Origin of the sequence: Nostoc sp. DedQUE12b, assembly GCF_034530835.1 — a bacterium.
GTDB lineage: Bacteria > Cyanobacteriota > Cyanobacteriia > Cyanobacteriales > Nostocaceae > Nostoc.
Genome location: NZ_JAVRCI010000034.1, coordinates 1 through 57671 on the forward strand (window position 1 = coordinate 1; position 57671 = coordinate 57671).

A 57671-nucleotide genomic window follows, 5' to 3' on the forward strand; every position below is an offset into this window, starting at 1 on the left:
TGTCTTCTCTTGGGCAAATGGTAGCAGGTATAGCTCATGAAATTAATAATCCTGTTAACTTTATTTATGGGAATATTCAATGCGCAACTGATTATACTCAAGATTTACTTAATCTAGTGAAATTATATCAGCAACAATACCCGAATCCCATCTATTTAATAGAAGACAATATTGAAGAGATTGATTTAAACTTTATTCATAAAGATTTACCAAGCCTGCTTTCTTCTATGAAAATGGGTGCTCAACGCATTCAGGAAATTGTGTTATCTTTGCGGAACTTTTCCCGATTAGATGAAGCTGATATGAAAGAGGTAGATATTCATGAAGGAATTGATAATACACTGTTAATTCTGAATCACAGACTTCAACAAGAAATTCAAGTAATTAAAAAATATGGAGATTTACCCTTGGTTGAGTGTTATCCAGCACAACTCAATCAGGTGTTTATGAATATTTTAAGTAATGCGATAGATGCTGTACTAGATCAAAAAACTCATTCAGGTAAAAGTAAACAAATTTTTATAGATACATTAAAAATAGATGATATTTTTATCAAAGTAGGGATCAGAGATAACGGCCCCGGAATTTCACCAGAGATTAAAAAGAAACTATTTGACCCTTTTTTCACAACTAAGCCAGTGGGTAAAGGTACTGGCTTAGGTTTAAGTATTTGTTATCAGATAGTTGATAAACACCAAGGTAAAATAGAAGTGATGTCAGAATTTGAGCAAGGGACGGAGTTTGCAATCATTTTACCTATTAAAACACAAATAAACTAGTACCATTATCTATAGGTAACGCAGAATTGAAAATTACCAAAGTCTTTTTTAAAAAAGCTAGGAGTGAGCATTTAAAAGCTTATAATTAATAGCTTCTTGCTCTCAGACGTATCAACAAATTATCCAAAGCTGCATTAGCTGAAGGTGTTTCAGGTAATGGGCTGGATTGATGTGCCTCCTGTAACTTATTACGCAGACGTTCATATTCTCTTTGATGAAAAGCTACATTAATATCTAACAAAATGGACTTTTCTGTACTTACTAATTTTTGGGCGATCAAATCAGAAATATAGGGTAAATTAAAAACCTCATTTAGCTTAATTAAGTTAGACTCAACTATTCCTGTTTGCATCAGATAAATTCCAGTTAATAGGACTCTATAAACATAAAGTAATGACTTGAGTCGATACGTATGTTCTTTTTCAAAAAGTTTCCATTGGCTTGTGGCAAAACCAATATAATGGTAGCTATGATGACGAGTAATACAATTTTTAGCAATATTTTTCAATTCCTCATGCTCAGGTGAGGTTACTAATATTAAAGGAGAATACAATTGTTCTAAGACATAACCATTCTTTTTAAGTAGCATCAAAAAGAATTTTTTGACATCATGAGTTACTAAATCAATTTCTAAAGATTCGCGAACTTCTGAAACTTCAATAGTTTCATTTTTAGTCTGTAATCCCACTACTTCTTGAACTGGTAAAATATGCACACCACGCAAGTCATAATCAGAATCAGGTGAGGGAAAACCATATAAGTGGGAACCACTGATGATGGCGAATAAAAACGGATAAGGCTGTTGCCCAATAATTGTATTAATAGAAGTTGGAATATTCATAATGTGCCGTTTACTTGCTTACCTCGGTTCGCCTATTTCATTAGAATATCTATTGTATAAACCAGAACACTCACTCATCGTCCAGAGTTATCAACCCCGCAAAATGACCTCTGGGGTAGTAAATGCAGATGGCTTTGGTGTGGGTTGGTATCATATTCAAAAAGATACTGAGCCTTTTATCTACAAAAATACTCTGCCTATTTGGAATGATATAAACCTACCTAGTCTCAGCCGTTACGTCGAATCAAAGTGTGTACTTGCTTATGTCCGCAGTGCTACACCAGGACAAGCCGTAGATTTTGCTAATTGTCAGCCCTTTAACCATCAACAACAGTTATTTATTCACAATGGACGAATCGAAAATTTCCGCAAAACATTACACAGAAAAATTCGCAGTACTTTAACCCAGGATTTTTACGAAAAAATTAATGGCAATACTGACTCAGAACACATTTTTGCATTGTTACTTTCGCAAAGTCAAATTAACAAACATCGGCCTCCAGAGTATGCCTTACGCACCACATTATTAACCCTTCTAGAGATGGCAAAACGCTATCAAGTAGAAGCCTCACTCAACGTAGTTTTTAGTGACGGACATCGTTTAATAGCTTCTCGTTTTGCTACCACTTCACCGCCTCCATCTCTTTACTGGATACGAGATGATCCGACTTTCCCACAATCCGTAATTATTGCGTCTGAACCTATATTTCTAGGTAATTGGATTGCTTGCCCAGAAAATAGCATCATTAGTGTGGGAGCAGACTGTGAGATCCAAATTGAGCAAATCTAGTGTGAAAGAGGCTATTTCTCAAGCCTTTGATAAATGTCGCTCGAAAACTTTTGCGCTATTCCAGGATATGGACGAAGCCACATTCTCTAGTCAACCTCATTCTGACTTGATCTGCTGTTGGCTGCTACTTGGGACATATTGGCTATATCGAGTCTTTATCGCTGAAGAACATAGCAATTAGACGCTTACTTGCTACTATTTTAGTGGGAAAATGCTGAAAAATAGCTTTAAAGGTTGAGCTATATTGCTCAAGCATGATTTTATTAACTATGGCTATGTGTTTCACTGATTGGGGTAAAGGTCTGCCATCAAAGTAACCTATTACGCCAAGTAAACGGAGGTTTCATGTCGATATCTAAAGCTGTTAACAGCAAGGTTAATTCTGAAAGCAGCGTTGAAAAACGCTTGCTGATAGAGCGTTTGGTAGGAGCAACTCAAATAGTTGCACCTAGTGCTGGGAGTGATGTAGTGAAGGGATTAACTCACACACCTAAATCTCTACCCCCTTGTTACTTTTATGATGACCGTGGTTCCGATCTGTTTGAGCAAATCTGTGATTTACCAGAATATTATCTTACACGCACAGAAACAACGATTTTACAGCAGTATGCTGGTGAAATTGCTAAGATAACTGGCGTTTGTGAATTGGTAGAACTTGGCAGTGGCAGTTCTAGCAAAACCCGTATTTTACTAGATGCCTACCAGCAACTAGGCTATCCTCTGCACTACCTACCAATTGATGTATGTGCAGGTATGTTAGAAAGTAGTGCCAAGCAGTTATTAAAAGATTATCCCTTACTTCAAGTTTATGCACTAGCGGGAACCTATGAATTAGCCCTTGCAAAACTCTTACCGACGCAATTACCCAGTCGGATGATTTGTTTTATTGGTAGCAGTTTAGGTAATCTTACCCCTGATGAGTGTGATGTGTTCTTCTCTCAAATTACCAATGCTTTACAAGTAGGTGAGTATTTTTTATTGGGGATAGATTTACGAAAGCCAAAACAGATTTTGGAACCAGCTTATAACGACAGCCAGGGAGTGACAGCTGCATTTAACCTCAATATGCTAGAACATTTAAATCAGCGATTTGAGGGTAACTTTGACACCACCCAGTTTGAACACTGGGCATTTTACAATGAAAGCGAGCATCAAATAGAAATGCATTTACGCAGCTTGCGATCGCAAATTGTAGAATTACGCGCTCTTAATCTTAAGGTTAATTTTGCACCAGGTGAGACTATCCTCACCGAAATTTCCCGCAAATTTGACATTAATACTATCAAACAGCAACTAACTGCACAAGGTTTATTACCTCTTCATGTGTGGAGAGATCCAAATCAATGGTTTGGCTTAATGCTCTGTCAACTGCAAGCATAAAGCAAATCAGAGTATGGCTAATATATATCGCGGTTCTCAGTTGAGTCCAATATATATCTAACAAAAACAGCACTTCCCTACAAGCGTTGGGGAGTAACACTCAAAACCTCTCTTCTTTTAGGAGAGAGGTCAAAGTATATTAGACCTCTTGTATGAATGCAAATAAAATTATTGCTGCATTGAAGGTGTAGGAAAAATTCTGCTGAATATAGGAAGCCGTGTACGAGGCTTATTTGCTGTTCTATTGCCATTAGGAACAGAAGAGTTATTAGCTGCCTCAGAAAGAAGAGGTGGTTTGCTGTTAGTAGAATTGGCAAAATCACTCAATTGGTTAGCCGAAGGTGAATTTGAAGATATGGGAGTAAGATTTTCAGAATTTTGACTGTTAGTTTTTACCGGAGTTTGAGCTTGAGATGGAGTAACGAGGAAAGTTGAACTTGTTCCTAATACCAGTATGAGCAAATGAGAAATATATTGTTGCATGGAGATTGGTAAAATGGGTTGATAAATATTCAAAGCTTAAAGAAGTTGTGTTTATTCTTAGTGAGAAACAAAAGTGCAATTTTCCAATAGAAATTATGACGCTGTTGTCTCATAAAACTTGAACACAGCGATTTCCAAATGAACAGACTATTAATGCTTAGTACATTAATTTGCTAACAACAATCTAACCTCCCTCAATCAAGGGGAAGCTAAACTCTATTTTGTAGAGAGCGGTTATTTTCAGACTCCTGAATCTGCCTGAAAGAGAGTTATAAATAGATACACCTGGGATAATTGACGTTTTTTAATCAACTAAGCCATCACAACTATTAATATTCTAGTGATATTTAACTTGTTAATAAAAGAGGAATGTTACTGAACTTTTTGATAAAACTGATTTATATAAAATCAACTCTAACTCGCATATTTAACTAACTAAAGCAAAAAGTATATGAATTTTTAATAAAACCTAAGTTTGATAAAGTAGTTTTAGTTAATCAATGCGTGTATATTTCAGCAATATACACTAAGTCTGAATATATTAAGTAAATATTGAGAATATAAATCCACAGAAACCCGACTTTTCAAACAAGTCGGAGTTCTTATTTCTCACAAATGATTTAGGTTTGCTCGATATGAGTTTAGCTGTAGACATTCTTAAACTACAACCCATTTTTATTAGATAAGACAACAATTAATTTTTGTTGCAATTAAACCAGGGATAGAACAGCACATTCGCACATCATGATTACTCAACTAGAAGAATTAGCTGAGGCGCTGTTAGATTTCAACAGTCAAAGCGATTGAGTAAATTACTTAGAAAATATCTTTTTACCTCAACCTAATCTGGGAGATTAAGCGACACCTACGCAAGAGTAAAGGGGGCAGGAATTAGCGGGATATTTCTGCATCTTTCTCCCCTTCTCCTTGCTCCCCTATCTCTCTGGTCTTGAATTATCAAAAAGCGTTACAGTTTCGTCCCACACTCAGCACAGAAGTTATGGGTAGGAGCATTTTTTGCATTGCAGTTGCTACAATACAATGGCTCTGCTGCCGCTTTTGGCGGTTGTTTCTGCAAGCCGACCATTTGAGCGTTGCTCTTACCAGGGGCTACCATTGGATAGCAGTTTTCGTCTCTGGTGACGTGGACATTTAAGATTACTGGGCCATTGTGTGCTAGCATTTCGGCGATCGCATCTTTTAATTGACTGCGATCGCTGATTATCATGCCTTTAATGCCATAAGCTTTTCCCAACAACTCTACGTCTGGCATCCCTATTTCCATGTCGGAGCATGAGTAACGCTCACCATAGAAGGCTTGCTGCCACTGGCGCACCATCCCTTGCCAGCCGTTGTTGAGAATTATTGTCTTGACGTTTATTCCATACTGTGAAATCGTTCCTAGTTCCTGTAGACACATTTGGAAACTAGCATCACCGCTGATACAGATGACTTCTTCATCAGGAAACGCCACTTTCGCGCCCATTGCCGCAGGTAAGCCAAAACCCATCGTTCCCAAACCAGCGCTAGAAATCCAGCGCCTTGGGCCATTCTTCAGGAATTGTGCTGCCCACATTTGATGTTGCCCGACATCTGTGGTGTAGAAAGCCTGGGGTGCTTGGCTATTGACTTCTACAATTACTTCTTGGGGTGAAATACTGTCGGGATGATGCGGCACGATTAGAGGATACTCATCGCGCCAACGGTTAACTAGATTTAACCATTCTTGGTTTTGATTAGGTGTAGCTTTTACCCCTGTTTCCTTGCAGCGACGCAACAAGTCCACTAACACATTCCGCACATCGCCGACGATGGGCACTTCGGGAATACGGTTTTTGCCGACTTCTGCGGGATCGATGTCGATGTGAATTACTTTAGCGCGGGAGGCGAATTCGTCTAACTTACCTGTAACGCGATCGTCAAATCTAGCGCCGACGCAAATCAGCAAGTCACAATCACTAACAGCGAAGTTAGCGTAAGCCGTGCCGTGCATCCCCAACATTCCTAAAGCTAAGGGATGATGTTCGTCAAAGGCACCGATCCCCATTAAAGTTGTGGTGACGGGAATATCGAATAATTCAGCTAGTTGTTTGATTTCTTCATGGGCACCGGCTGCGATCGCACCACCACCCACATATAATAGCGGACGGCGGCTTTCAGTAATCAATTGGATAGCAGCATTAATCTGCCGGGGATTTCCCTTCACAGTGGGACGATAACCGCGTAACTTCACTGAACCTGGTTTGACAGGTACATAGTCAAATTCTTCTAAAGCTACATCCTTGGGGACATCAATCAAAACTGGCCCCGGACGCCCAGTACTAGCGATATGGAATGCTTCGGCGACAATTCGCGCCATATCTTTGGGATCGCGTACCACATAGGAGTGCTTGACGATTGGGAGCGTAATCCCGTAAATATCAGTTTCCTGAAACGCATCTGTACCAATCGACGGACGTGCTACCTGTCCTGTAACCACAATCATCGGGATTGAATCCATGTAGGCGGTGGCGATGCCTGTCACCAAGTTAGTTGCTCCTGGTCCCGAAGTACCAAAGCAGACTCCTACTTTTCCTGTGGCACGGGCGTAACCATCAGCGGCGTGGGCTGCGCCTTGCTCGTGCCTCACGAGAATGTGCTTCATAGCACCAGTTGCTTCCACCTTATACAGGTCGTCGTAAATTGGTAGAATTGCCCCACCAGGATAACCAAAAATATAATCAACGCCGTGGCGATGAAGGCTGTCAAGCAGAGCAAAACCGCCAGATGCTCGTTTGGGCAAGGCTGGCTGGCTAGAAGCACGAGACTGTTTGTGATTCTCGGTTTGTGGGAGACTAATTTGGGAGAGCGATCGCACGGTCAAACCTCAGACTATAGCTAAAGTTAATGCTGGATTCTGTATTTAAGATTTCATTTTAATTGAAAACTTCAATCAAAATTTTATTAATTTTTATATGAAATATAAACCTAGACTATTAGCGTACATTAATTAAATTACGTTTTGCAAGACTTTGCGGGTATTTTTCCAAGCCCAAACACCGACAACTACCACAACAATACTCATTGCTACCAGCACAGTTCGCAAGCCCAGAGCATCAGTCAATGGCCCAGTAATGGCTAGGGGTAACGCCAAGGCGATGTTAACGGCATGATTTTGAAAGCCAAATACTTTACCGTGCATGGTAGATGGTGTTTGCTGTTGAATTAAAGTTTGCATGGGTACGCCAATTAGGGAAGCACCTACACCCAAAAATGTACAGAGTCCTAGCGCCAGTAATAAGTTGTGCGTAAAAGTAAACACCCCTAAAACTAGTGCAATTATCAAAAATCCAATTAAAGGTAAGGGTTTATGATGCAATTTATCACCCCAGTGGCCTAAAATCGCCGCACCAAATACCATCCCCACACCGGCTGCTGCCAAGAAAAAGCCAAACTGTTTTTCTTTTAAACCAAACTCCTCGGCTAATTGAATTGTTAGCACCGTTAAGGCTGCAAACACACAATATAAAGTTGTCAGTTGCAGCATGGCATTCAATATCAAACGGTTTTTCTTGAGATACCGCAGGCTCTCAGTGAATTCAGCCCAAGGGTTATTTGATGCTTGATGTTCTTGGTGGGGTTTGGATTCTTTAAACTTAATTGGCTGCATGATCGCAGCCGATAATATGTATAATCCACCAACTACAATCTCTTGACCGTATTGTTCTCCCATCAAGCTTTTCGACAAACTCAGAATCGGCTCACCGATCGCAAAGCCAACAATTAAAGCTCCCATCATCGTGCTGCTAAACAGCGCATTAGCTGCCAACAAATTCTCTCGCTTCACCAACAAAGGAATCGCTGCTTGTTCAGCTGGTGCAAAAAACTGCGTCACCGTGGAAATGGCAAAGGTCAGGATTAACAGAATCAGGAACTCTCGCGGTAACAAGGGAAGACACAGTGTCATTATTCCCCGCACAATATCTGAGCCGACCATAATTAGCTTTTTTGGCAAGCGGTCAACAAAGATACCACCGGCAGAGCCGAACAAAATTGCTGGTATTGTAAACGATAGCATCAAGGTTGAGTACATCGAGTTTTGTGCCAACCCAGGAAGCGGTGAGTAGTTCTCTAACAAAGCAATCATTAAAACGAAGAAGACTTTATCTGCTAACTGGGACACCAATTGCCCAATCCACAGGAGCATAAAACCACGGTTTTTCAGCAGTGCGCCAAAGCCGTTATTAACAGCAGCCGGTTCAGTTGGAAACATTAGATACTTTCTTGGGGTAGATGGGGCATGGGGCATTGGGCATGGGGTATTGGGCATAGGGCAGAATAAATGCTGACTCCAAATCCCTCACTCCTAACTCCTGTTTACTTACTCCATTGTCCGGATTAATTTGCTTCGTAGTGCTTTAACAGCATAAGCAAAAACTCAGTTGCTGTCAGACGACCTGTGGGTGGAATAATCTCAATGGACGAATCTACCCAACAGCCTTGTACAGTTTGGGGAGATTTCCAAATGGACAAATGATCGACTGATGGCTCTGCATAAAAGTTATTTTGCCCACTGCCTAGCAAAGATGAACTCCAATGGGTGAAATAATCATGGCTCATCCGATGAATAGGGAAATTACCCTGTAGTGGTACTCCCCATCCATCTATAGCAATAAACGCTTTGACACGACCACCCAAGAGTTGCCACAAATGTGCTGCCCCTATTGCCCCAACTACGCCAGCACTAAAGCTTATGAATATAATTGGTGATTTTAAAGAGTCGGTTTCGGTCAAGCAATACCTGCGGTGAGCTAGGCTAACGCGCAAAAACTGCAAAATGTGCAATGCTGATAAACTCGAAAAATCATTACCCGGAAAAACCAATATATTAGATTGATTTTTAGAAATTAAGCCATTAGGAATATCTAACCATTCCGATATAAAGGATTCAGTGAAGGCTGGATCGTGGATTCCAGGGCAAATAATAATGATGCTCATCTGTCTGTGCGTGGCAGCTTTCAAAATTATGAATAATTTAAACCTACTACAAGGGTCTATTAACTGTTCAGGTTTACTAAAAGATGATGGGAGATGAAGGGAAGATTTTAAGTAATATGTAGTAATAAATAAAACCTAACAAGCCAAAAAAGTTACATAGTTTTGCTCATAACTATATACAGATGCATGGATCAGGCTTTGTGTCAGTTTGTGTCATTTATTAGTGCGATCGCTAATTGCAATTATAGAATCTGAATTTGCTTTGATAGCAGAAAATCTGAAATAAATTCTGTGAAATATTGAATTTTTAAAAGTAAGAACAATGCTTGCCCACGCTCATTCCTTAGTCTACACTCTCAAATCATTGATGCGTGCCCAATCCCAATATAAATTTGACCAAATTTATCGGTTAATCGTTCAATCGTTTTTAAAATAATATTAATACCATAATTGCGGATTTTGGAAGATTGTATGTGAACTTTAGTTACTCTGGATCACTCAAACTTATAATCTCAAATCGTCTAATTCTTGCCAAAGAGTATTGATAAAATCCTGAGTCTGTTTTAAATTAAGTTCTCCAAAAGCTTGCCATTCTTCAGGTGTAATTTTCTCATCGCTTTGAATAACTTCTTGTATCCAATAGGGTAAGTCAAAGGGGTGACGAATTAATTCGTGGGTTTTTTCCAAAGGAGTTTTACCTAAACTTTCTGGATTATATCTAGCAACCAAGCATAATTTTAACAACTTAGCTAAATTACTTTCAGGAGGGATTGAGAGTAAAAAAGCCATAGTTTGAGCTAACATATTTTTGTTAACTTCCATTAATTTTGATTCCTTTTTTACAGTTTTATAATATAAAAATTATACATTCTTGTTAAGATTATGGATGTTTTGACCCATCAGGCATAATAGCACCTTTGAGATAAGCTCCACGCAAATCGTAGTCATTAACATTAGCACCTTTGAGGTCAGCACCTGTTAAATAAGCATTTTTCATATCTGCACCACTAAGATTTGCATTGTTGAGATTTGCACCACTAAGATTTGTATCTCTTAAATCAGCACAAATCAGATTGGCATGACTAAGGTTAGCACTACTAAGATTAGCGTAACTAAGTTTAGCAAAACCCAAGTTGGCATGACTCAGATTAGCACCAGTAAGATTCACACGAGCCAGCAAAGCATTTCCAAGGTTAGCATGATTAAGGTTTGCATGATTCATATCAGATTTAGTTAAATTAGCTTCGCTTAAATCAGCTTTAGGAAGATTAATCCTAACTAATTTTGCTTCAGGTAAATCTAAATTATTTAAAGTAACTCCATCTTCATTCAAATCTTGTAAAGCAATAATTCTTGCAGGACTAACTTTTACACCATTAGCAGCATCAATGACACTCCAAGCTTGATATTGAAATTCTTTTTTTCGATCGGGAATTTCTTTAATATATAGAATTAAAGCAGCGATGATACTAATAGGTTCAACGTCTGATAAAAGTCTAGATATAATCGAACCATCAGGAGTAAGAATAACTAAGATAACTAAACTAGAAGCAATGGAAATAGCCACTAACCATGTTGGTGACTCCCAGAACCAATCAAGAATTTTTTTGAAAATATTTTTAAAACTATTTTGGATGAGTTGTATTGGTTTTAATATCAATCTAATTACTTGACTTAAATTACTTTGCTGAGGTATAGCTCTGACTGTCCTACCTCTTCTCCCAAGCTTGGGGGAAACAGTCTCACTCATCAACGGAGGAAATTCTGGTTGTTCTAGTTTTACAGCGACATCTATTCCTGCACCTTCTAACATTAACGCAGAGATAGTTGTCTAAGTATCAACCCAAGCTTGTGCGACTTCGGGAGTCCAATCTTCTTGTAAATATTCTGCGAAAGTTTTTAGCAAAATATCTCCCACAATTGGATAATATTCTATAAGTGTGCCATAGCCTTTATGTCTAGCGCCTAAATCTTTGAGAACTAGAACTAAAGCTTCGGGAGTACGTAAACTTTCTACTAATAAGACGAGAGAATTAAATAGTTTTTTCTCTTGTTTATCCATATCAGTTTTACCAAACAAACCTTGAGTTTGGGGATAAGTTTTAAAGAGATTTTCGTAAAAGCTAGCAGCAAATTCTCCAGCATGAGGTTTAATTTTTTCAAAGCTAGTTTCGACGAGTTCAATTTGTGTAACTGTAGATAATTGAGGTGTTACTTTTTTTGCTGAAAAAACTGACACTTGAGGCGGTGATTGGGATTTTTCTACATCTGGTTGTATACTTAACTGAGAAATATCTACTCCTGCACCTTCCAACATTAACCCAGAGATAGTTGTGTAAGTATCAACCCAAGCTTGTGCGACTTCGGGAGTCCAATCTTCTTGTAAATACTCAGCAAAAGTTGCTAGTAAAATCTCGCTTACAAAAGGATAATATTCTATAAGTGTGCCATAACCTTTATGTCTAGCACCTAAATCTTTGAGAACTACAGCTAAAGCTTCGGGAGTGCGTAAACCTTCTACTAATAAGACGAGAGAATTAAATAGTTTTTTCTCTTGCTTATCCATATCAGTTTTACCAAACAAAGCTTGAGTTTGGGGATAAGTTTCAAAGAGATTTTGATAAAAACTAAAAACAAATTCTCTAGCACAAGGTTTGATTTTCTCAAAGCTAGTTTCAACGAGTTCAATGCGTAAATTTGAATAAGATGATGTCATATTCATATTCATGGTTATCGAACAGAATTCAGGAGTCAGGAATCGCAGTGAATTCTGACTGAAAAGCGGATAGCGCAGTATAAAGCCTTCTCTTCTTGCAAAGGGAGACGCACTCGCGTTTGAGAGGCTTCTCTTTCAGAGACGCGAACGCCAACGGCATGGCATCTCTACGAGATGCTGCACCTAGAGAGCGTCTTGATTCTGAATTCTGAATTCTGAATTCTGCATTCTTCTTCAACCATCGTACTTTAATGGAAACTTGCCCATATTTATTTTCTGAGTTTTATAGTAGTGTGTTCTTGAGCGAGATACAAGAAAAGGCTTTTTTATCAGGGATTATAGCCCATAAAAATGCATCTCAATTGACTAAAAACTGCTATAATTTAGGATCTCTGAACGCTTGATCTTGCCAATAAAACACCGATTTGGATGCCAATCATTCCTGCGATCGCACTGCCAACAAAATAAATTAACAGCATTGTGATATCGCCTTTATCTAAGAAACCTTTTGATTCCAAGCCATAGGTTGAAAAAGTAGTATATGCGCCGCAGAAACCTGTTGTCGTCATCAGGCGAAGTTCAGTCGAGATGATACGAATATTCTCCGCTGCTAGAGTCAAAATATAAGCAATCAATAAACAGCCAGTCACATTAATAAAGAATGTGCCGTAAAAGCCAAAATCTTTTCCAAAAATAGCTTTTGCTAATTCGGTTCCATAAAAACGACTCAACGCTCCAAAAATTGCCCCGATCGCCACAGTTAGGGGATAACGTCCTTTCAACAAATTCATTGTTTTTTACCTAAAAATGTGTATGCTTTCTCGTAAAGGCTTTTTTCAAAGTTGCTCTCAAGTACATCCCAACCTTTTTTATTACTTGAGGAAATTACTTCACAAAAAGCTTGGCGATCGCAACTCCTAAAATCACCGCTCCCAACCCTAGAACTGCACTCCCCGCCCAATAAAAGACCGTCGCAGTCTTTTGTTTGCTACGCCACAGAGTCAGAGTATCAAAGCCATAGGTTGAAAATGTGGTGTAAGAACCTAAAAATCCAGTCCTAATTAGTAAATCCAATTCTGATGGATAGCCTGTAATTCCTTTAGAAATCGTGAAAAAGAAACCCATCGCTAAACATCCAGTCAGATTAATGACAAATGTTCCATAGGGAAATTTTGTCCCCAATTTGGCTTTTGTCCATTCTGTTATATAGAACCGAGACAGCGCTCCAGGAACTGCACCTACCGCAATTGAGAGAACATTAGTTAAATCTGCCACTATTTTTGTAACTCTCCGCCCTCAATGTTTGAGTTGTTTTGCATGTAATGTATTTAAAAAGTCTCAGTTTAAAAAAAATATTGGAATAAATCATACAAGACTGACTCTCAAATTTGCAATAAATATATGTAACAATCATCATTAAAACTAATATATAAAGCCCATAAAGAAGTAAGCCTACGTAAATATTTGTAGCTGTGATAGGGCAAGAGGTAGGAGTCAGTAAGCAGGAACAAAGAGAGTTATAGCTTAATTTATCTTGATTTACTTAGTTTAGTTTTATTGTGCCGTTACTAATTTTTAAGGTCTGGTAAATGCTTTTTTCAGCTTATCTACTTTGTATAGCAATTAGACTATTAGGGCGTGTTTTATAACTACTGGTTTAGCCTTGCAACTTTTTAGATCCTCCTAAATTACCCTTCAAAAGATGCGGTTTAAAGACTTCCAGTGAAAAAATATTCCATCGTATGGACACGCAGATGTGCATTAGTGTTAATTTCTGCGTGTCCTCTGTGCCTCTGTGGTAGACTGCGGCAAGTACGCTATTTTGTAACTCGTGCGTAAGTCTGTCCTAATATCTGGGGAAGCTCGACGAGCTTGGATAGCTCTAAACTTAAAGCACATTTAGTTAAAGTGTTTTTATCTATACACTAATAATCAAAGTATGTCTTTTGATGTATTCTTTTGATTTTGCCACCTATCCTATCCCCCTGGATGGGATAATAAGTTACTAGTAGGGAAAAAGTGCAAACTATTCCCTAACTCCAAATCTCTCTGCACTTTGGTTATATTGAGGAACTCATTGTGGTTGCCACGCCGGAAAAAGTACAACACACTCACGAGCATCTATCAGGTAAAGACCGTGTAGCCGTATTGCTCATGGGCTACGGCGAAGTCGAAAGCTACGAAGATTTCGCCAACTATAACGAACAGGCTTTAAATCTACTGACAGCAAAATTCGCACCAGTCCCAACGTGGATTTATCCGCCTCTGGCAAAGCTTTTGGCGCTATTTGATCGCCATGAGTGGGGACACACACACCACGATTTTATCTCCCCACACAATGCCATCTTTGAACAGCAGCGGGCTGGGATCGAGAAGAATTTACAAGAAAAATGGGGCGATAAGGTTCAAGTTTTTAAGGCTTTCAACTTCTGCGCGCCTTTCTTACCCAATCAAGTCTTGGCAGAAATCAAAAACCAAGGCTTTGATAAGCTGCTAATCTACCCACTGTTGGTTGTTGATTCTATCTTTACTAGTGGGATTGCGATCGAGCAAGTTAACAATGCTCTGGTTGAGTTGACTGACGGTGAAGAACACTGGGTTAAAGCACAGCGCTACATTCCTTCTTTTTTCAACGAACCAGCTTATATCGATTTGATGGCTCATCTGGTTGAGGAGAAAATTGCTGAGTTAGCAGGAGCTTATCTCCCTTCTCAAATCGGCATTGTGTTAATGAATCACGGCTGTCCCCACAAAGCTAAAGGCTTTACTTCTGGGATTGCCGAAAGTGAAGCAATGTACGATTTAGTTCGGGATAAGTTGATTAACCGCTATCCGTTAATCTCCGTGGGTTGGCTTAATCATGACACACCCTTAATTGATTGGACGCAGCCAAATGCCGAGCAAGCGGCAAATAACCTGATTCAATTGGGTGCAAAAGTGGTAATTTTTATGCCAATTGGCTTTGCCACAGAAAACCACGAAACTCTATTAGATGTACACCATATCATCCATGCTTTAGAGAAACAGCATCCTGGCACGAACTACGTGCAAATGGCTTGCGTCAACGATCATCCAGAATTCTTGGCAATGGCGGCGCAATGGGCTGATACTCATATAGCAGAGTTGTTATCAGAGCAACCTTTGGCAGTTAAGCCTCAACTCGCAGGGGATCACCATCATCACCACCATCATTAAGTTTTGAGTTTGCGAGGGTGGGCAAAGCTAGACCCACCCTACAATTAATTTACGCCCCGCAGCTTGCGAGTGTTATCAACTAAACTTTGAGCAAATTGATCGAATCTTTGAGAGAGCTTTTCATCTACTAGTTTGCCTTCAGGACTGAATGCACCCCAAGCTTGTCCGATCGCAATTTGTTCAGGGATAGACCAACAATGCACCCATCTGGTAATTAACCGTAGTTCGTTTAGAGCGTTGCTATTAGATTGACCACCCAAAACACTAATAAATCCTGCTACTTTATCAGATAGTTGATCAAAGCTCATTAAGTCCAGAGCATTTTTCAGGACACCACTAACGCCACCATGATACTCAGGTGTCGCTAAAATTAACCCATCAGCCTGACTAACTGTTTCTTGCAACCGCTGAACATCTGGATACTCTGGATACTCCTTTGCGCCAGTGCAAAATGGTAGCTGCAACTGCCGTAAATCGAGAATTTCTACCTCTGCGCCTACTGCTTCAACCCTTTGCGCTGCAACTTCTAAAGCAAGCTGGGTATAAGAGTTGGGTCTTAAACTACCACCAATGCCAATAATTTTCACCATAATTAACCCACAAACTATTAACTAGCTACTATCGTCAGATTTCTTAAAAAGCGGAATCGTTATGACTATGTTTATCTTAGCGATTTGTGCCGGAATGTGTCAAATTAATCTCTACTGGAGATTGAGGATTGGGGAAGCAGAGGAGCAGCACTTCTCTACGAGACGCTGCGCGTAGCTTGCTTCCCCGGAGGGGTACGACTACGCTCAGTGACCACGCCAACGGCTACGCTCAGTGACCGAGGAGAAGTTGCAGTAAGTCTTTCGCCTCTGTCTCTTGTGCCCAATCCCCAGTCTTAAAAGCTGCATACTAGATAACGATCGCTCAACTTTATGTAATAGCCTGAAGAAACTTGGGAATGCTTTTGTGAGGAAGTTAGACTAGATAAGAAAAGTGTAATTTCCAGTTATTACAATTTTTGATAGAAGAATAGGCATAAAACCAGCGCTTAACTTGTGCCAGCAGACAAAGGGTAATTATTATGACAAATTCGGGAAAAAAAGCATTGATAAAAAGGCAGTCCTCAAAGCGCGTTGCTTGGGTTGGTGCAATTGCTGCTAGTCTGATTATGTTGCCAGGAATTTTCGGAAGTACTCCTGTCATGGCACAAAAGGCAGAAACCGCCTCGCTAAATTATGGCGACTTGATAAAGAAAGTTAAGGCGGGAGAAGTCGAGAAAGTAGAGTTAGACGAAACCGAACAGCTAGCAAAGGTTTATCTTAAGGGGCGAAAAGATAATACACCACCGCAACAGGTGAGACTTTTGGCGCAAAACACAGAGTTAATCAATATTCTCAAAGATAAGAATGTTGATTTTGGGGAAGTTTCCTCTGCTAACAGTCGAGCTGCTGTTGGACTGTTGATCAACTTGATGTGGATTTTGCCACTAGTAGCTTTAATGTTATTGTTCCTCCGACGCTCTACTAATGCTTCTAGCCAAGCGATGAATTTCGGTAAATCCAAAGCTCGCTTCCAAATGGAGGCAAAAACTGGAGTGAAATTTGAAGATGTCGCTGGGGTTGAAGAAGCGAAAGAAGAACTTGAAGAAGTTGTGACTTTCCTGAAACAGCCGGAAAGATTTACTGCTGTAGGCGCACGGATTCCCAAAGGAGTGCTGTTAATTGGCCCTCCTGGTACTGGTAAAACTTTACTAGCAAAAGCGATCGCAGGTGAAGCCGGTGTACCATTTTTCAGTATTTCTGGTTCAGAATTTGTGGAAATGTTCGTTGGCGTGGGTGCATCTCGCGTGCGCGACCTCTTCAAGAAAGCCAAAGATAATGCCCCTTGTCTAATATTTATCGATGAAATTGACGCAGTAGGTAGACAACGGGGTGCTGGTATCGGTGGCGGTAACGACGAGCGCGAACAAACCCTCAACCAACTGCTCACTGAAATGGATGGTTTTGAAGGTAACACAGGTATCATTATTATTGCTGCCACAAACCGCCCAGATGTTTTAGATACAGCATTACTCAGACCGGGACGCTTTGATAGACAAGTGATGGTCGATCCACCCGATCTCAAAGGGCGACTGGAAATTTTGAAAGTCCACGCGCGGAATAAGAAAATCGATCCTAGCGTATCATTAGAAGCGATCGCTCGCCGCACTCCTGGTTTTACTGGCGCAGATTTAGCCAACTTACTCAACGAAGCCGCTATTCTCACTGCTAGAAGACGTAAAGAAGCCGTCACTCTTTTAGAAATTGATGCTGCTGTAGACCGAGTTGTTGCAGGTATGGAAGGTACCGCCTTAGTAGACAGCAAGAGCAAGCGCTTGATTGCCTATCATGAAGTTGGACACGCTTTAGTAGGCACATTGCTCAAAGACCACGATCCTGTACAGAAAGTGACATTAATTCCACGGGGACAAGCACTGGGATTAACTTGGTTTACTCCCAACGAAGAACAGGGGTTAATTTCTCGTTCTCAACTTAAATCCCGGATTACTGCTACTTTGGGTGGTCGCGCCGCCGAAGAAATTGTCTTTGGTAAGCCAGAAGTAACCACAGGTGCAAGCAATGACCTGCAACACGTGACAGGGATGGCACGGCAGATGGTGACACGCTTCGGAATGTCAGAATTAGGCCCATTGTCCTTGGAAAATCAGAGTGGAGAGGTATTTTTAGGACGCGACTGGATGAATAAATCAGACTACTCTGAAGAAATTGCTGCCAAAATTGATTCACAAGTGCGCGAAATTGTTAGCAATTCCTACATTAAGGCCAAAGAACTGTTGGAAGAAAACCGCGTAGTTTTGGAGCGTTTAGTAGATTTGCTAGCAGAACAAGAAACAATTGAAGGTGATGTATTCCGCAAAATTGTTGGCGATCATGTTCAGGTAGCCGATGAACAATTAGCTGTACCTCATTAAATATAAGAGTGAAAAAATGTAGAGGCGTAGCAGTGCTAACTCTCTACAAGGGTTCTGGATAGCGCATCTTTAATTTCACAAGATGTCTATTAAGGAATAAACAAAAGCTAATAGTCTGTCAACTTTAGACTACTGAAAATCCAAAGGTTAAGATTCCCAACTTCTGAAAAAAGTTGGGAATTTTGTTGTGAAAAAAATTACAATACTACCTCAGCCTTCCCAGAAAGTAGCACACATAAAGTCTTGTCACTGCAAAGCTTAAGCTATTGTATTATATATACCCAAGTAATGTACTACAAGTAAACATAAACATCATGAAATATAGATTTTGTGCAAGTTATCTGCTTGCTGCTTTAGCATTTCTGCCCTTCGAGCCTGTAAGCATTACTCAGGTTTTGGCAAGAGAGTCAGTTTACCAACTAGCACAAGCAAAATCTGCTTACACCCAATATATGCAGCTTGGTTATAATGAAACCAAACGGAGAAACTATAGAAAAGCTTTATTGAATTTTCAGCAAGCAGAGCGGCTACGTCCTGGAGATAGATATGCTACTTCTGCAATTAGAAATGTTACAAGCTACATTCAACGCGGTAGAAATCGTATCGCCTTTGTCCCAGGTAGACCTGGTAGGGTAAGGTCAGCAGGAACACGGGGAAGTTGCTTTCAAACTGGACAATATCTTATTCCCCTGACACCAACAGATAAGGAAGCTCAACGCACCACAGCAGAACGTCCCACATTCTTTTTCTACCTTCCTCAAACTTCGACAACAGTGCAAGCACTAGAATTTGTTTTGCGGGATAGTGATAGTATTGACCCATTATATAAGGGAACTTTCAAACCTGTTGGGCAGAATGGTATTGTTAGTGTAAATGTACCTATCGATCAGCCATCTCTAGAAATCGGTAAAGAGTACAATTGGACTTTTTCGATGATTTGCGATCCTAATAACCGCGATAAAGACTCTTATGTAGAAGGTACAATTGTGCGATCGCAAGATGAAAACCTATCTCTTCAGCTAAACCAACCAAACACAGACTTAGATCGAGCAGTTTTATTCGCCACAGCCGGATTTTGGGAAGATGCTCTGAGAACTTTAGCTAATTTACGCCGCCAGCGTCCGAACGATCCTGAAGTTCAGAAATATTGGGAAGATTTTTTAAATTCAGTAGACATTAAAGAAGTTGTAAACAAGCCTTTATTGCCCTGTTGTACTGCCCAAAAATAAACAATTACTTAAAAACCCAGTTTTCATAGAGAAGCTGGGTTTTTTACTCTTCAATTTAAGATTAAGCGATCGCAAATACTTATGGCGTGGACGGTATCAATTCTCGCTAATTACTGCTGTAAGTCAACCTGGTAGAGAAACAGGAAGTGCGATCGCCTAATTTTCTACCGACGCAACACTCTTCGAACGCTGGCGTGTCCAAAATAACAATATTAGACCTCTTGCATAAATCAAAAATAAGAAAGAACCCCACCCCGCCAAAGCTACGCTTTGTCTCCCCTCCCCGCTTGCGGGGAGGGGTTGGGGGTGGGGTGTTAGAGACTTTTGCAAGAGGTCTATTGTATATAGTTTCCGAATTTGGTATTTATGTATCATTCCGCAAAACCCTAAATGGCTGATTATTGCTTTCCCATTTACGAATGTCCAAGTAGAGTTGTGTCTGGTGAAAGAAAATTTCCTCATAAGCAAGCCGCAAACTACGCTCAAGACTGTTTGGTTCAACATCAGCAGCTTTGTTAGAGCCAAGTGCTTTGCGTAAACCAAGCGACAGAATTTCCACCAAATGATGACCACAGCAAATTTGCCAAGGATCGTGGTTATTGCTTTTCTGACTCTTTAGCCGTTCTTGCAGATTTTTCTCGTTCAAAGAGAAAGCTTGGGATTTATTCTTAATCTCCTGAATCAGCTTGAGTTCATCAATTTGTAAAGTTTGCTCATGAATGAACTTGCTAAATGTAATACCCTCAAAGGTTAGGTTTAATCCGTCACATTTAGAGATCCAAAGCAAATAACCTACCGACATCCCATTTTCAAGTAATACTGATTTTATTTCTCGATTAAACTGAGTAATTTTCTCTTCAGAACCAAACTCAGCAATTACTTTGTTAAATGCTGGTGAGTCAATCAGCATAGTTTCAAGGTCATGGCTATCGGTACGAAGCAGATTAGGACTGGTGTATAACAAAGTTTCAAGGCGCTCAAAATCTGCATCAACAATCGCTAAAACTCCCTGAAAATTTGATTGTTCCAAAATTTTTAAAATTTCAATAGCACGCTGTTTACTAGAGGGTTTTCCTGATGTTTCGACTAACTCACAAACTAATTGGTCAACAAATCGCTTGTAGAAAGTTTTATCAGAACTTCCTTCCACTAACAAAAAAGTTCCAGTATATGTGCTTCGTCATAATCGTATTTGGTTAGCAACACGGTCAACTGTTAGAAAATCTCTCACTTTTGTGGCCCTTTCAGTTCAACCGTTAAATCCCAGCGATCTTGAATAATATCTGGTGAATGAGTAGCCATCAATATATTTAAATCTGCAAGCTGTGTAATGTCTTGTAAGTCCTTTAAAAACTGAACCTGCCATCCTACATGAAGAGATAATTCCGGCTCATCAATTAAGACTAGAGAATTAGGTTGAACTTTAAATAATAGTTCATAGAGAAGAACTAACTCATGCTGTTCCCCGGATGACAAATCTGTTGGCAAAAGAGTTTTGGAATTAGATAATGAGGAGTCATAACTTGTTGTAACAACGAATCCCTTTTCTTTACTAAAATTTATCTCTTTATAAGAATAGGCAAACTTATTATTAATAATTTTTCTTAATAAATCAATCTTGCTTGCTATTTCAGCAAAAACGCTCAACTTTTTTTCCACATCTTGAACATATACTGACAAAGCATTTTTGGTGCTTTCATCTATATCTTGAGGCTGGATTTGAAATTCTGCATCTTCATCTTTATCCAAAAGACCTACTTCTATGAGGCGAGAGCGAGTCGCTTCAAGTTCGTTTAATTGATGACGAAGTTGTTCATCTGTTAAATCTGTGGATGGCTGTTGCTTAACTACCCTAACTGGAAAAGTTCTGTCAAGAGATTGGGATATTGTACCGTATTCTTTAAATTTATCTTGCATTAGTTTAGCAAGTTCATCAGAATAGGCAGACACAGTTGATAATATTGAAGGTGTTTCAGCAGACCGTCTGGAAGAACGGTTAGGAACAAAGTTAAGCAACCGTTGTGATTCAATGAGGCGAATATGAATATTGTTTTTCAAATTTTCTAGCCAATCAGGTTCTTCCTGTGACTTAAATGATGAAGGCAATACATTATCAAAACGTTCTAAAACTTGTTCTAAAGAAAGAGCTTCTCCAGTAGGATCATACAGCCATTTTCGAGGAGCTATTCGTTCTAAGCCTGGTATAATCTTATCTAAAATACCAATTCTAACGTCTAGATCACTAATAGTTTTCATTGGTTTTAGAGGAAAAGGATCTTGCTCTGAATCAGGCTGATAAAAATGGAAAACAATCTTATTTCTTTTTGATTGCTCTGCATTTTCGGTGTTTTTTATTTCAAGACTACTATTATTATCAAATTCAAATCGAAAAGTTCTAAATGGTATGGTTTTTAATTCTGCATTTCGGGAGTTAAAAAAGTTATTGATAATTCTTAATATGGCTGTTTTTCCAAAACCATTTGGGCCATGAATAATGGTGATTCGTTCATCTATATTCAATGGAATCACATGGTCAAAAATTCCAAATAAGCCACTGACAGAAATTTGCTTAATTCGCATAGTCATTTAATCCTATAAGCATTGGCTTCATGACTTTGATTGTAACTTCTATCTTTCTCTGGAAAGCACAGGAAACACAGAGTTATATTCTTTTGTGTCCTCTTTCCTAAAAAGTTTTGGTCGTCGATTCGCTTTTAGGCGTTACCGAAGGGTAGCCGATACACCCTGCGGCATAAAATCATAGTACTTGAGACAGTTTCAACAGCGATCGCACAATCAGGCATCGCGTTGATATAATTTACCTTTAAACTGAGTTCAGCAATTGCCCAAGCTTTTTGGTACAGTATTCTAGAAAATCCACATGACCAGAATAGGCGATCGCTAATTGCAATTGCCAGTTTATTGCTCAAAATCTAGAACGCAGTTGCTATGATCAAACGCCTGCTTGTGGTGGAATCTCCGGGAAAAGTTAAAAAACTCAGTCAAATTCTGGGTTCGGATTGGAAAGTTCTAGCCAGTTGTGGTCATATCCGAGAACTCAGCAATGAAGGGGACGATTCCTTGGGCTTTGTCATGGATGGCAATAATGTCCGATGCAACTACATCCCCCGTGACCAACGAGCGAAGGAAACAATTCAGAAGCTCAAGTCTGCGGTGAAGCAGGTTGATGAAGTTGTCTTAGCAACTGACCCAGACCGGGAAGGCGAAACAATCGCTTGGCATCTCAAAGAAACGCTGGGTTTAAGGGAACCGAAACGAGTAATTTATACTGAGATTACAGCATCGGCGGTACAGAGTGCGATCGCTAATCCTAGAAAGCTAGACCAAAACTTAATCGGTGCTGGGCTGTGCCGAGATTGCCTAGATAAGCTGGTGGGTTATAAAGGTAGCCCGTTAGTGTGGGCATTGAATAACGGCGCTAAGAGTGTTGGTAGAGTTCAAAGCGCCACGTTGCACCTGATTTGTCAGCGAGAAAACGAAATTTTTACTTTTGTTCCCCAAGATTACTGGAGTGTCTGGGTAGATTATGCTGAAGGATTTCGGGCTTTTTACAAAGGGACGGTCGATTCTGCAAAAGATGCAGCAGACCAAGAAACTGAAACTCACGATGACGCGAAAGTAGGTAATAGTCCAGAAACACCGGAGTCTAAGCGCGTTCTTTCCGAAGCAGAGGCGACACGTTTAGTTGAAGAAGCACAGCGACATCCTCATCAGGTGATTCATTTTGAAGGAAAAATCGTTAACCGCCAGCCACCGCCGCCATTTACAACTTCCAGCCTTCAGCAAGCAGCCGGTTCAAAGCTGAGGTTTGCTCCCGACAAAACCATGATTGTAGCCCAAAAGCTTTATGAGGCAGGGCTGATAACATATATGCGAACAGACTCAGTAATGCTGAGTCCAGAATTTTGTGCCAGCGCCCGTAAATGGTTAGAGCAAAACGACCCGCCGAATGTACCGCAGCAAGTCGCCAAGCATCGCAGTAGCAAATCGGCTCAAGAAGCACATGAAGCCATTCGTCCAACAGATGTATTTCGTCCCTCAGTTCAGTTGCGTTTAGAACTCCCGGATGATGAGTTTAATCTGTATGTGATGATCTGGAAACGGTCAATTGCTTCTCAGTGTCGGGCTGCTCAATTGCGTAAAACTTTGGTGATTACTCAATCTGGTTCCCTACTGTGGTCAGCCAGAGGGCAAGTAATTGAATTTTACGGTTATGCTCGGTACTGGAATAATCTCAGCAAGGATAGTGTTTTACCTTCATTAAAACAGGGACAAGCGCTAAAACTGGAGAATGCTGGACATGAAAAGAAGCAGACGCAGCCACCACCTCGTTACAGTGAACCAAAATTAGTGCAATTGATGGAACGTAAAGGAATTGGTCGCCCAAGTACCTATGCTCCTACTGTTGCTACCTTAAAAAAACGAAATTATGTCGAGTTGAAAAAAGACCATCTGCAACCGACAGCGTTAGGGTTAGAAGTTGATGCGTTTTTGCTCAAAGCACTGCCTGATTTACTAGAGGCAGAATTCACAGCGAAAATGGAAGATGCCCTTGATGCAATTTCTGAAGGGAAAAACTCTTGGCAGCATTATTTAACTAGTTGGAATCAAAATTACTTTATACCAGCGCTCTCCAAAGCTAAAACTGTAGTTGCAAGTTCCCCAACAGGTAAAGCTAATATGATAACTGAGCGCAAATATGAAACTTCCAAAACGCGATGCCCTGAATGCAAAAATTTTCTCGCCAAAATTCCGAGCAGTAAAGTTAAAAAGAAATATTTCCTCAAATGTACAAAAGGTTGTGAAAATGTCGTGTTGTTTTGGAGCGACTTTAACAAAACTTGGCAGCCACCACAAACTAAAACAGTCCAAGCTGAAAATCAGCAAAAGCCTCCTGTGAAGATGACGGCATATCCCTGCCCAGTATGTAAGAAACCTTTAGAGGAGTACAGTTATATCAAAGAGGGACAGAGTAAAACAATGTTGCGATGTTCCAATCCACAATCCCGTAAGGACACCAAACATAAAGATGTGGCTTATTTCAATACGCCAAAAGGGTGGTGGAGTCCTAAGTTTGGGGAGATATCAAAAACTTAACTAATTTTAGCTATTAGTGTTGCAGGTCACTACATTTAGTTTAGAGGTTGCAATGTGTATTTAAGCACAATTAACGAGCAGCTAGAAGCTGGTGAATATTAGTCTATGTATTTTTAACACAGTTGACTTACTTTAGCCGCAAGTTCTGCGATGTTCATCTGCTCGTAGTGTTCAAAGGGTTGGTGAATCCAGGGATTGTCAGCTAAGTAATCAACATAATAATTGGGTGCTATAACTGAACAGGCTTTATACCAAAGAACGGCGGTGCGAATTTCCTCAATGGGGAAATCAGTATTTTGCTTGAGCCAAGGTATAGTCTGCTGGAGTGTGATACCAGAGTCTACCAAATCATCGACTACGAGAATGCGCGAACCTAACTTTTCGGCAGTCATCGTTAAGTGGCGGGAGAAAATTAAATTGCTTCTTTCTTGCTTACCAGTGCCACTGTAAGATGAGGTTGCTAAAATTGCCAGTGGTTGCTGGTATATACGGGAAAGAATATCTCCAACTCTTAGTCCTCCTCTGGCAAGACAGATAATCTGGTTGAATTCCCAACCGGATTCATAAATCTGAATAGCCAGTTGTTCAATTTTTTGGTGATAATCTGACCAAGAAACATAAAGGTCTGGCATAAGTCTAACGGGAGTGGTAGATGGCTAGTATTGAAGGCAGTCGCAAACTTTTTATTTTAGTATGAGCGCAAGTTATTATGAAAGATTCTGCCGCTGATGGCGGTGCCAAACAAGATATTCTCAGTGAAAAACTCGACTTAAAAACAAAGCTGGCTTATGGTGCAGGAGATTTAGGGCCAGCAATCACTGCCAATATCTCCGTCTTTTTTCTGCTGGTTTTCTTCACAAATGTCGCTGGTATCCCTGCGGGTTTAGCTGGCAGTATTTTGATGATTGGCAAAATCTGGGATGGCATAAACGATCCGTTTGTCGGGTTCCTGACTGATAAAACGAAATCTCGTCGTTGGGGGCGTCGTCTTCCTTGGATGTTTTATGGAGCAATTCCCTTTGGAATTTTCTTTTTCTTGCAGTGGATTGTACCGCAATTTAGTGCAAATCAGAGTGATAATATTTGGCCATTATTTTGGTATTACGTAGTCATTGGGGTGGTATCTCAAGTGTTTTATACAGTTGTGAATTTGCCCTATACGGCGATGACTCCAGAACTGACTCAAGATTACGACGAGCGCACCAGCCTTAACAGCTATCGCTTTACATTTTCCATTGGTGGCAGCATTTTATCGTTGATTTTAACGCAAATTGTTTTTTCAGTGATTGCCGATCGCCAACAACAATATCTTGTTTTAGCAGCAGTTTCTACTGTAATTTCGATTTTAGGATTATATTGGTGCGTTTTTGGAGTCCGCGATCGCATCTTAGCTTTTGAGGCTAAACGCATCCAAACCGAGGAACCTGCATCTCTTCCCTTCTTTGAACAGCTAAAAATTGTCTTTAGCAACCGACCTTTTTTATTTGTTATTGGTATATATCTTTGTTCTTGGCTAGGCGTACAGGTAACAGCCAGCATTATTCCCTATTTTGTAGTCAATTGTATGGGACTAAAAGAATCAGATGTGCCCACAGTCATGATTGCAGTCCAAGGAACTGCTCTGTTGATGCTATTCGTGTGGGGAGCGTTGAGTAAAAAAATTGGCAAAAAAGTTGTTTATTTTTTGGGAATGAGTTTGTGGATTATAGCAGCAGCCGGACTATTTTTCTTACAGCCTGGTCAAATAGTTTTCATGTATGTGATGGCTGTGATGGCAGGTATTGGTGTATCCACAGCTTATCTGATTCCCTGGTCAATGATTCCAGATGTGATTGAATTAGATGAACTGCAAACTGGACAACGTAGAGAAGGCATTTTTTATGGCTTCATGGTTTTGCTGCAAAAATTTGGTTTAGCTTTGGGGCTATTTTTGGTGGGAAATGCTTTGCAAGTATCTGGTTTCAAAGAATCTGTAGCCGGAAGTCCGCTACCCATCCAACCGGAATCAGCACTGTTTGCTATTCGCGTTGCCGTTGGCCCCATACCGACAGTTTGTTTGATTTTTGGCTTAGTTTTAACGTATTTTTACCCAATTACCCGCGAGATGCACGCTGAAATTATGCTGAAACTCAAAGAGCGACAAGAGAAGAGGGAGAGTTAAAAGGGCAGAGGGGCAGAGGGGAAACACTTACTGTAACTAACTTCCCCTGCTCCTCTGCTCTCTACTCCCTATTCCCTTTGATTTTAATTTGTTTTAGACTCGACCTTAACGCACCTCAGATCGTGAAGAATGATTAAGAAAAACGAGTACAGACAAACATGATAAAAATGCTAGCTGAAAACTTGATGGGAATTGAGACAAGCTTACAAATTAATTGGGTTTGGCTAAATGCCAGCTTACAGTTTGCAAGTTGGGCACTCTTCTCACTTTTACTTGCTGAGATATTGAGAGACAGCTACCATGCTTTGTGTCACCAAGTCAGTTGGCTTGCTAAATGGCACAACAAGCACCACATGGCCTATCGCCGCGATTTATCAATAGTTTCCCTGAAAATTTATCAAGAATCCCAACTCTATCACGACATTTTAGAGTCGAGTTTATTGCTAGTGGTATTGGTAGTCGTTGCCTTAATTGTCCAGCAAATGGGGTTATGGCTGGGAGTAGCTTATGGTTGTACCTTTTTGTATGGCGCGTCTGTGCGGTATTTTCAGGGAAAAATTGATACAGATTACAACCACCTACCCGGCCCTTTAGAGACAATTCCATCCATTTGGTGGGTGAATCGGTCTTACCATTGGCGGCATCATTTTGATGATGTCAACGCTTACTACAGTGGTGTCTTTCCTCTAGTTGATAAAATTCTGGGTACAGGACTGTCTCTCAAAGGTAAAACCATCGCTTTAACCGGAGCATCAGGAGCGCTGGGGCAAGCGTTGGCGGCTGAACTTATAAAGAATAATGCTAAAGTCGTCGCATTAACCACTAATCCAGAAAAATTAGTAGAGCAAGTTGGGGTAAAGGTGGTTTCCTGGCAGTTAGGCAACGAAGCTGAACTGAGAAATAGTTTAGAGAAAGTAGATATTTTAATTATCAACCACGGAGTCAATGTCTACACCAGCCGCACATCGGAGGCTATCAACGCCTCTTATGAAGTGAATACCTTTTCAGCCTTACGGTTGATAGATATATTTTTGACAACTGTAACAGGGCCACAAGCAAAAGCAACCAAGGAAATTTGGGTAAACACTTCTGAGGCTGAGGTTTCTCCAGCGCTGAGTCCGCTTTATGAACTTAGCAAAAGAGCGCTAGGAGATATTGTTACCCTCAAGCGTTTGGACGGGGATTGTGTAATTCGCAAGTTAATTCTTGGCCCGTTTAAGAGTCAGTTGAATCCTTATGGAGTGATGTCTGCACAGCAAGTTGCTCGTGCGATCTTATTTTTGGCGCGGCGAGACTTCCGAAATATTATTGTGGCAATAAATCCTCTCACCTATCTGCTGTTTCCTTTAAAGGAAACTAGTACGTCGCTATACTATCGACTTTTTAGCCGGACAGCGAAAAGTGAACAAGACTTACGCAAAGAATAGCCGAAAAGAATGATTTTCAGGTAGGGGCAATTCATGAATTGCTCCTGAGCGCGTGTAGTTTTGATTTGCAATGCCTGTGGCTAGCTACACGCATCAGCCTTTTCTAGCAGCAAAAGTGAGACTACCGCCGTTAAAGCTTGGTTCTTACAAGTAATACCGTTCAGTTAAGAAAATTGTAGGTTGGGTAGAACTTTAGTCTTACCCAACAAAGTCAAGGAAGTGTTGGGTTTTGTTGCTCAACCCAACCTACGCCAGTTTTAATTTTTAGCCTTAATTGAACCGTATTGTTTTTTGAACCCAATGTTTTAAGCTTGCCACGCTACTACAAATCTTCAAAACTTACGCAGTCTTGGAATGCAATTTCCTCCCAAGCAAGTTTATAGTTTTTTAATAGCCATCATCCGAACTCCACCATTAGGAGCAAGGGTAAATCCACGTCGTTGCAGTTTCAGAGGTTTATTTTCCACCAATGCAAGTTGATAATTAGATAAAACGGTTGCCAAGACTAACTTCATTTCTAACAAAGCCAGGGCATATCCTAAACATCGCCGACTTCCACCACCAAAAGGAATGAACTCCCAAGGCGAATACTGGCGTTCTAAAAAACGTTCGGGATTAAATTGTTGAGGATTAGGATACAAGTCTTCCCGATAATGCAGAAGGTAGATACTTGGCATTAAGGTTGTATCAGGAGGAAACTGATATCCTGCAATATTTATGGATGATTTGGTAATGCGGGGGAAAAGCACTGGCAGGACTGGATACATCCGCAGGGTTTCTTGGCAAACTGCGCTTAAGTAAGGAAGCTGGGCAATTTCCATTGGGTTTGGATTTTCTCCCAAGCTGTCAAGTTCCTGCTGCAATTTTAAGAGAACATCTGAATTTCGGTGAATTTGATAGAAAGCCCACGCTAGCGTTGTTGCAGTAGTTTCATGTCCAGCAAATAAAATTGTGAGCAATTCATCTTTTAATTCATCGTCGGTCATTGCTTGCCCATTTTCATCCTGTGCTGCCATCATCAAGCTCAGAACATCACCCTGATTCTGATTGTTCTTTGTTCTTTTCTCTTCAATTTCTGCTTGAAGTAGCTGATGAATATGGCTTTGTCTAGTTTTCATCTGCCCCCAAGGAGTCCATTTCCCCCAATCTTGTTGTAAAAATGGAAAAAATAGCATACTGGAGCGCAAAGGAGAATCAGTCATATCCAACCAACTAGTCAGGAGAGGTAAAATTAGTTGATAGCGTTCCCCTTCACTTAAACCAAAGACAATTTGTAAAATTACTTCTAGACTAACTTTCTGCATAGCAGAACGAGCCACAAAAGGTTGACCGATTTGCCATTGACTGGCGATTTGCTCGGTAATTAAGCAGATTTGTTGAGCATAAGTCTGTAGCCTTTCTCCATGAAAGGGGGGCATTAATAATTTTCGTTCTCGTCGATGGCGGGCACCATCCATTAACATGAGAGAATTTCGCCCAATCAGGGGTTCTGCAAGTTTATTAGCACGACCAACATCAAATTTAGAATCTTGACTGAAGATTTCTTGAATGGCTTGGGGATGGCTAAGAATTACATAAGAACCGAGTCCACCCAGTTGCATGGAAAAAATATCTCCATACTCTTGATTACACTTTTTCTGAAATCCAATCGGATCGGCAATCCATTCGATCAGTTGCCACCACGAAGGGCTAGTAATGCAATTCGGTAATTGACTAAGCATAATATTTACCTGTGATTCCACTTCATAATCTCAAACAAATACACCCATTATCCCTGAGTAACCGTATTTAGGGACTGGCTCATAAACGCATTTATTAAGCTATCTAGCAAGCGATCGCGTGATAAAGATGTAAGTTCTTTTCCATACAATATTTCTTGTAAAATCACGTGGAATACCAGCGAACCAAAAAATATGAGCATTATTAATGACTCCGGCTACTAACTGGAAAATATTACTATCAAAAATCGTCCCTTTAGCATTTTTATTAATGGGCGATGTTTTATTAGCTATCACTTTAGCAACAGTAATATTGCATGTACCATTTCGAGGTAATTTCCTGCTATTTTTAGCCCTATCAAGTATGTATGTATTTGTCGGGATTAGCTTGGGTATTATGTTAGCGACTGTAAGTAGTTTGCAACAACAGGTAGTTTTGACATCTTTCTTTATTAATTTACCAATGGTACAAACTTCTGGAGCGATCGCACCCATTGAAGCCATGCCACCTTCGTTTCAAGTTTTATCCCTACTCAATCCCCTGCGCCATTACATTGCGATCGTTCGAGGTATTTTGCTCAAAGGTGTTGGCTTAGATGTACTGTGGATGAATGTTTTGGCTTTAGTCGCTTTTGCTGTTGTGTTATTAACTATTAGTGTTAGTAAGTTTCGCAGTCAATTAAGCTAAAAGACAGGGTAATATCATGTCCGTTTGGTTACTTATTAAACCCAAGAACCCCACCTCGCCAAAGCTACGCTTTGTCTTTGCTCCCCAAGGCATCGGCTACCGTGTATAAACAAGTCAAATTACCCCCTGAATCCCCCCGATGCATTGGTGGGAAACAAGAAATCTAGTTCTCTCCCCAATCCATCGGGGAGGGTTAGGGTGGGGTGCAATGACTGTGGGAATCATAACTAATTAACCGGACATGATATCACAGGTCACTTTTAGGAATTTCCTCACGAAATTCTATGACCAACTGCATAGTTTCCACTACCAAATCGCGTAAATCTCGATTGAGTGCTACAGAGCCTTGAGGCCCAAACCAACGGTCAAAAATAGTGACATATCGCTGATTCCCATTGACGAATCCTTGCATGAACTTTACCAGAGAAAAGTTAACTGTATCCAAGAATTTGGAGTTATTTTCTGGCACCATGCAAGCGATACCTTCTCGTGAATAGGGGCGATCGGGTACGATCGCAAAAGCATCTGGATTTTTTTGCTGTTGCAGCCATCCCTCTAAAAGAATGCTATCGGATGAGAAAGCATCAATAGTATCTTGCTGCAAAGCTGTGTATCCCTCTGCCCTAGTTTTAAAATATACTAGCTTAGCTTTGGGTTGTACATGAGCGATCGCCTGTTCATTTGTGGTTCCCGCCAACACACCAATTTTCTTACCAATAAGGGATTCAGGGGAACCTAGATTACTTCCTTTCTTAACTAATAATTGGGTTCCAGTTGCACCGTAGCTGACAGAAAAGTCTACTTTTTTATCTCGCTTCCATGTAAAACTACTAGCATCACATACAATATCAACTTGTTGATTAACTATTTTAGGAATCCGCTCAGAAGGGCTAAGACCAACTAATTGCAGTTTAATTTTTTTTCCTGTGTCTTTTTCTAATTGCTCTTTAATCAGAGTCAGCATATCTACAGAATAGCCATTTAACTTTCCTTGACTATCCACATAGGCAAAAGGTAGCGCATCTTTACTAGTACCAGCTGTTAATACTCCTGTTCTGGCTACTTTTTTCATTACAGTCTCAGCAGCTACCACATTAGACATGAGCGTTGCAAACATGAGACTTAAAATAGGGATAGCAATTTTTTCATACATAAACTTTAAGAGTAAGTGATTTTTTTCAACAATTAAGTCTGATTTATATATCAAGCTCAAAAACTTATCACTATCAAGTACATCGTAAAGTTATCTAGTAACTATTCTTGACATTGATATTCTTTCATTACTCTGGTGAAAGAAAAATTGCAGCCAACTTTAAGTGTGTAAAAAAAACTCTCAGGGCATAATCTGTAGATACGTGTATACAGCAACATTAAGAATATGAGTAAGTAGGTAGGCATAATTAAATATAAAATAAATTCCAAGTTTGTAGTGAGCGATTTATCGCTCAGAGCAAGGATTATCAGGACTAAAGTCCTTACTACAAACTTTAAAACTTTAAATTTATTTATGCCTAGTACAACACGGCGTAAATAAACAACCCATTCCAAATTAATGAAACGCTTACGCCGTATTCATTTTGACTTTTGACTTTTGACTTCCGCCTTGCGGTACTAGGCTCAGGCTGGAGAGTTTCACCGTCTCCAAGACGCTACGCGATGGTGCAAAGCACCCGTCAAAGGCGATGTCTACGCAAAACTACATAATTCGGTAAAATTAGGTAAAGCAATTTTTGCGCTTGTTAAACAAAGAAAGGCATCAGCAAATCCATGCAACTGAAACTCAGTGCATCTCGACTTCCCTTCGCTCCCCTGTTGTTAATCGCCCCCTTTTTCCTATGGGGGACGGCAATGGTAGCCATGAAAGGAGTGATACCCCATACCACACCGCTATTCATGGCAGGTGTCCGTCTGATACCAGCAGGGATGTTAATTCTGATTGCAGCAGCATTCATGGGTAAACCCCAGCCGAAGAGTTGGGCTGCATGGCTGTGGATTGCCTTATTTGCCCTAGTAGATGGAACGCTGTTTCAAGGCTTTTTGGCAGAGGGATTAGTCAGAACTAGTGCAGGGTTAGGGTCTGTGATGATTGACTCGCAACCTTTGGCTGTTGCCTTGCTGTCGTTGTGGCTATTCCAAGAACACATTGGTTTTTGGGGATGGCTGGGGCTAGGCTTGGGAGTCACAGGCATTAGTTTAATTGGCTTACCTGATGAGTGGATCTTACATTTTTTTGGCTCAGGCGCAAATATGACAATTGGCAACTGGCAAGATTTGTTTGCTAGTGGCGAATGGTTAATGCTGTTAGCAGCACTATCAATGGCAGTGGGAACAGTATTGATTCGGTTTGTGTGCCGATATGCTGACCCTGTAAGCGCTACGGGATGGCACATGATTTTGGGCGGATTGCCACTATGGGGAGTTTCATCAGTTGTTGAATCCCAGCAATGGGAAAATCTGGGAGGATCTGATTTCATGGCTTTGGGTTATGCTACCGTATTTGGCAGTGCGATCGCTTATGGGTTATTCTTCTACTTTGCCTCAAGTGGCAGTCTTACCAGTCTTAGTTCTCTCACCTTTCTGACACCCGTCTTTGCGCTACTATTTGGCAATCTTTTCCTCTCAGAAGTCCTCAGTCCGTTGCAGTGGGTAGGAGTATTTCTCACTTTAATCAGCATCTATCTCATTAACCAACGTGATACTTTAGGAGGACAAAATGACACAGTTACTGTCGGCGAGATAGCAAATATACAGCAACCAGTTTTAGAAGCATCTGCTAAAAAATTGAACCCCATAAGCCTAGCAGTTAGAGAATCGGAACCAGAAATATCCCCTTAACTTGTTAAAATAATTCTTAATTAGTAATTAAGTAGGGGATGAGGGAAAAACCAATTAAAAATTAAAAATTAAAAATTAAAAATTAAAGAACTTCTGCCTGGTTGTTGAGCTAGTCGAAACATTGCCTCACTTCTCTACGAGAGGCTGCACTTCTCTACGAGACGCTGCGCGAACGGCTACGCTCAGTGACCACGCCAACGACTACGCTCAGTGACCACCTGCCTCCTTTTTTCCAATGCCCAATTCCCAATTAAAAATGACAGTTAACATTTGGTCGTCTAGAAGCTATTGTGGTATCGAAGATTTGAAAAGCACGTTCAGGTTGAAACTTGCAATATGAGGCTATGCCGTTCCTCAATTCTGATATTTACCTGTTTTTCTTTCGTGGGTTTGTACCCACATCGCTCAAGTGCAGCCACACCTAACCTAGCACCTGAAATTTTAGAACTTGCACAAGCTAGTTCGACAGTTACTGCTAGTCCGGCTGTTTTGAGATATGGTAGTCGAAAATCAGATGTGCAGAGACTACAAACCCAATTAAAGCAGTTGGGATACTACAGAGGCGTAGTAGATGGACAGTATAACGCCAGTACGGAAATCGCTGTAGCTAAATTCCAGAAAATAAAGGGTTTAAAATTAGATGGGATTGCTGGACCGGCGACTCAGGAGAAGCTGCAAGTAGCAATGGAGGCTAAAAAGCAGTTTGTCACCTCTCCAATAATTACTTCTCCAAAAGTTACCTCCCCAATAGTTACCTCTGTTGCTCCGACTTCTGCAAATCCCCAAGCATCCGAGAGAGGTTTTGTCTGGTGGTTACTATTTACTATTGGAGTTCTTGGATGTACTGGCGCACTTTTTTATCTGCTGAGGTCGTTTCAGAAGGTAAAGCAAGTCCAAAACTCCGAAATATCAGAGCCTAAAAGATTGAGTGAAACTAACAAAGAATCGATTACACCACCTTTGCTAGAGACTGTCACTAGTCTACAAACACCTCAACCGCCATTTTCCACACAATTACTGCTACCAGAAAAAACTTCCCGTCTTGCTAAACTCAATATCGTTGAGGAATTAATTCAAGATTTACGCAGTTCTGACCCAACGAAGCGGCGCAAAGCTATTTGGGATTTGGGACAGCAGGGAGATTCGCGGGCAATTCAGCATCTGGTTGACCTGATAATTGATGCTGATTCTCAAGAAAGCAGCTTAATCTTGGCAGCTTTGTCAGAAATTGGCATCCGCACACTCAAACCAATGAACCGTGCTTTAGCAATTTCAATTCAAGATGAAAGTCCACAAGTGCGGCAAAATGCAATCCGTGACCTGACGCGCGTTTATGACATGATGGGTCAAATGAGTCAGATGTTGCACCATGCGCTAGAAGACCCAGATGCCGATGTGCAAGCAACAGCACGATATGCTTTAACTCAGATGAATCGAATGCGAATACGTGACTTGCCGGAGCAACAGAGTCTACAAGAAGATTTAGATAATGATTCACAACATTGACACTCCCCCGCTACACCGCTTGGCGGTTAGCGGGAGATTCTTGTTTCACGGAAACTGAATCTGCTGGCAGCTTAAAAATATTTCAACTGGATTTGGATATTGGTATCTGGCCCTGCTACTAAAAATACTGCTTCGCTAAATTTGGGCGCTCTTGCGCGAATTTCTGGGTTGCTGGAAAATCCAAAACCTTCGCTTGGTATACCAAAAAGATTGCTATTGAGAGTGCGGTCATTATTTTGATCGTGGAAGACAGCAACGGCGTAGCTACCTGCTTTCAAATTATTAAAGGTAATTGGTAAGGGATTTTCAGTAATCTTGGTACACTGCTTTTGTAAGCCGCGATCGCCATCACTAGGAAATCCTTTACTGTTAGCAAATATACTGGCACAGACTTGTCCTTCTTGATTCTTCAAGCCATCAATTTCCACGGTGACTTTGCCGTTAAAGTTTGCCTTGGCACTAAATGACCATGCCAAATTTCCCATAACTGCCAATAGCAGCATACTAACTCTTAAGCCTTTAAGCATAAAATTTTCACAAGGTAAAATGCGATCGCTAAATAAAGCACTAAATCAGGCAAAAAGTAGGAGGTTTTATACCCCCTACTTCTCTCTGCTTGGATAGAGAATTTTGCGGAATCAGTTCAATCTACTAATGGTGTATTGGTAGCTCATACTAAGAATATGCCAGAGGATGAACCAAAGAAATATTTTCCCTAAAGTCTGCCAATTGAGCCTTGTTCATTAGAAAATCCAGTTGCATCACCTTCTTTGAGAAATCCACTGTAGGCTTCCATACCGTGTTCGCCGATATCCAAACCTTCTAATTCCTCTTCTTTGGAGACTCTAATACCTAAAGTCGCTTTTAGTGCCAACCAAAAAATACTACTGAGTAAAACAGTGAAGCCAGCTACTGAGACAACGCCTAGCAACTGAACACCAAACTGTCCAAAGCCACCACCTGAAAATAAACCTTTTTCTGGACCAAGTGTATACCAGGTAAAAACACCAGGGCCAACAGACCATAGACCAACTGCTAGGGTTCCCCAGATACCACAAACTAAATGAACTGAGGTAGCTCCCACTGGATCATCAATGCCAAGTTTGTCAAAGAATGTTACAGAGAAAACTACCAGTACTCCAGCAATGAAGCCAATTACTAAAGAACTAGCGACACCTACGTAAGCACAAGATGCTGTAATCCCAACCAAGCCAGCCAAAATACCATTAATAATCATTGACAGGTCTGGTTTACCTAAGTACAACCAAGCTGTGATGGTGGCGGCAATTCCACCGGCAGCAGCAGCCATGTTAGTGGTTAGAGCAATATGACTGATTGCGCCAGGATCGGCAGCCATTACAGAACCTGGGTTGAAACCAAACCAGCCCAACCACAGAATCAAACAGCCCAACGTAGCAATACTCATGTTGTGACCGGGCATTGCTACAACTTGGTTGTCTTGATATTTACCAAGACGGGGACCAAGAAATGCTGCTCCCATCAAAGCTGCCCAGCCACCTACAGAGTGAACCACTGTACAACCAGCAAAATCCCAAAAGCCTCTGTCTGCTAGCCAACCACCACCCCAAATCCAATGTCCAGTAATGGGATAGGCAATGCCTACAAGTAAGAGGCTGAAAATTAGGAAGTCAACAAATTTAATCCGTTCGGCTACTGCACCAGAAACGATTGTTGCTGCTGTTCCAGCAAACACTAGCTGGAATAAAAACTTAGCTGCTAAAGGTACACCAGCCCAATTAAGAGCACTGAAGATACCTTTATAAGCGTCTGCTGTGGTGGGACTGTTATCTGCTCCTTTTAAGAAAAACCCATTCAATCCAATGAAGTTGTTGCCATCACCGAACATTAAGGCAAAACCGATGGACCAAAAAGCAATGGTAGACAGAGCAAATACAATCAAGTTTTTGGAAAGAACATTGACAGCGTTTTTTTGGCGACAGAAGCCAGTTTCTAACATACAAAAACCAGCGTTCATGAAGAACACTAAAAAAGCAGCGATCGCAACCCACAAGGTGTCAATAGCAATTTTGAGTTCTGCTGTCGTTGGTGCTGCGGCTGGAGTTTGGGCAACTGCGGCATAACCCCAACCCAACACAATCAGACAAGCGATAGGTAAACAAGCTTGCCAACTGGGAGAAAGTCGCTTAATCAGATTAAATAGCTTGACTTTAGAGTTAGATTGTGAATTGATAACGTAATTTTTTGCAGACGAATGCCTCTTTTTTGGTTTCGATTTTTGTTTGTACATTAATTTAAGCGTCATCCTTCCTCTAAACCATCCTTAAAAAAGGGAAAAAACACGTTAAACAGAAAAAACTACCGTTTGAAGTTAGATCCAGTGGTTTTTGATATTTTTCCTTTAGACCACTTGTTTAAAAACCAGAAACTCAAATAAGCGTAGTAGGAGTTTAAAAAACTATTGGCACATCTGTAAATATTTTTTATAGTTCTTCGTCAGAAATTTATGATGTATTTTCTGAAATAGTCAAGTCTCCTTCACTTAATCTTTAATCTTTGAAAAAAGTTGGCTGAGAAAGTGCCCAAAATTGTCTTGAATAATGTCAATAAAAAATCCGGTAGAAAGTAGCAAGGAATCTGTGGAATATACATCATAACTACCGTAAAATGCCTTTTTTCAGCTATAAATGCGATTTTTGGCTCTATTCACTATCGAGGGTACCGACTTCTGGAGTATTAGTCCGATTTTTGCCATCTTCTGTGATAAATTGCTCGATCGCATAAACATCAGGCCATACTGACGCACCATGTTCGTAGGCATCGATCCCAATGCAATCGGCTTCGGGATTGACGCGTAAGTGTCCCAGCGCTTTAAGACCACCAAACATCAAAAAGCTAAAGCCGACGGTGAAAACTGCGATCGCTACCACACCTAAAGTTTGTATACCTAACAAATCAAAGCCGCCACCCAAAAATAACCCTGCCTTTTTGTTGAGGGTCAGTTCTGCTTGACCTAAGAAGCCAACTGAGAGAGTACCCATCATGCCATTGATACCGTGTACGGCAAATGCCCCCACTGGGTCATCAATGTGGAGTGACTCAATTAAATCCACTCCCAAAGTAACCAAAATTCCACCCGTTAACCCAATCAAAACCGAAGCCCAAGGTGCAACGTAGGCACAAGGAGCTGTGATTGCCACTAATCCTGCGAGCGAACCATTGAGAGAATAAACTAAATCCCACTTACCTGTGCGGGTATATTGAAAAATTGTCGCTGATAATGCTGCGGCTCCTGCGGACAGTGTGGTGTTAACTGTTACTAAACCAATCAATCCCGTATTACCTGTGCTGAGGGTTGAACCAGGGTTAAATCCGTACCAGCCAAACCACAGAATCATCGTTCCCAAAGTTGCTAGCCCTAAATTGTGTGCTGGTGGTAGTGTTCCCCAAGCTGGACGGTCGGGACGCGGCCCAAGTAAATATGCGCCTACCAGCGCTGTCAAGCCCCCAACTGTGTGGACAACAGAACTACCGGCAAAGTCGTGATAACTCAATTTGGATAACCAGCCACCAGAGTTCCAAACCCAGTGAACAATGATCGGGTAAGCGATCGCCCCCATAATGGCGCTGTAAATTAAGTCACCAAAAAAGTCGGTTCTTCCAGCCATTGAACCAGTAGCGATCGTAGTAGCGGTAGCAGTAAAGGCAAACTGGAAAAAGAATAAAGTATAGGTATTGATGGCAGCTGTAGAACCTGGCGCACCCAATGTATAGCTACCATCAGTACCAGGTAGCTGGCTGAGGAAAAAGGTATCTATGCCAATTAACCCACCAGCACTTGTACCAAAGGCAATCCCAAAGCCGATTCCCCACCACACTAAGATGGTGACAGCGGCGTTAATAAAGTTTTCTAGTAAGGCGTTAACTACATCTCTTTGGCGGTTCAAACCTGCTTCTAACATAGCAAAGCCGGTTTGCATGAAGAATATTAAAAATCCGGTGATTAGTACCCAGATAGTATCAATGGAAATTTGCAGTTTGGTTGTAGTTTCAAATAAAGATTGAACAGTGGGAGGGTCTGCCGCATGTACAATTGTGGGGGCAAAAACTGCAAATATCATTGAAGCGATCGCTAGCGCCAGTAGGCGATGCCAGGGAGGAATACGTTTATTCATTGATTATTTTTTTTGCTGTCAAAGTAGTAATTGATGTTAGTAATAGACTTAGCAACATCAAATAATTGAATTAATTTAACCCAATTCAGCTTTGATTTAACACTTTTAAGAAATTATCATCTCATTCTCGGCATCAGTTATTTTTTTTTCTGTAAACACACTTTTTCTAATATTGAATACCTGACTCAATCAAAACATAAACATTCATTCACAGAAATTATGAGACTAGTTCCTAATTTCACTTTGGTAAATTTATGCCTAAACGGATAAATTTGACTGATTTTCTATTTACTCAAACAAAAAAACTGTATCATAAAACACATTTTTTCGGTTTTTGTGATGAAACATAACTCATGATGCAACAAAAAAGCAATTATATCTTTTATAGCTGCGTATTTTCCGATATGATAAGTTGGATAATTCTGGATATTGTTAACTTTTTATACAGATAGTTTATTCTTTCTGACTTTAGAAGGTATATCATTTCATAAATACAATCAAAATTTTGTATTAAAAGCAACGCAGATTTCCCACACTTATGCTGAGATAGCAGCTTGGTCGAGCTATTTATCCAAGATACAGCGTTTTGCAACTACACGACTCACATAGAATTGTTACAACAAGGCTAACAAACCTAATTTCCTTATCCTTAAAGAAACCGAGTTTAGAGTACCTGTAATATGGGAGACTTGGCAATATTCCCTATCAATCAGATTTAAGATGAGTAAGACAATTTTGGATATTGCAGTCAAGACCATCAACGGTGAAGATAAGCAATTAAACGACTACACAGGGAAGGTACTCTTAATTGTAAATTTGGCTTCCTTCTGTGGTTATACTTCTCAATATGAGGGGTTAGAAAAGTTGAACCAAAAGTATAGAGAAGCAGGTTTACGTATTTTAGGATTCCCTTGTAACGATTTTGGAGCGCAGGAACCAGGAAGCAATGAAGAAATCGTACAATTCTGCACTAGTAAATATGGTGTTACCTTTGAACTATTCGATAAAGTTCATGCCAAAGGCTCACAGCAGCATCCACTTTATGAGCGACTTACTAAAGCCGTTGAGCCAACAGGAACTGTTGCTTGGAACTTTGAAAAATTTTTAGTTAATAAGCAAGGTGAAGTAGTAGCTCGATTTAATAGTAGTGTCCAGCCAAATTCACCAGAGCTAATTGCCACAATTGAGAAGGAATTAGCAAACTAGTCATTAGTCATTAGGTAAAATTTTCTGTACTATTAACTATTGACTGTTAGTTCTGGACTGTTAAATTTATTTAAGTCCAGCCCCTTAATTGAGAAAATCGTCTCAATGAGTAGTTTAATTTATTTGTGTCTAATTTGTCATGAACGTTGCAATCATTGGTTGTGGTTATGTTGGTTATAAAGTTGCTCAATATTGGCAACAAAATATGAATTTTGTCGTCAGTGTAACCACAACTTCATCTGAGCGTGTCCCTGCCCTACAATCAGTATCTCAAAGAGTTGTAGTTACCTGTGGTAATGACATAGATGGTCTAAAATCAGTTTTGCATAATCAAGATGTTGTACTTTTGAGTGTTGGGGCAAAAAATAGTGAAGTTTATGAAGAAGCTTATCTACAAACTGCCCAAACTTTAGTTTCGTGCTTACAGCAGATTAAGAGTGTAAAACAATTAATATACACAGGTAGCTATGCCGTATATGGTGACAGAAATGGCGTATGGGTAGATGAAGAAACACCGCTTGCGCCTCCTAATTTAAATGCCCAAATTCTCCGAAAAACAGAAGAGGTGTTACTATCAGCATCTAGCGAAAATCTCCGTGTTTGTATCTTCCGCTTAGGAGGGATTTATGGAACTGGTAGAGAACTGTTGAAAATATTTGGTAGATATTCTGGTACAACCCGTCCAGGCAATGGTGAAGATACCACAAATTGGGTTCATCTAGATGATATTGTTGGTGCAATAGAATTTGCCCGTCACCGTCGTTTGCAAGGAATTTACAATCTGGTAGATGATGCACATCTCACCAGCCGAGAATTACTAGATAGCTTATTTGAAAAACATAATTTACCCAAAGTAGAATGGGATACATCTATCAAAAATACTCGCCCATATAATGCTTGGGTATCGAATGAAAAGCTCAAAGAAGCTGGATACGAGTTGATTCATCCACAGATAATTTTTTAGCAAGTATTAAAAACTAGGAATTATGCAACCATCTGCTGTAGCGAACACAAACAATTTGACAGCATCTCCTAGCCAGTTTTACAGTTGGCAGAATTATCGTTGTGCCTACGAAGTTCATCAACCAATTAATACAACATCTGAAGGCGTTCCCTTATTGTTAATTCATCCGATTGGCGTGGGATTGTCGCGGCGATTTTGGCAGCGATTTTGCCGCGAGTGGTATAATTCAGGTCAGCGTAATTCAATTTACAACCCTGATTTACTAGGATGTGGTGAAAGTGATATGCCCTATGTAGCTTATACTCCTAGCGATTGGGCAGAACAGTTGCAGTCCTTTTTACAAACAGTAGTTCAAAAACCTGTTATTTTAGTAGTACAAGGCGCTTTATTGCCAGTTGCCATCCAATTAGTTCAAAAGGAACCAAATTTAATTGCCGGACTGGTACTTTCTGGGCCGCCAACGTGGGCTTTGATGACAAATAAACCACCAAAATGGCAGGAAAAATTCCTTTGGAATGTGTTAGATTCGCCTTTTGGCAGTGCTTTTTATCGTTATGCACGCACCCCAAAATTTTTACGTTCTTTTTCGATTCGCCAACTCTTTGCTTCTGAAAATGCTGTGGATGCAGAGTGGTTAAATACATTGGTTGCAGGTGCAGAAAATACTGCTAGTCGCCATGCAGTATTTTCTTTTTTAGCAGGGTTTTGGCGAGATGATTATACTAGTTTTATTGCCTCGATTCAGCAACCAACATTAGCAGTTATGGGGGAAATTGCATCGAGTATTAGCCAAGATAATAAAAAAGAAACGCCAGATGAACGCTTGGCTCAGTATCTTGCTTGTTTCCCTAAAAGTCAAGGTATAAAAATAAATGGGCGTAATGTTTTACCCTATGAATCAACCACTGAGTTTGTAGCAGCGATCGCTCCATTCATTAATAAAGTCTTTTAGCTGATTGATAGTTACATTGTACCAGTTCTCCCATGATAGGTTATGACTGGAATTGATTACTAAAGGCAAGCAAAATTATGTTACCTAATCGCCGAGGACAAAGAGTACCAAATGTCACTTTTCATACTCGCTTGAACAACGAGTGGGTGGATGTGACAACGGATGAGCTATTTGCTGGTAAGACAGTGGTTGTCTTCTCTTTACCAGGTGCTTATACTCCGACTTGTTCATCAACTCATCTTCCTGGTTATAACGAGTTAGCTGGGGTTTTCAAACAAAATGGAGTCGATGACATTATCTGTATTTCTGTCAATGATCCCTTTGTGATGAACGAATGGGCAAAAGTTCAAGAGGCAGAAAATATCACACTCATTCCCGATGGTAATGGTGAATTTACTGAAGGTATGGGTATGCTGGTAGACAAATCAGACTTGGGATTTGGGAAGCGATCGTGGCGGTATTCTATGCTGGTTAGAGATGGTGTAATTAACCAGATGTTTATTGAGCCAGATGAGCCAGGAGATCCCTTTAAAGTATCTGATGCTGAGACAATGCTTAGATATATCAACCCCCAAGCAGTCAAGCCCGAAGTAGTTTCTCTGTTTGCGAAAGTGGGTTGTCCCTTCTGTGCCCGTGCTAAGGCAATGCTCAAGGAACATGGCATCAACTACGAAGAAATTACCTTGGGTAAGGATATCACCACACGGTCATTAAAAGCAGTTGCGGGTGCGACAACAGTTCCCCAAGTATTTATCGATGGTAAATTAATTGGTGGTTCTGAGGCATTAGAAGCCTACTTCGCTGCTAAATAGGGTTGAGTAGAGTTGCAATACTGCATAGGTTTTGCCTAAAAAATAGAAATGTGTAGGTTGGGTTGAGGAACGAAACCCAATATTTGGTGTGGTTTGTTGGGTTTCGCTATTGCTCAACCCAACCTACGAATATTCTTAAACCGAGCGGTATTAAGGCAATTTCCGTTAATAAATCTACCGTCGCCGTTGGTTTCGACTTCGCTCAACCAACTAAGGGATTGAGAGTTGAGTGAAGTCGAAACTCGTCAACCTGGGTATATTCTTTGTGAGAAATCACCTAAGTAGAGTTGCACAGCCATCAACTGTGTCAGTTTCAGGTAAAAGTCATGATATTTTTGACCGTAGCCTGATTTGTGAAAATTGAAAACCACAGGTTCCCGACTTCGTAAAAGTTGTCGGGGATTTTGTTTTTCGTCAGCAGTTAACAAATCTTCAGATGGGTAGATGTATTTTTGTCCAGCTATTCACTACCGATCGCATAAAATTGATTCGGATTAAATTTACATTTCTTTAAAAGACAATATGTTTGCCAGAATTCGCCGAATTTGGAGTCAATTTTTTAGTAATTCCAGAACAATCAACAACGAACCACTGAATAAAGTCAGTTTGATTGTGATTATTATAGTTGATATCTTTATCTTAATTAATGTTTTTACCGGACTCGATGATATTAGCAGATGGCATATCAGTCCAACTGAAACTTATCCATGTTATTCAGAGTGGCAAAATTATCGAGTAAAAACTACTAAAGATAAAGACTATGAAATTATTAGACTTTCATTGTCATCTTACACAAACAGTCAATTTAGTTTTCGGGGAAACTATCAACAAGCCGAAGTAGGACATCTAGGTAAGGTTTCTCAAACGTGTTTGCAATATGCCGATTACAAAGATAAGATTAAGATTTCTGAAAAGCAGAAAATTATCCAAACTATCGATCAAAAACAAGCAAAAATTAGTAGACTCGAACAAGCAAATAGCACGATTAAATCTCAGTATGACTCAACGCTCTTAGAAAAAATTGCCGGACAGAATCGCGAACAATCAATTAATCAAGTCAGTGCTGAAAAAGCTAAACAGACATTAGAAGCAAATAATCGCCAAATTTCTACTCTTCAGCAAGAAAATTTTACTCTTAAAAATGAACTGCTTGCTAAACCGGAAAGTCTTAGTTTTATAGCGTTTCTGAAAGATGACAGTCGATTCCAACAAGTTGACAAAGGCTATCAGCAGGCATCATTTTGGTATCCAAGTATCCAACTTAGTTTTCAGTCTCTCTTTCTTTTACCACTGATTCTCATTGCTTTATTAATTCATAAATTTTCCCAAAGAAGAGGATATGGACTCGTCTCGCTAATTAGCTGGCATTTGCTAGTTATCTTTTTTATCCCATTAATAGTCAAAATATTTGAATTTCTGCAAATAGGTGCAATATTTAAATTTTTATTTGATATAATAAGTGCCATTTTTGGCGGTTTACTTTTCCTGATAAATTATGTTTATATCTTGCTAATTCCAGTTATTGGTTTTGGAATCATCCAGTTTTTTCAAAAATTTGTCTTTAACACTAAAGTCCAAGCAGCTAGCAGAGTTCAAAAATCACGATGTGTCAATTGTGCCAAGAAAATTCGACATCTTGATACTTACTGTCCACACTGCGGTTATTATCAGTACATTGAATGCCATAATTGTCATAATCTTACTTATAAGCATTTGTCGTACTGTAAACATTGTGGAACTTCTCAAGTTTCCAGTAATTTGTAATCAGTGAAATCGTCGATCGACCCTTTTAACTTAGATATGGAAAAAGAGAAACAAATCAATAAAGAGAGTAAATCGCCACTTGATTTTCTGAAAAACCTGTTGATTGCTCGTTGGCGATCGCTCTTACTCCTTTTGATCGGAGTCTATTTACCTTTGCAGATATTTGAAATCCTGACAGTGAGGATATGGGAGAATCAAGCGGGATTTCCGTGGGATGTGCCGATTCTGTTAGCAGTTCATTCTACCACAAACCCACAGTTAGATGTTTTAGCTGTCACCCTAGCTACAATTGGGTTGCCTTGGACGGCGATGGTGATTTTGGGGGCGATCGCACTGATGCTACTACTTCAAAAACGCTGGCGATCGCTAGCTTATTTACTCACCGCCTCAGCAGGAAGCGTCATCATCAACCGTACAGCAAAACAATTAATGCATCGAGTGCGTCCACAATTGTGGCAGTCCATTGCACCTGAGTCTACTTTTGCATTTCCCAGCGCTCATGCGATGACGAGTGTAACATTGGTAGCAATTTTGTTATTTTTAACTTGGGCTACCTCTTGGCGCTGGTTGATTCTCATATTTGGCAGCTTATACATCATCGCGATTGCGTGGTGTCGCCTCTATCTGGGGGTTCATTTTCCTAGCGACATTCTCGCAGGTTGGATGGTTGCATTAGGTTGGACAATTGGTGTCAGTCTAATTATCAAACCGTATAGAACTATAGCCAAATCCGTAGATGGCGAACGTCCTAAAGATGAAACTACTTTACTCCCAGAAGAAATAAAGTCGATAAATGAGGAGTAATTTTAGCCCTCACCCTAAATCCCTCTCCCAAAGGAGAGGGACTTTGTAATTGGCTCCCTTTCTCCCAATTTTGGGAGAAGGTATCGCTCTGGATTATCGGCTTCAGTAAGATTATTTTGAATTCAAAAATTGTATCTCAAAATATGGTTTTTTATTTTTTTGTCAGAAACTCGTTTCGTAAGTAAAGCTAATAACTTATTATCCAAAAACGGTATTATAGGCTATTATTTTTGGCGTTGGCAAAACTTTTCGATCTACTGACTTTACCATTCAACCTCTTGGTGATAGAGTTATCCAATAATTCATATCTATTTAAAACAACAATCAACATAACAATGAAAACTTTGCGGGCTTTAACGCCGATCGCACTGGGTTTACTTACGCTTACAGTCGCAAGTTCTGTGAATGCTCAAGCGATAATCGATACTATAGACAATGGTAATTTAAGTGTGACGGGGATGACACGAGGAAGCGGTTGCACTGTCCTTTTTAGCCCTCAAGGAGAGCTACTTCAAAATGGTCGTTCCTGTAGTTCAAGAGAAATTGGTAAAGCTCAAACTGCGATCGATACCTATCTCCGGGAGCAAGGCGCATCTGAGCGCAACAGTGAAGACTCAATACGCCAAAGACTGACCTTAATCTGCTATGGTGAAGGTCGCAAACCAAGTCTTGAAAGCCGCAACAGCTATGGATGGAACTCACGTCGTCATCGCTATGAACTGCAAAATCGTATAGAGTCTTCGACAAAGGAATTCGATTCCGAGGTTCAAGTCGAGATTCGTAATATGCAGGGAAAAATTCATCTGGGCGGAAGGCTCATTCCGCCAATTAATTCAGGCGGTACTGATGGATGGTGGAACCTCAAGGATCTCCGTGTCACACCTGAGCAAATCACGGGAAAATACCAAGTAAATGGGCTAAATCATCCGCGTGTTGAGATCGATCGACGCAGTGGACGGATTGCCATTAATGGGATTGAGCATTTCCGTGGTAATTGCGATTCCGGCGATTGGAGCAATAGCAGAACTCGTTTTTAGTCTGTTGTATTGTTGGGTTTTATAGCTGGGGACTGGGGACTGGGGAAGGTGGGGCCCCCTCTGGGGATAAGGGGTAATGGGGACTGGGTGAAAAGTCTTTTTGTGTCTAGGTTCGATCGTCTGTTGATGTCCTAACACTACTGGCGACGGCTATATAAAGACAAAGACGAAACCCATGTCTTTGCAGTTTTTATCTCACATTCGGCACTTTCAACTGTTATATAGGAATCATATTTGATTTTTGAACAGAATTAGGTATTGTAGGGTGTGTTAGAACGCAGTTCGTAACGCACCAAACCCTTGATGATAGTGCCATACTCTCGTAGCTACACACCCTACGTATCTTTTCAAAAATCAAATACTAGTCCTATATAAAAATACACTTCTAAATTGGATTGTTTGTCCAGATAGCAACTAATTCTTACAATCCTCTGAATTCCCCGTGTAAACGATCGATTGATAGCGTCCTTGATCTGTTTGAATTGTTACACAGTAGTTGGTTTTGCCTTCTAGCCAGTAGCTGTAGCCCGAATCATCACTCTTGACCCATCGATAGCCCCGTTTTTTCACTGTGTTTTCTGCCTGTCCTGCCCTTGCTCCCACTAAATCGCTCAACCGAGAGACGGTAGTACCCGCTTCCGGCTGACGCCTAGCAGCAGCTCTCCGATTTCTGTTACCTGAGTTTTGTTGATTGGCAGATGTATCCCAATAGACAAAAATCGACTCATTGGCGAGACGATAAATCTGTCCTCGATCGCCAAGTCCAGATTGTCGATAGGCAGCATCACCATTTCGATCGCGATAATTGCCGGGTCGATTACCCGAAGGGAGCAAGTCATAGCTATTACCATTTTCTAGTTGAATGCTAACCGCACCCTGACGTTGGGAAAAGGTACAAGGGCCAGAGGATGTGGCGCGGTCTTCTCCTTTGGGGAATACATCGCAACGGGCATTTACGGTATCGGCTTTGACGGATACGGGAAAACTCAAAGAAGCGATCGCCAGTGCTACCGCTAAAAACGAATTTGAAGATTTGATCGCCATAAAACTCCTCAGTTATGACAACGAAGATCGCATTTTATATCATCCCCCTAAATATGTATTTGCTAGTTAACACTTGCAAACTTTCTTAACCTTGTTTTGTCATCCAAGAACTTTTGCCATTTTTGAATTCTAGAGCTTTTGTATAGGAAGCGTAGGCTAGCAAAAACCGCAGGCATCGCCAGATTTTTCTATTGAAGAATAATTTAGAAAAAGCAAGTCAGAATTAAAAGTGTGAGAGATTTAGACCTGCTACTAATTGAAGACCATATGGAGATAAAATTGCCATTTTACTTGTCCTAAAATCTCTCAAATTAATTAATGATAAAAAATTAAAGTCGGACGATGACCGACACTAATATCAGTTACTCAATCACTTGACCATAGATATGTTCCTGTTTAATCGCTTCCTCCATTCAATAATTCGGTTTGTGCTAGTCAGTGTGATGACGATCGCAATAGTACTTGGTTGGAGTGCGATCGCTCACAGTCAACTGCCTTCCTTACCTACCGCAGCCTCCAACGACCCGCACCAGCCACCTAAGGGTGTTACCCGCCTTGGAATGTATGAAATTGCCTCTGTGTATTCCCCCTTAGACAGAGACTCCTTGTTTGAGATTGTCTCTCCCACTGTTTTTAATCGTAGCCAACCGCCAGACGGATCTCTTCCAGTAGAGGTACGTGCCGAAGAAATTACGCAACGGCTGATGCGAGCGCTCGACCGAACTAATAAAGCTAAACAAACTCCTGTGGTTTCTATTGCCATTCTGAATCAGGATTCAATCCTCCAACTCAGTGACGATCAAACGACCCGTCCTTTGAGGCTGGTGACAGTAACAGAGCCAGATGCTGACTACCACGGGAAAACTCTGGAAGAATTGGCGCAGGAGTGGCAAAAAATATTACAAGCAGAAGTGGAACGCATTAATAGACTCTTCTCGCATGAGATATTGTGGCAACGAATTGGGCAGGCACTACAAATCAGCGTCGGCTTAGTGTTGGGGAGTGTTGTGTTGTGGTTACTGCGCCGAACTCTAATTCGCAAACAGACGGCATTGGAAGTTCGCCATCAAGAGCAGATAGTTGCGGTAAAACAGGGTGTGGTCAAGCAATCTGAGGCAGAAACATCCACAACTATTGACACAATAGAAACCAGCGACAGTCAAATAAAGACAGACACGATCGCCCATCAGCGATCGCAGTTTCTAGAAATGATCCAGCGACAGTTCAGCCTCAAGCGCCAACTGGGGATCTATTCTCTGCTCACATGGCTACTGTTTTGGGCATTTATTCTGATGTGGTACATCGGGATTGTGGTCATCATGTATAGCGTCCCCTACCTCATGAGATGGTCGAAGGACGCTTTAGCTAGGCCCCTGGCGCTATTGATTATTTGGTTTTTCATCAGTCTTGTTATTCGGATCGGCAAAACCTTAATTGACCGCCTCACTGATGTCTGGACAACCCATTCCTCTCTCCCTTTGAGTGAAACTCAACGGATTGCGCTACGAGCTGCAACAGTTTCCGGGGCACTCAAAGGATTAATCACCTTTATTTTCATTACCTTGGGTATCTTGCATTCTCTAAACGCATTTAATATGCCCACCAGTTCAATTTTGGCAGGGGGCGCTGTGATCGGTATCGCCATTTCTCTTGGTTCCCAAAGTCTGATTAAAGATTTGGTCAATGGCTGCTTGATTTTGATGGAGGATCAATTTGCTGTGGGAGATGTAATTGAGATTGGGGATAAAAGCGGACTAGTGGAAAATCTCAACCTGCGGGTGACTCAACTACGTAATAACGAAGGTAAACTAATTACCATTCCCAATAGCAATATTATGAATGTCAGCAATCTCACCCGTCTCTGGTCGCGGGTAGACTTTTCTATTGTAGTGGCGTATGAAAACGACCCTAAGCAGGTTTTAGAGATTCTCAAGCAAGTATGCAAACAATTGTATAGCGAGGTAGAATGGCGCGATCGCCTGCTAGAATCGCCTCAAGTGTTGGGGATTGATGACGTATCCCACATGGGTATGTTAGTGCGCGTCTGGATTAAAACCGCACCTATGGAACAATGGAACGTTGGGCGAGAGTTCCGTCTACGGGTGCGGCAAGCCTTTGAAGCAAACAAGATTCAGATTGATGCAAATTGAGGATAGTTAAATTTTTGACAATTTTAACCCTTCATATCATGTCCGGTTAAAGACTTATCATTAAGACCGCAGAGGAGCGGAGGGGCAGAGGGGCAGAGGGGATGGGTTTTTGGGCTTTCTGCATAGAGAAAGAGAAAGGGAATTATAACTAATTAGCCGGACATGATATCAATACACTACAAAACTTTTTTGCAAGATGATTAGATTAAGAACAGCCCTCAACATATTCAACTTCTGGCAATTTACCCGCTCTAAATTCAGTGACAAGCTTACCATCAGTCTCGAAAACTACACGGTAGTTGCGATCGCTACGGTCTTTCGGGATGAAAGTTAGGTAATGTCCGTTTTGGAGATATTTATGAGGTGTGACTTGAATTTGTCCTGGGTAAAGAGACTTGATTTGCGCTTCGGTGTCGCCAATTTTTGCACCTTTGAGGGTAGCAATCTGTGTATTTTCCCGCACATCTACTCTAGAAATCCGACCTTTTGTCACCATGAACGAAAGATTTTTGGGTTCGTTTTCTGGCTTAACATAATAGCAATTGTTATTTGGTGAATCGCCCACTAGCTTAGTACCAGCAGCCTTTGCCGCTTGAGGAACAGTCATGCCAACTTGTACTGTGCCAATACCGTTAATAAACAGTTTTGACTGATTGGTTAGTTTCGCCTTGGCGACAACTGTGCTAATAGTCAAAGAAGAAACTGTTAGCATTACGGTGACAAAAGTCAAGAATTTAGTTTTGCTATTCATAATTAGATATTTTCCTCAGTTAAGTCGATAATTTCATCGAAGCAAAAGTTGCGGACTAAATTTGCCAATTTTTCTGCCAAAGCAGAATGAGTTTGGGGAATTTGCTCAATTAGTTGCAAAATCCTTTCCGCATCGACTTCAACGGCTGCCTGATTCAGTTCTATTAGCCATTGGGCAGGCATAATGGTAATTGCAGAGCGAAGATCCAAGATAGTAGATTGAGTATTCTCTTGATTGTTGTCTGTTGCATCTTCATTGCTTTCTTCTGCACAGATATAACGCACTTGCAAATATTCAGCGATTTTTTCAAAAATCACTTGCTCTCGGAATGGCTTACGAACCAAATCATCGCAACCTGCGGCTAAGATACTTGCCTGTTGCTCTTCAAAAGCACTGGCAGTTAGGGCAATAATTACGGTGTGGAAATTTGTAGTTGTATTTTTTTCCCTGGCTCTAATTTCTTTAGTTGCATCGTAGCCGTTTATGACAGGCATCCGCATATCCATCCAAATTAGGTGAGGTTGCCAGGTTTGCCAAATAGCGATCGCTTCTTGCCCATTAGTTGCAGCCTGAATTTCAAAACCAATGCTACCAAGAAGTTGCACAATTAAATCGCGATTTTCTTTGCGGTCATCTACTATCAGAATACGGTAAGCAGCTTGGTCTTCTGCCAGCTTGAGTACGCGTCCCTTATTTAATTTTGGTGCAGCTTTTAAAGCTGCGGCTAAATTCACTTGGATGTCAAAGCTAAAAGTAGACCCTTGTCCAACGCTACTCGTCAAGTGAATATCGCCTCCCAGCAACCGCACAAATTGACGGCTGATAGTCAGCCCGAGTCCGGTTCCCTCCTTAGTTTGGATACCACTTGTTGTCTGGACAAAAGGCTGAAACAGGTTATTCATTTCTTCTGGTGCTATTCCCCGTCCAGTGTCTTGGACTTCAAAGTGTAGGGAGTGGGAAGAGGCAGAGGGGCAGAGAGGCAGAGGGGCAGCACTTCGGCTACGCTCAGTAACCGAAGGGCAGAGGGGTAGAGGGGAAAGACTTACTGCAACTTCTCCCCTGCTCCCCTGCTCCCCTGCTCCCCTGCTCCCCTGCTCCTCACTCCCCATTCTTACCCGCAACGTTACTCCCCCATTCTGAGTAAACTTGACGGCGTTACCCAAAAGGTTTATGAGAACTTGGCGGAGTTTACCTTCATCTGTTTGGATGTAACGGGGGAGATTGGGAGCCATTTCAAATTTGAGAAACAATTGCTTTGCCTGTGTCCGCACTTTGAACATCTCTTGTAGTGTTTGCAACAACAGATAAAGGTCGAAATCTTCTGGATTGAAAATAATTTGTCCAGCTTCAATTTTGGACATTTCCAAAACATCGTTAATCAGGTTAAGCAAGTGTTCTCCACTGCGGTTAATGGTAGCTAATGATTCACGCTGGTTTGAGTTGAGGCTAGTGTCTCGCTCCATTAATTGAGAAAAACCCAGAATCGCATTTAGAGGGGTACGGAGTTCGTGACTCATGTTAGCCAAAAAAGCACTTTTGGCTCGGTTGGCAGTTTCAGCGGCTTCTTTGGCAATTCTCAGCGCTTCTTCCGCCTGGTGTCTAGCTCGACCGATCGCAATTATTTCACCTGCCAGTTTTAATAGATTAATATCTTCTTGGTTCCAGGTTTTTGAGTAGTAAATCATCGCTGCACCAACAAACCCAACTACTTTGCCAGCATGAACCATTGGCACAGCAAGTATAGATTGAAACGACATACTTTCAAAAAGTTTTCGCTCAGGTAGATGCGGCGGTAAATCTTCCACACAAGAGATTTGTCTATGCCTACCGCGGAGAATCGGCTCGTAGAAATAGGGGAAAACTTCCACAGGCGAACCTCTGGCAATATCAATTAATGGCGAAACATCTTCACCACACCATTCGTGGATGAGGTTGAATTCACGTTTATCCTGGGAGTATTCAAAGATGCAACTGTGTTCAGCATCAATAAATTGAGCGATCGCTCGAAGTGTAAAATTAATTGCTGTTGCTAAATCTTGGTCAATAAATTGCCGAGAAATGCTGCTGATTAAACTTTCGGCTTGAGTACGACGTTGCAAGGCTGCTTCTGCTTGTTTGCGATCGCTAATATCACGAGCTACACCTACAATCTGAAAATTACCTTGGGCATCTTGTGTGCGGACTGCATTAGCAGTTAGCCAAACCCAGCCTTTAGTTCGATGTTTGGCGCGGTACTCAGTTCCCGAAATTCCCTCACCTGTTGCCAAGATAGTTTGGGCGGCTTCAAAACAGATTGGCACATCATCGGGATGAGTAAAGGATGCCAAGGAATTACCTTCCATTTCGCTGGGGGCAAATCCGGTAGTGTTCAATATATTAGGAGAAATATAGTTGAATACCCCATCAGGATTGATGACAAACAGCATATCGTTGACCTTTTCAACGATAGTGCGAAACTTTAACTCACTTTGTTGTAAGGCTGCTTCTGCAAGTTTGCGTTCTAATTCGGCACCGGCACGGGCAGCAAAGATTTTCACAATCAGTTCCCGTCCCGGATCGGGCTTCATGGGTTTGACATCTATCACTGCTAGATGTCCGATGATTTCGCCGGATGAACTGGTGAGAGGAACGCCAAAAAAACTCTCGGCATTCATCCTCACTAAATCTGCATCTTCTGGGAAACTAGCTTGTACTGCTTGCGGGTAATGACAGAGGTCGCCTCGCAAGGTATGTTCACAAGGAGTACCGTGCAAATCATATTCCAAGTTCTTGTTAATAGCCCCGCAAGGCCAAAATGCCAAAGTGCGGACTCTCGTTTTTGGATCATCAAACTCAGTCACTAGGGCATATTGAACTTGCAATACTTCGGCAAGGTAACGAACGCAGGAATTGAAAAAATCATCACCTGTTTTAGCTGCGGTGCCCTCAACAATTAACCGTAAAGCTTGTTCTTGCTGTTTGCGTTCGCTAATATCTGTAAAAACAGAATCCAAACAGGATTCTTCGGCGTTGAGACGAAGTGACAACAGTACCCAAACAACAGATCCATCCAAGCGTCGCAGTGCTACTTCAAAATTGCAAACTTCACCGGACTCTTCTAACTCTGCTAAAAGTAGTGCGCGATCGTCTGGATTGATATATAAATCGGTTGTGAAATACTTGCCAATTAAGTCAGCAGCAGAGGTAAAACCTAATATCTCGGCACCACGTTGATTAGCATCGATTATCAATCCATCTTTTTGGCAGGTACGAAAAATCCCCACTTGGGAATTTTCAAAGATATTGCGGTATTTCATTTCACTACGACGCAAGGCTTCTTCTACTTGCTTGCGTTCTGTGATGTCGCGTCCCACACCAGCGATCGCAATTTCACCACTGGGAGTGTTAATTGTGGAAGTGTTAAAGTTGAACCATCGCCAGCTACCGTTTTTGTGTCGCAATCTTACTTCAATATCAGTCAGCTTTTCACCAGTTAAAGCCCTTTGTAAGGCAGTGGCGCTAATTGCTAAATCTTCCGGCTTGGTAAACTCCACTACAGAATGACCTTCAATTTCCTCTAGGCTATAGCCCATCAGCACAGTCACATTCGGCGAGTGATAAGTAAAAATTCCCTCTGCTGAGAGGACAAATATCAGATCGTTGGCATTTTCCACAATGCTACGGAATTTTAATTCACTTTCTTGGAGGGCCGCTTCGGCACGTTTGCGTTCTGTAGCATCTGTGCCGACTGAAAGAATTTCGATTAAGTTTCCTTGGGCATCTAAAATGGGTTTATTCGCCCAAACAATCCAGACGCGATCGCCATTTTTACATAAGTTCTCGTTTTCGTTAAATAGATAGTTTTCTGGATGCTCACAAATATCAACCATTAATGTCTGCAAATCGCGCCCAGAAGTTTCTGTTTCTGGAACAATTGTGCCGATAACATTGCTTCCTGTAATTTCATCTAAATCGAAACCAAAAAGCCTTTGACCGTAGTCATTTAAAAATATAATGTTACCATTGCCGTCCCAACGCAGAATGATGCAGTTGGCTATTTGCACCAAATCCCGGTACTGGACTTCGCTTTGACGTAAGGCTTCCTCAGTGCGTTTGCGAGCAGTGATGTCCCGGACTATTGCTAAAATGTGTCGCTTGCCATTGTAAATGCAAGTCGTTCCTTTGACTTCCACATCTATGAAAGTGCCATCCTTGCAGATATCAACTGCTTGTCCATAAAATTGCTCACCATATCGGGTTTTCTCGAAAAACTCTAGAAAAACAGAATGTGAGTCTGGGTGAATATAAGCAGATGGATGTAAAGTGAGAAATTCTTCATAAGAGTAACCATGCATCTGACAAGCCGCCGGATTAACTTCGGCGACTTTTTCAGTCTCTATGTCAGTAATAAATAGTCCATCATTGATTGCTTCAAAAATACTGCGGTATTGTAATTCACTTTGTCGCAGTGCTTCTTCTGCTCTTTGGCGTTGGGTGATGTCGCGGAAGCTCCACACTCTACCAATAATTTGTTCGCCGATGCGCTGAGGACAAGAGTAGCGCTCAAATACTCTGCCATCTTCCAGTTCTAGCCAGTCGTAACTAACTAATTCTGGCTGTGAATATAATTCTCGGACTCGTTGCAAAAATCCATCGGGATCTTTTAGTTGATTTGCCAGATACGCTAGTCGCTGAGGATGATCTGGTTCCGTCAAAAGTCCTGGTGGAATTGACCACATTTCTAAGAACTTTTGGTTATAACTAGTGATATTACTTGAGCTATCGACTACTAATATACCATCTTGAATCGATTCAAAGATAGCGCTTAACAAAGATAGAGAGTTTTCTAAAGCTACTTGGGTTTGTTTGCGTTCGCTCAAATCCCGCCCTAAAACGACCAGAGCTTTGCGTCTACCATCGTGGTGAAATAGGGGAGCTTTAATCATATCTAAACTGCTCACTGTCCCATCAGGGCGAGGAATAGCTTCTTCTACCCGATGCACACATCCCAATTGCCAAGCTCGCTCATCTGTTTGATCACAGTTGAGCAAAGCATCATGATAAAAATTGCTAAATTCTGCTAGTTCTGAATCTTTTTTGCCTAGATAATCAACGCCTTGTAGCTCTAAAAATTCTAGGTTAGCCTGGTTTGACAGCAGCCATTTTCCCTCGCCGTCTTTTAAACAGATAATATCGGGTGTAGCGTTAATTAATGTCTGCAAACGCTCCTCAATCTCTTGCAAGGATTCTTGGGTTCGTTGAGTCAGCGTGATATCCCGAATTACCAGTATTGCACAGCGATCGCTAGTCAATCCGGTACAGCTACCGGAAATTTGTAATGTTATTTGCTCATCTTGCTGCAACTGATAATTTGTTGTTTCATACTCCCCATTGAGTATCTGCACATCAGGATAGCAAGGCAAAGCAACTGGTTGTCCTAATTGTGTGAGGGGTAGCAAGTCAGTTAACTTCGCACCGCAGACAGTAGCGTGAGGTTGGTTTACCAAAGACTCAAAGCGAGAATTGCACCATTGAATGAGTCGGTCTTCTCCTACCCAGACTACAGCATCAGCGATCGCACCCAGTGTTACTTCCATCTTGTTCACAGTGGCTTGCAATTGCTTTACCTGCTTTAGCTGTTGTGTACTCATTAACGACTCCTGTTAAATATATTCCTAATGACGCTCCTGCGGACGCTCGAGTACTCGCTACCGCTTCGCTAACGCTAACGTAATTCGTAATTATTATGAATTAAGTACTGTACAAATTAATAATCATGTGCTAGAGATGATACTAATAAATCTGTATAGTGATTGTATCGTTAGTCCCTGACTGAAATATTCGACTACAGCAAAACTACATATTCTCTTCATTTTACAAAAATGCGAACGCCAAATTAACAAATGCGATCGCCGAAATAACAAATGCGATCGCCAAATTAACAAATGCGAACTCCAAATCAACAAATGCGATCGCCAAATTAACAATTGCGTACGCCAAATCAACAATTGCGATCGCCAAATCAACAATTGCGAACGCCAAATCAACAATTGCGAACGCCAAATCAGCAATTGCGAACACCAAATTAACAATTGCGTACGCCAAATCAGCAAATGCGTTCGCCAAATCAACAATTGCGTACGCCAAATCAGCAAATGTGTAGGCATCTCAAAATATAGCGGTTTTTTCCTCGTTTCCTCGTCCTCGTTCCCAGTCTCAGACTGGGAATGCATTCATTGAGTCTCTGACTCAATACCATACTGGAGGCAGAGCCTCAAGGAGGGGCATTCCCATGCTCTGCATGGGAACGAGATACCCCCTGCCCCCTGCTCCCTGCCCCCTGCCCCCTGCCGTCTTAATGATAAGTCTTTAACCCAACACGATATTACCCCCAGCAGCAGCTTGGTATAAAGATTGTATCGTTAGTCCATCATTGGGGTATTCGGCTACAGTGAAATTACATATTACCTGAAAGCGATCGCCATCGAAGGCTGTGAATATTTGCTGGCGGAGAGTAGTTAAAATCTCACTAAGGCGATGGTTTACTTCTGTTTTTGTTAACCCAGAAACTCCCACGACAAATTCACCATTACCCCAATAACCTACTACTTCACCACTGCAAAATGCCGATTGGAATAAACGACTCCATCTTTGCAATACCTGGTTTCCAACCTGATGACCATACTTAATATTAATTTGACGAAAATCAGTCACGCTTAAAATTATCAAGCAAACAGATTGCTGATTTTTCTCAGCTTGAGCAATTAGGTGTTGCAAATCGCGGTTAGACTGAAACTGATTTGCTAGTCCAGTTAAGGGATCTTTAGTAGAAAGCGACTGGAGTAAACGACTGCGTTCTAAGCGATGGGTAATGCGTGCCAATAGTTCTGCACCGACAACAGGTTTAATCACATAATCATCTGCCCCAACAGCAAACACTTGTTGCACAATTTCCATCTCTCGGTGAGCAGTCAGAAACACAATAGGTAATTCCTGCCATTGGGGATCGGTACGAACTGCTCGGCAAAGTTCTATACCATTTATATGAGGCATTTCCACATCCAAAATCAACAAATCCGGTTTAGTAGATTGCAATACTTCCCAGAAACGTAACGGATTTTCTAATCCTGTCATCCGCATACCCCACGGCTCTAACATTGGGCGCAGTGCTGCTAAAATCAGCGGGTCGTCATCTACTGCTAGTATATTTACTCGTAAAGAACGAGTCCGCTGTAATATTTGGGACGACACA

48 protein-coding genes (1 of these 48 running past the window's edge) are annotated in these 57671 nt (G+C 41.0%); 22 read left to right on the plus strand and 26 right to left on the minus strand.

Going from position 1 to position 57671, the window contains the following annotated elements; translation table 11 throughout:
* A partial coding sequence (locus RMY16_RS17560; RefSeq protein ID WP_322737480.1) for a sensor histidine kinase occupies window positions 1-779 on the plus strand: 779 nt, incomplete at its 5' end.
* 85 nt (window positions 780-864) lie between these two features.
* On the opposite strand, the gene RMY16_RS17565 is transcribed toward RMY16_RS17560, so the two are convergent.
* Window positions 865-1620: a DNA polymerase beta superfamily protein gene (locus tag RMY16_RS17565; RefSeq protein ID WP_322737481.1), complete on the minus strand. Its 756-nt coding sequence runs from the start codon at window positions 1618-1620 to the stop codon at window positions 865-867.
* Between the two features lies 1 nt (window position 1621).
* Here RMY16_RS17565 and egtC point away from each other — a divergent pair, with 1 nt between their 5' ends.
* The 3 genes from egtC (at window position 1622) to egtD (ending at window position 3790) form a co-directional block, all read left to right on the plus strand.
* Window positions 1622-2410: an ergothioneine biosynthesis protein EgtC gene (gene egtC / locus RMY16_RS17570; RefSeq protein ID WP_322737482.1), complete on the plus strand. Its 789-nt coding sequence runs from the start codon at window positions 1622-1624 to the stop codon at window positions 2408-2410.
* Window position 2411: 1 nt separating this feature from the next.
* The gene (locus tag RMY16_RS17575) at window positions 2412-2591 is read left to right on the plus strand and encodes a hypothetical protein (RefSeq protein ID WP_322665127.1); all 180 of its coding nucleotides are present in this window, start codon (window positions 2412-2414) and stop codon (window positions 2589-2591) included.
* 164 nt (window positions 2592-2755) lie between these two features.
* A complete protein-coding gene (egtD, locus tag RMY16_RS17580) occupies window positions 2756-3790 on the plus strand; it encodes an L-histidine N(alpha)-methyltransferase (RefSeq protein ID WP_322665129.1) in 1035 nt (344 codons plus the stop codon).
* 168 nt (window positions 3791-3958) lie between these two features.
* Here egtD and RMY16_RS17585 read toward each other — a convergent pair whose 3' ends face one another.
* The gene (locus RMY16_RS17585; RefSeq protein ID WP_322737483.1) at window positions 3959-4306 is read right to left on the minus strand and encodes a hypothetical protein; all 348 of its coding nucleotides are present in this window, start codon (window positions 4304-4306) and stop codon (window positions 3959-3961) included.
* A 711-nt stretch (window positions 4307-5017) separates the two neighbouring features.
* Between RMY16_RS17585 and RMY16_RS33070 the strand changes: the two genes are divergently transcribed.
* A complete protein-coding gene (locus RMY16_RS33070; protein WP_322665195.1) occupies window positions 5018-5080 on the plus strand; it encodes a DUF4351 domain-containing protein in 63 nt (20 codons plus the stop codon).
* 160 nt (window positions 5081-5240) lie between these two features.
* Here RMY16_RS33070 and ilvB read toward each other — a convergent pair whose 3' ends face one another.
* The 8 genes from ilvB to crcB all read right to left on the minus strand — a co-directional run bounded on the left by ilvB (window position 5241) and on the right by crcB (window position 13241).
* Entirely contained in the window at window positions 5241-7130 is a 1890-nt protein-coding gene (gene ilvB, locus RMY16_RS17590; protein ID WP_322665133.1) for a biosynthetic-type acetolactate synthase large subunit, read from the minus strand.
* 132 nt (window positions 7131-7262) lie between these two features.
* Window positions 7263-8525, minus strand: coding sequence for an MFS transporter (locus tag RMY16_RS17595; RefSeq protein ID WP_322665134.1), 1263 nt, complete (start codon window positions 8523-8525; stop codon window positions 7263-7265).
* Window positions 8526-8650: 125 nt separating this feature from the next.
* Window positions 8651-9250 (minus strand): hypothetical protein, encoded by a 600-nt coding sequence (locus RMY16_RS17600; protein WP_322665136.1) that lies wholly within the window; start codon window positions 9248-9250, stop codon window positions 8651-8653.
* A gap of 504 nt (window positions 9251-9754) precedes the next feature.
* Complete coding sequence (locus RMY16_RS17605) at window positions 9755-10072, minus strand: hypothetical protein (protein WP_322737484.1); 318 nt, start codon at window positions 10070-10072, stop codon at window positions 9755-9757.
* A 58-nt stretch (window positions 10073-10130) separates the two neighbouring features.
* The gene (locus RMY16_RS17610) at window positions 10131-11063 is read right to left on the minus strand and encodes a pentapeptide repeat-containing protein (RefSeq protein WP_322737485.1); all 933 of its coding nucleotides are present in this window, start codon (window positions 11061-11063) and stop codon (window positions 10131-10133) included.
* 18 nt (window positions 11064-11081) lie between these two features.
* Window positions 11082-11966, minus strand: a complete 885-nt coding sequence (locus RMY16_RS17615) for a globin family protein (protein WP_322737486.1) — start codon at window positions 11964-11966, stop codon at window positions 11082-11084.
* A gap of 383 nt (window positions 11967-12349) precedes the next feature.
* Window positions 12350-12757 carry a CrcB family protein gene (locus RMY16_RS17620; protein ID WP_322737487.1) on the minus strand — a complete coding sequence of 136 codons (408 nt, stop codon included), beginning with the start codon at window positions 12755-12757 and terminating at the stop codon, window positions 12350-12352.
* Window positions 12758-12851: 94 nt separating this feature from the next.
* On the minus strand, window positions 12852-13241 hold the full coding sequence (gene crcB, locus RMY16_RS17625) for a fluoride efflux transporter CrcB (RefSeq protein WP_416211683.1): 390 nt from the start codon (window positions 13239-13241) through the stop codon (window positions 12852-12854).
* An 804-nt stretch (window positions 13242-14045) separates the two neighbouring features.
* On the opposite strand from crcB, the gene RMY16_RS17630 reads away from it, so the two are divergent.
* Window positions 14046-15161, plus strand: a complete 1116-nt coding sequence (locus RMY16_RS17630) for a ferrochelatase (RefSeq protein WP_322737488.1) — start codon at window positions 14046-14048, stop codon at window positions 15159-15161.
* A gap of 44 nt (window positions 15162-15205) precedes the next feature.
* Here RMY16_RS17630 and RMY16_RS17635 read toward each other — a convergent pair whose 3' ends face one another.
* Window positions 15206-15751: an NADPH-dependent FMN reductase gene (locus tag RMY16_RS17635; RefSeq protein ID WP_094353353.1), complete on the minus strand. Its 546-nt coding sequence runs from the start codon at window positions 15749-15751 to the stop codon at window positions 15206-15208.
* A gap of 479 nt (window positions 15752-16230) precedes the next feature.
* Between RMY16_RS17635 and ftsH the strand changes: the two genes are divergently transcribed.
* Both ftsH and RMY16_RS17645 read left to right on the plus strand, forming a co-directional pair.
* Window positions 16231-18120 (plus strand): ATP-dependent zinc metalloprotease FtsH, encoded by a 1890-nt coding sequence (gene ftsH / locus RMY16_RS17640; RefSeq protein WP_322737489.1) that lies wholly within the window; start codon window positions 16231-16233, stop codon window positions 18118-18120.
* Between the two features lie 314 nt (window positions 18121-18434).
* Window positions 18435-19349, plus strand: a complete 915-nt coding sequence (locus tag RMY16_RS17645) for a DUF928 domain-containing protein (protein ID WP_322737490.1) — start codon at window positions 18435-18437, stop codon at window positions 19347-19349.
* 364 nt (window positions 19350-19713) lie between these two features.
* On the opposite strand, the gene RMY16_RS17650 is transcribed toward RMY16_RS17645, so the two are convergent.
* From RMY16_RS17650 to RMY16_RS17660, 3 genes are all read right to left on the minus strand, one after another.
* A complete protein-coding gene (locus tag RMY16_RS17650) occupies window positions 19714-20499 on the minus strand; it encodes a DUF4435 domain-containing protein (protein WP_322737491.1) in 786 nt (261 codons plus the stop codon).
* A gap of 77 nt (window positions 20500-20576) precedes the next feature.
* Window positions 20577-21929, minus strand: coding sequence for an AAA family ATPase (locus tag RMY16_RS17655; RefSeq protein WP_322737492.1), 1353 nt, complete (start codon window positions 21927-21929; stop codon window positions 20577-20579).
* A 134-nt stretch (window positions 21930-22063) separates the two neighbouring features.
* On the minus strand, window positions 22064-22279 hold the full coding sequence (locus RMY16_RS17660; RefSeq protein ID WP_322737493.1) for a hypothetical protein: 216 nt from the start codon (window positions 22277-22279) through the stop codon (window positions 22064-22066).
* Window positions 22280-22298: 19 nt separating this feature from the next.
* On the opposite strand from RMY16_RS17660, the gene topA reads away from it, so the two are divergent.
* Window positions 22299-24467, plus strand: coding sequence for a type I DNA topoisomerase (gene topA, locus RMY16_RS17665; RefSeq protein WP_322737494.1), 2169 nt, complete (start codon window positions 22299-22301; stop codon window positions 24465-24467).
* Between the two features lie 113 nt (window positions 24468-24580).
* Here topA and RMY16_RS17670 read toward each other — a convergent pair whose 3' ends face one another.
* Window positions 24581-25099, minus strand: a complete 519-nt coding sequence (locus RMY16_RS17670; RefSeq protein ID WP_322665156.1) for a phosphoribosyltransferase — start codon at window positions 25097-25099, stop codon at window positions 24581-24583.
* 77 nt (window positions 25100-25176) lie between these two features.
* On the opposite strand from RMY16_RS17670, the gene RMY16_RS17675 reads away from it, so the two are divergent.
* Together RMY16_RS17675 and RMY16_RS17680 are read left to right on the plus strand one after the other, a co-directional pair.
* Window positions 25177-26628 (plus strand): MFS transporter, encoded by a 1452-nt coding sequence (locus tag RMY16_RS17675; protein WP_322665158.1) that lies wholly within the window; start codon window positions 25177-25179, stop codon window positions 26626-26628.
* 158 nt (window positions 26629-26786) lie between these two features.
* On the plus strand, window positions 26787-28055 hold the full coding sequence (locus RMY16_RS17680; protein WP_322737495.1) for a bifunctional sterol desaturase/short chain dehydrogenase: 1269 nt from the start codon (window positions 26787-26789) through the stop codon (window positions 28053-28055).
* A gap of 377 nt (window positions 28056-28432) precedes the next feature.
* Here the strand turns inward: RMY16_RS17680 and RMY16_RS17685 are convergent, their stop codons facing one another.
* Both RMY16_RS17685 and RMY16_RS17690 read right to left on the minus strand, forming a co-directional pair.
* Window positions 28433-29776 (minus strand): cytochrome P450, encoded by a 1344-nt coding sequence (locus tag RMY16_RS17685; protein ID WP_322737497.1) that lies wholly within the window; start codon window positions 29774-29776, stop codon window positions 28433-28435.
* Window positions 29777-29823: 47 nt separating this feature from the next.
* A complete protein-coding gene (locus RMY16_RS17690) occupies window positions 29824-29976 on the minus strand; it encodes a hypothetical protein (RefSeq protein ID WP_322737498.1) in 153 nt (50 codons plus the stop codon).
* Window positions 29977-29981: 5 nt separating this feature from the next.
* On the opposite strand from RMY16_RS17690, the gene RMY16_RS17695 reads away from it, so the two are divergent.
* Window positions 29982-30461: an ABC transporter permease gene (locus RMY16_RS17695; protein ID WP_322737499.1), complete on the plus strand. Its 480-nt coding sequence runs from the start codon at window positions 29982-29984 to the stop codon at window positions 30459-30461.
* A gap of 247 nt (window positions 30462-30708) precedes the next feature.
* Here RMY16_RS17695 and RMY16_RS17700 read toward each other — a convergent pair whose 3' ends face one another.
* Complete coding sequence (locus RMY16_RS17700) at window positions 30709-31614, minus strand: amino acid ABC transporter substrate-binding protein (protein ID WP_322737500.1); 906 nt, start codon at window positions 31612-31614, stop codon at window positions 30709-30711.
* Window positions 31615-32228: 614 nt separating this feature from the next.
* Here RMY16_RS17700 and RMY16_RS17705 point away from each other — a divergent pair.
* Entirely contained in the window at window positions 32229-33296 is a 1068-nt protein-coding gene (locus RMY16_RS17705) for a DMT family transporter (protein ID WP_322737501.1), read from the plus strand.
* A 336-nt stretch (window positions 33297-33632) separates the two neighbouring features.
* The gene (locus tag RMY16_RS17710) at window positions 33633-34802 is read left to right on the plus strand and encodes a peptidoglycan-binding protein (RefSeq protein WP_322737502.1); all 1170 of its coding nucleotides are present in this window, start codon (window positions 33633-33635) and stop codon (window positions 34800-34802) included.
* A 71-nt stretch (window positions 34803-34873) separates the two neighbouring features.
* On the opposite strand, the gene RMY16_RS17715 is transcribed toward RMY16_RS17710, so the two are convergent.
* From RMY16_RS17715 to RMY16_RS17725, 3 genes are all read right to left on the minus strand, one after another.
* A complete protein-coding gene (locus RMY16_RS17715; protein ID WP_322737503.1) occupies window positions 34874-35329 on the minus strand; it encodes a DUF2141 domain-containing protein in 456 nt (151 codons plus the stop codon).
* Window positions 35330-35517: 188 nt separating this feature from the next.
* A complete protein-coding gene (locus RMY16_RS17720) occupies window positions 35518-37071 on the minus strand; it encodes an ammonium transporter (RefSeq protein ID WP_322737533.1) in 1554 nt (517 codons plus the stop codon).
* Window positions 37072-37483: 412 nt separating this feature from the next.
* Entirely contained in the window at window positions 37484-38956 is a 1473-nt protein-coding gene (locus tag RMY16_RS17725; RefSeq protein WP_322737504.1) for an ammonium transporter, read from the minus strand.
* Window positions 38957-39676: 720 nt separating this feature from the next.
* Between RMY16_RS17725 and RMY16_RS17730 the strand changes: the two genes are divergently transcribed.
* The 7 genes from RMY16_RS17730 (at window position 39677) to RMY16_RS17760 (ending at window position 46495) form a co-directional block, all read left to right on the plus strand.
* Window positions 39677-40162, plus strand: a complete 486-nt coding sequence (locus RMY16_RS17730) for a glutathione peroxidase (RefSeq protein ID WP_322737505.1) — start codon at window positions 39677-39679, stop codon at window positions 40160-40162.
* A gap of 139 nt (window positions 40163-40301) precedes the next feature.
* The gene (locus RMY16_RS17735) at window positions 40302-41126 is read left to right on the plus strand and encodes an SDR family oxidoreductase (RefSeq protein ID WP_322737506.1); all 825 of its coding nucleotides are present in this window, start codon (window positions 40302-40304) and stop codon (window positions 41124-41126) included.
* Window positions 41127-41148: 22 nt separating this feature from the next.
* Window positions 41149-42078, plus strand: coding sequence for an alpha/beta hydrolase (locus RMY16_RS17740; protein ID WP_322737507.1), 930 nt, complete (start codon window positions 41149-41151; stop codon window positions 42076-42078).
* 77 nt (window positions 42079-42155) lie between these two features.
* A complete protein-coding gene (locus tag RMY16_RS17745; protein ID WP_322737509.1) occupies window positions 42156-42890 on the plus strand; it encodes a glutathione peroxidase in 735 nt (244 codons plus the stop codon).
* A 522-nt stretch (window positions 42891-43412) separates the two neighbouring features.
* Window positions 43413-44654 (plus strand): hypothetical protein, encoded by a 1242-nt coding sequence (locus RMY16_RS17750; RefSeq protein ID WP_322737510.1) that lies wholly within the window; start codon window positions 43413-43415, stop codon window positions 44652-44654.
* A 36-nt stretch (window positions 44655-44690) separates the two neighbouring features.
* Window positions 44691-45458, plus strand: coding sequence for a phosphatase PAP2 family protein (locus tag RMY16_RS17755; protein ID WP_322737534.1), 768 nt, complete (start codon window positions 44691-44693; stop codon window positions 45456-45458).
* Between the two features lie 335 nt (window positions 45459-45793).
* Window positions 45794-46495: a hypothetical protein gene (locus tag RMY16_RS17760; protein ID WP_322737511.1), complete on the plus strand. Its 702-nt coding sequence runs from the start codon at window positions 45794-45796 to the stop codon at window positions 46493-46495.
* 414 nt (window positions 46496-46909) lie between these two features.
* On the opposite strand, the gene RMY16_RS17765 is transcribed toward RMY16_RS17760, so the two are convergent.
* On the minus strand, window positions 46910-47539 hold the full coding sequence (locus tag RMY16_RS17765; RefSeq protein ID WP_322737512.1) for a hypothetical protein: 630 nt from the start codon (window positions 47537-47539) through the stop codon (window positions 46910-46912).
* 386 nt (window positions 47540-47925) lie between these two features.
* Between RMY16_RS17765 and RMY16_RS17770 the strand changes: the two genes are divergently transcribed.
* Window positions 47926-49689, plus strand: coding sequence for a mechanosensitive ion channel family protein (locus RMY16_RS17770; protein WP_322737513.1), 1764 nt, complete (start codon window positions 47926-47928; stop codon window positions 49687-49689).
* Between the two features lie 205 nt (window positions 49690-49894).
* Here RMY16_RS17770 and RMY16_RS17775 read toward each other — a convergent pair whose 3' ends face one another.
* The 4 genes from RMY16_RS17775 to RMY16_RS17790 all read right to left on the minus strand — a co-directional run.
* Window positions 49895-50440: a hypothetical protein gene (locus RMY16_RS17775; protein ID WP_322737514.1), complete on the minus strand. Its 546-nt coding sequence runs from the start codon at window positions 50438-50440 to the stop codon at window positions 49895-49897.
* Between the two features lie 2 nt (window positions 50441-50442).
* On the minus strand, window positions 50443-56070 hold the full coding sequence (locus tag RMY16_RS17780) for a PAS domain S-box protein (protein WP_322737515.1): 5628 nt from the start codon (window positions 56068-56070) through the stop codon (window positions 50443-50445).
* Between the two features lie 223 nt (window positions 56071-56293).
* On the minus strand, window positions 56294-56545 hold the full coding sequence (locus RMY16_RS17785; protein ID WP_322737516.1) for a hypothetical protein: 252 nt from the start codon (window positions 56543-56545) through the stop codon (window positions 56294-56296).
* A gap of 243 nt (window positions 56546-56788) precedes the next feature.
* Window positions 56789-57671 carry the 3' end of a response regulator gene (locus tag RMY16_RS17790; RefSeq protein ID WP_322737517.1) on the minus strand. It continues 1547 nt past the right edge of the window, so 883 of the gene's 2430 nt are visible here — the last part of the coding sequence; its start codon lies beyond the right edge, outside the window — the gene reads right to left on this strand; its stop codon occupies window positions 56789-56791.

What these genes read in the sequence shown, in the direction of transcription:
- RMY16_RS17565 (WP_322737481.1), bottom strand. Translation starts at nt 1,620, where the DNA reads ATGAATATTCCAACTTCTATTAATACAATTATTGGGCAACAGCCTTAT.
- egtC (WP_322737482.1), top strand. Translation starts at nt 1,622, where the DNA reads ATGTGCCGTTTACTTGCTTACCTCGGTTCGCCTATTTCATTAGAATAT.
- egtD (WP_322665129.1), top strand. Translation starts at nt 2,756, where the DNA reads ATGTCGATATCTAAAGCTGTTAACAGCAAGGTTAATTCTGAAAGCAGC.
- RMY16_RS17595 (WP_322665134.1), bottom strand. Translation starts at nt 8,525, where the DNA reads ATGTTTCCAACTGAACCGGCTGCTGTTAATAACGGCTTTGGCGCACTG.
- RMY16_RS17600 (WP_322665136.1), bottom strand. Translation starts at nt 9,250, where the DNA reads ATGAGCATCATTATTATTTGCCCTGGAATCCACGATCCAGCCTTCACT.
- RMY16_RS17605 (WP_322737484.1), bottom strand. Translation starts at nt 10,072, where the DNA reads ATGGAAGTTAACAAAAATATGTTAGCTCAAACTATGGCTTTTTTACTC.
- RMY16_RS17610 (WP_322737485.1), bottom strand. Translation starts at nt 11,063, where the DNA reads ATGTTAGAAGGTGCAGGAATAGATGTCGCTGTAAAACTAGAACAACCA.
- RMY16_RS17615 (WP_322737486.1), bottom strand. Translation starts at nt 11,966, where the DNA reads ATGACATCATCTTATTCAAATTTACGCATTGAACTCGTTGAAACTAGC.
- RMY16_RS17620 (WP_322737487.1), bottom strand. Translation starts at nt 12,757, where the DNA reads ATGAATTTGTTGAAAGGACGTTATCCCCTAACTGTGGCGATCGGGGCA.
- RMY16_RS17635 (WP_094353353.1), bottom strand. Translation starts at nt 15,751, where the DNA reads ATGGTGAAAATTATTGGCATTGGTGGTAGTTTAAGACCCAACTCTTAT.
- ftsH (WP_322737489.1), top strand. Translation starts at nt 16,231, where the DNA reads ATGACAAATTCGGGAAAAAAAGCATTGATAAAAAGGCAGTCCTCAAAG.
- RMY16_RS17645 (WP_322737490.1), top strand. Translation starts at nt 18,435, where the DNA reads ATGAAATATAGATTTTGTGCAAGTTATCTGCTTGCTGCTTTAGCATTT.
- RMY16_RS17655 (WP_322737492.1), bottom strand. Translation starts at nt 21,929, where the DNA reads ATGCGAATTAAGCAAATTTCTGTCAGTGGCTTATTTGGAATTTTTGAC.
- topA (WP_322737494.1), top strand. Translation starts at nt 22,299, where the DNA reads ATGATCAAACGCCTGCTTGTGGTGGAATCTCCGGGAAAAGTTAAAAAA.
- RMY16_RS17670 (WP_322665156.1), bottom strand. Translation starts at nt 25,099, where the DNA reads ATGCCAGACCTTTATGTTTCTTGGTCAGATTATCACCAAAAAATTGAA.
- RMY16_RS17675 (WP_322665158.1), top strand. Translation starts at nt 25,177, where the DNA reads ATGAAAGATTCTGCCGCTGATGGCGGTGCCAAACAAGATATTCTCAGT.
- RMY16_RS17680 (WP_322737495.1), top strand. Translation starts at nt 26,787, where the DNA reads ATGATAAAAATGCTAGCTGAAAACTTGATGGGAATTGAGACAAGCTTA.
- RMY16_RS17685 (WP_322737497.1), bottom strand. Translation starts at nt 29,776, where the DNA reads ATGCTTAGTCAATTACCGAATTGCATTACTAGCCCTTCGTGGTGGCAA.
- RMY16_RS17690 (WP_322737498.1), bottom strand. Translation starts at nt 29,976, where the DNA reads ATGCTCATATTTTTTGGTTCGCTGGTATTCCACGTGATTTTACAAGAA.
- RMY16_RS17695 (WP_322737499.1), top strand. Translation starts at nt 29,982, where the DNA reads ATGACTCCGGCTACTAACTGGAAAATATTACTATCAAAAATCGTCCCT.
- RMY16_RS17700 (WP_322737500.1), bottom strand. Translation starts at nt 31,614, where the DNA reads ATGTATGAAAAAATTGCTATCCCTATTTTAAGTCTCATGTTTGCAACG.
- RMY16_RS17705 (WP_322737501.1), top strand. Translation starts at nt 32,229, where the DNA reads ATGCAACTGAAACTCAGTGCATCTCGACTTCCCTTCGCTCCCCTGTTG.
- RMY16_RS17710 (WP_322737502.1), top strand. Translation starts at nt 33,633, where the DNA reads ATGAGGCTATGCCGTTCCTCAATTCTGATATTTACCTGTTTTTCTTTC.
- RMY16_RS17715 (WP_322737503.1), bottom strand. Translation starts at nt 35,329, where the DNA reads ATGCTTAAAGGCTTAAGAGTTAGTATGCTGCTATTGGCAGTTATGGGA.
- RMY16_RS17720 (WP_322737533.1), bottom strand. Translation starts at nt 37,071, where the DNA reads ATGTACAAACAAAAATCGAAACCAAAAAAGAGGCATTCGTCTGCAAAA.
- RMY16_RS17725 (WP_322737504.1), bottom strand. Translation starts at nt 38,956, where the DNA reads ATGAATAAACGTATTCCTCCCTGGCATCGCCTACTGGCGCTAGCGATC.
- RMY16_RS17730 (WP_322737505.1), top strand. Translation starts at nt 39,677, where the DNA reads ATGAGTAAGACAATTTTGGATATTGCAGTCAAGACCATCAACGGTGAA.
- RMY16_RS17735 (WP_322737506.1), top strand. Translation starts at nt 40,302, where the DNA reads ATGAACGTTGCAATCATTGGTTGTGGTTATGTTGGTTATAAAGTTGCT.
- RMY16_RS17740 (WP_322737507.1), top strand. Translation starts at nt 41,149, where the DNA reads ATGCAACCATCTGCTGTAGCGAACACAAACAATTTGACAGCATCTCCT.
- RMY16_RS17745 (WP_322737509.1), top strand. Translation starts at nt 42,156, where the DNA reads ATGTTACCTAATCGCCGAGGACAAAGAGTACCAAATGTCACTTTTCAT.
- RMY16_RS17750 (WP_322737510.1), top strand. Translation starts at nt 43,413, where the DNA reads ATGTTTGCCAGAATTCGCCGAATTTGGAGTCAATTTTTTAGTAATTCC.
- RMY16_RS17755 (WP_322737534.1), top strand. Translation starts at nt 44,691, where the DNA reads ATGGAAAAAGAGAAACAAATCAATAAAGAGAGTAAATCGCCACTTGAT.
- RMY16_RS17760 (WP_322737511.1), top strand. Translation starts at nt 45,794, where the DNA reads ATGAAAACTTTGCGGGCTTTAACGCCGATCGCACTGGGTTTACTTACG.
- RMY16_RS17765 (WP_322737512.1), bottom strand. Translation starts at nt 47,539, where the DNA reads ATGGCGATCAAATCTTCAAATTCGTTTTTAGCGGTAGCACTGGCGATC.
- RMY16_RS17770 (WP_322737513.1), top strand. Translation starts at nt 47,926, where the DNA reads ATGTTCCTGTTTAATCGCTTCCTCCATTCAATAATTCGGTTTGTGCTA.
- RMY16_RS17775 (WP_322737514.1), bottom strand. Translation starts at nt 50,440, where the DNA reads ATGAATAGCAAAACTAAATTCTTGACTTTTGTCACCGTAATGCTAACA.
- RMY16_RS17780 (WP_322737515.1), bottom strand. Translation starts at nt 56,070, where the DNA reads ATGAGTACACAACAGCTAAAGCAGGTAAAGCAATTGCAAGCCACTGTG.